Annotated in this window: 53 protein-coding genes and 1 tRNA gene (1 of these 54 running past the window's edge); 30 read left to right on the top strand and 24 right to left on the bottom strand. The window is 59.0% G+C overall.

The annotated features are described in order from the left end of the window. The first annotated feature begins 26 nt into the window (after window positions 1–26). The 4 genes from rpsF (at window position 27) to I6L49_RS12635 (ending at window position 2,015) form a co-directional block, all read left to right on the top strand. Entirely contained in the window at window positions 27–413 is a 387-nt protein-coding gene (gene rpsF / locus I6L49_RS12650; protein ID WP_005308887.1) for a 30S ribosomal protein S6, read from the top strand. A gap of 30 nt (window positions 414–443) precedes the next feature. Next, window positions 444–674, top strand: a complete 231-nt coding sequence (gene rpsR, locus I6L49_RS12645) for a 30S ribosomal protein S18 (protein WP_005308890.1) — start codon at window positions 444–446, stop codon at window positions 672–674. A gap of 52 nt (window positions 675–726) precedes the next feature. Continuing rightward, window positions 727–1,173 carry a 50S ribosomal protein L9 gene (gene rplI / locus I6L49_RS12640; RefSeq protein ID WP_005340490.1) on the top strand — a complete coding sequence of 149 codons (447 nt, stop codon included), beginning with the start codon at window positions 727–729 and terminating at the stop codon, window positions 1,171–1,173. Between the two features lie 101 nt (window positions 1,174–1,274). After that, window positions 1,275–2,015, top strand: coding sequence for a ferredoxin--NADP reductase (locus I6L49_RS12635; RefSeq protein ID WP_216949669.1), 741 nt, complete (start codon window positions 1,275–1,277; stop codon window positions 2,013–2,015). Between the two features lie 48 nt (window positions 2,016–2,063). Here the strand turns inward: I6L49_RS12635 and I6L49_RS12630 are convergent, their stop codons facing one another. Then, window positions 2,064–2,414: a hypothetical protein gene (locus I6L49_RS12630; protein ID WP_042053367.1), complete on the bottom strand. Its 351-nt coding sequence runs from the start codon at window positions 2,412–2,414 to the stop codon at window positions 2,064–2,066. Window positions 2,415–2,433: 19 nt separating this feature from the next. Further along, complete coding sequence (locus tag I6L49_RS12625; RefSeq protein ID WP_216949668.1) at window positions 2,434–2,730, bottom strand: hypothetical protein; 297 nt, start codon at window positions 2,728–2,730, stop codon at window positions 2,434–2,436. Between the two features lie 255 nt (window positions 2,731–2,985). Between I6L49_RS12625 and I6L49_RS12620 the strand changes: the two genes are divergently transcribed. After that, the gene (locus tag I6L49_RS12620; RefSeq protein WP_159158184.1) at window positions 2,986–3,996 is read left to right on the top strand and encodes a Preprotein translocase subunit SecY; all 1,011 of its coding nucleotides are present in this window, start codon (window positions 2,986–2,988) and stop codon (window positions 3,994–3,996) included. Between the two features lie 54 nt (window positions 3,997–4,050). On the opposite strand, the gene I6L49_RS12615 is transcribed toward I6L49_RS12620, so the two are convergent. Next, window positions 4,051–4,218, bottom strand: coding sequence for a hypothetical protein (locus I6L49_RS12615; RefSeq protein ID WP_005308905.1), 168 nt, complete (start codon window positions 4,216–4,218; stop codon window positions 4,051–4,053). Between the two features lie 56 nt (window positions 4,219–4,274). Between I6L49_RS12615 and I6L49_RS12610 the strand changes: the two genes are divergently transcribed. From I6L49_RS12610 to I6L49_RS12590, 5 genes are all read left to right on the top strand, one after another. Beyond that, window positions 4,275–5,252 carry an NADP-dependent oxidoreductase gene (locus I6L49_RS12610; RefSeq protein ID WP_216949667.1) on the top strand — a complete coding sequence of 326 codons (978 nt, stop codon included), beginning with the start codon at window positions 4,275–4,277 and terminating at the stop codon, window positions 5,250–5,252. Further along, window positions 5,249–5,686 (top strand): YqaA family protein, encoded by a 438-nt coding sequence (locus I6L49_RS12605; protein WP_005348990.1) that lies wholly within the window; start codon window positions 5,249–5,251, stop codon window positions 5,684–5,686. The genes I6L49_RS12610 and I6L49_RS12605 overlap by 4 nt, the downstream gene beginning before the upstream one ends. A gap of 27 nt (window positions 5,687–5,713) precedes the next feature. After that, window positions 5,714–8,527 carry a pitrilysin family protein gene (locus tag I6L49_RS12600; protein ID WP_216949666.1) on the top strand — a complete coding sequence of 938 codons (2,814 nt, stop codon included), beginning with the start codon at window positions 5,714–5,716 and terminating at the stop codon, window positions 8,525–8,527. Between the two features lie 61 nt (window positions 8,528–8,588). Continuing rightward, the gene (gene gshA, locus I6L49_RS12595; RefSeq protein WP_216949665.1) at window positions 8,589–10,187 is read left to right on the top strand and encodes a glutamate--cysteine ligase; all 1,599 of its coding nucleotides are present in this window, start codon (window positions 8,589–8,591) and stop codon (window positions 10,185–10,187) included. Window positions 10,188–10,253: 66 nt separating this feature from the next. After that, the gene (locus I6L49_RS12590; RefSeq protein WP_216949664.1) at window positions 10,254–10,763 is read left to right on the top strand and encodes a hypothetical protein; all 510 of its coding nucleotides are present in this window, start codon (window positions 10,254–10,256) and stop codon (window positions 10,761–10,763) included. Window positions 10,764–10,804: 41 nt separating this feature from the next. Here the strand turns inward: I6L49_RS12590 and I6L49_RS12585 are convergent, their stop codons facing one another. Continuing rightward, window positions 10,805–12,595: a long-chain fatty acid--CoA ligase gene (locus I6L49_RS12585; protein ID WP_216949663.1), complete on the bottom strand. Its 1,791-nt coding sequence runs from the start codon at window positions 12,593–12,595 to the stop codon at window positions 10,805–10,807. A gap of 185 nt (window positions 12,596–12,780) precedes the next feature. Between I6L49_RS12585 and I6L49_RS12580 the strand changes: the two genes are divergently transcribed. Continuing rightward, on the top strand, window positions 12,781–13,326 hold the full coding sequence (locus tag I6L49_RS12580) for a hypothetical protein (protein ID WP_005340504.1): 546 nt from the start codon (window positions 12,781–12,783) through the stop codon (window positions 13,324–13,326). 38 nt (window positions 13,327–13,364) lie between these two features. Here the strand turns inward: I6L49_RS12580 and rimI are convergent, their stop codons facing one another. Both rimI and I6L49_RS12570 read right to left on the bottom strand, forming a co-directional pair. Next, window positions 13,365–13,814, bottom strand: a complete 450-nt coding sequence (gene rimI, locus I6L49_RS12575) for a ribosomal protein S18-alanine N-acetyltransferase (protein WP_005340505.1) — start codon at window positions 13,812–13,814, stop codon at window positions 13,365–13,367. A 109-nt stretch (window positions 13,815–13,923) separates the two neighbouring features. After that, window positions 13,924–14,358, bottom strand: a complete 435-nt coding sequence (locus I6L49_RS12570; protein WP_216949662.1) for a DNA polymerase III subunit psi — start codon at window positions 14,356–14,358, stop codon at window positions 13,924–13,926. A 313-nt stretch (window positions 14,359–14,671) separates the two neighbouring features. On the opposite strand from I6L49_RS12570, the gene I6L49_RS12565 reads away from it, so the two are divergent. From I6L49_RS12565 to I6L49_RS12555, 3 genes are all read left to right on the top strand, one after another. Beyond that, window positions 14,672–16,285, top strand: a complete 1,614-nt coding sequence (locus tag I6L49_RS12565) for an ATPase RavA domain-containing protein (protein WP_216949661.1) — start codon at window positions 14,672–14,674, stop codon at window positions 16,283–16,285. Window positions 16,286–16,294: 9 nt separating this feature from the next. Further along, entirely contained in the window at window positions 16,295–17,749 is a 1,455-nt protein-coding gene (gene viaA, locus I6L49_RS12560) for an ATPase RavA stimulator ViaA (protein ID WP_216949660.1), read from the top strand. 225 nt (window positions 17,750–17,974) lie between these two features. Beyond that, window positions 17,975–19,822, top strand: coding sequence for a diguanylate cyclase (locus tag I6L49_RS12555; RefSeq protein WP_216949659.1), 1,848 nt, complete (start codon window positions 17,975–17,977; stop codon window positions 19,820–19,822). Window positions 19,823–19,963: 141 nt separating this feature from the next. Here I6L49_RS12555 and I6L49_RS12550 read toward each other — a convergent pair whose 3' ends face one another. After that, complete coding sequence (locus I6L49_RS12550) at window positions 19,964–20,686, bottom strand: SDR family oxidoreductase (protein ID WP_216949658.1); 723 nt, start codon at window positions 20,684–20,686, stop codon at window positions 19,964–19,966. Window positions 20,687–21,115: 429 nt separating this feature from the next. Here I6L49_RS12550 and prfC point away from each other — a divergent pair, with 429 nt between their 5' ends. After that, the gene (gene prfC, locus I6L49_RS12545; RefSeq protein ID WP_085942998.1) at window positions 21,116–22,705 is read left to right on the top strand and encodes a peptide chain release factor 3; all 1,590 of its coding nucleotides are present in this window, start codon (window positions 21,116–21,118) and stop codon (window positions 22,703–22,705) included. 95 nt (window positions 22,706–22,800) lie between these two features. On the opposite strand, the gene I6L49_RS12540 is transcribed toward prfC, so the two are convergent. The 3 genes from I6L49_RS12540 to mdtH all read right to left on the bottom strand — a co-directional run bounded on the left by I6L49_RS12540 (window position 22,801) and on the right by mdtH (window position 25,519). Continuing rightward, window positions 22,801–23,262 carry an acyltransferase gene (locus I6L49_RS12540; RefSeq protein ID WP_216949657.1) on the bottom strand — a complete coding sequence of 154 codons (462 nt, stop codon included), beginning with the start codon at window positions 23,260–23,262 and terminating at the stop codon, window positions 22,801–22,803. Beyond that, the gene (locus I6L49_RS12535) at window positions 23,259–24,185 is read right to left on the bottom strand and encodes a bifunctional helix-turn-helix transcriptional regulator/GNAT family N-acetyltransferase (RefSeq protein ID WP_216949656.1); all 927 of its coding nucleotides are present in this window, start codon (window positions 24,183–24,185) and stop codon (window positions 23,259–23,261) included. The genes I6L49_RS12540 and I6L49_RS12535 overlap by 4 nt, the downstream gene beginning before the upstream one ends. A 140-nt stretch (window positions 24,186–24,325) precedes the next feature. Then, on the bottom strand, window positions 24,326–25,519 hold the full coding sequence (gene mdtH / locus I6L49_RS12530) for a multidrug efflux MFS transporter MdtH (RefSeq protein WP_127006888.1): 1,194 nt from the start codon (window positions 25,517–25,519) through the stop codon (window positions 24,326–24,328). Window positions 25,520–25,611: 92 nt separating this feature from the next. On the opposite strand from mdtH, the gene I6L49_RS12525 reads away from it, so the two are divergent. Beyond that, window positions 25,612–26,505: a LysR family transcriptional regulator gene (locus I6L49_RS12525; RefSeq protein ID WP_127006886.1), complete on the top strand. Its 894-nt coding sequence runs from the start codon at window positions 25,612–25,614 to the stop codon at window positions 26,503–26,505. 32 nt (window positions 26,506–26,537) lie between these two features. Here I6L49_RS12525 and I6L49_RS12520 read toward each other — a convergent pair whose 3' ends face one another. Beyond that, complete coding sequence (locus I6L49_RS12520) at window positions 26,538–28,313, bottom strand: M4 family metallopeptidase (RefSeq protein ID WP_216949655.1); 1,776 nt, start codon at window positions 28,311–28,313, stop codon at window positions 26,538–26,540. Window positions 28,314–28,659: 346 nt separating this feature from the next. Between I6L49_RS12520 and I6L49_RS12515 the strand changes: the two genes are divergently transcribed. Together I6L49_RS12515 and rimJ are read left to right on the top strand one after the other, a co-directional pair. Beyond that, a complete protein-coding gene (locus tag I6L49_RS12515) occupies window positions 28,660–29,214 on the top strand; it encodes a GNAT family N-acetyltransferase (protein ID WP_216949654.1) in 555 nt (184 codons plus the stop codon). After that, entirely contained in the window at window positions 29,214–29,765 is a 552-nt protein-coding gene (rimJ, locus tag I6L49_RS12510) for a ribosomal protein S5-alanine N-acetyltransferase (RefSeq protein ID WP_158109187.1), read from the top strand. The genes I6L49_RS12515 and rimJ overlap by 1 nt, the downstream gene beginning before the upstream one ends. 62 nt (window positions 29,766–29,827) lie before the next feature. On the opposite strand, the gene I6L49_RS12505 is transcribed toward rimJ, so the two are convergent. The 3 genes from I6L49_RS12505 to I6L49_RS12495 form a co-directional block, all read right to left on the bottom strand. Further along, window positions 29,828–30,076 (bottom strand): hypothetical protein, encoded by a 249-nt coding sequence (locus tag I6L49_RS12505; RefSeq protein WP_005340533.1) that lies wholly within the window; start codon window positions 30,074–30,076, stop codon window positions 29,828–29,830. A 309-nt stretch (window positions 30,077–30,385) separates the two neighbouring features. Continuing rightward, the gene (locus I6L49_RS12500) at window positions 30,386–31,435 is read right to left on the bottom strand and encodes an oxidoreductase (protein ID WP_216949653.1); all 1,050 of its coding nucleotides are present in this window, start codon (window positions 31,433–31,435) and stop codon (window positions 30,386–30,388) included. Between the two features lie 135 nt (window positions 31,436–31,570). Continuing rightward, on the bottom strand, window positions 31,571–32,734 hold the full coding sequence (locus tag I6L49_RS12495) for a multidrug effflux MFS transporter (protein WP_216949652.1): 1,164 nt from the start codon (window positions 32,732–32,734) through the stop codon (window positions 31,571–31,573). Between the two features lie 238 nt (window positions 32,735–32,972). Between I6L49_RS12495 and rdgB the strand changes: the two genes are divergently transcribed. Both rdgB and hemW read left to right on the top strand, forming a co-directional pair. Further along, window positions 32,973–33,569, top strand: a complete 597-nt coding sequence (gene rdgB, locus I6L49_RS12490) for an RdgB/HAM1 family non-canonical purine NTP pyrophosphatase (RefSeq protein ID WP_139461316.1) — start codon at window positions 32,973–32,975, stop codon at window positions 33,567–33,569. 90 nt (window positions 33,570–33,659) lie between these two features. Continuing rightward, the gene (hemW, locus tag I6L49_RS12485; protein WP_216949651.1) at window positions 33,660–34,805 is read left to right on the top strand and encodes a radical SAM family heme chaperone HemW; all 1,146 of its coding nucleotides are present in this window, start codon (window positions 33,660–33,662) and stop codon (window positions 34,803–34,805) included. Between the two features lie 215 nt (window positions 34,806–35,020). On the opposite strand, the gene I6L49_RS12480 is transcribed toward hemW, so the two are convergent. Then, the gene (locus I6L49_RS12480) at window positions 35,021–35,260 is read right to left on the bottom strand and encodes an alternative ribosome-rescue factor A (protein WP_254127472.1); all 240 of its coding nucleotides are present in this window, start codon (window positions 35,258–35,260) and stop codon (window positions 35,021–35,023) included. A 214-nt stretch (window positions 35,261–35,474) separates the two neighbouring features. Then, entirely contained in the window at window positions 35,475–35,930 is a 456-nt protein-coding gene (gene zntR / locus I6L49_RS12475; RefSeq protein WP_005341244.1) for a Zn(2+)-responsive transcriptional regulator, read from the bottom strand. Window positions 35,931–36,346: 416 nt separating this feature from the next. Between zntR and purH the strand changes: the two genes are divergently transcribed. From purH to I6L49_RS12455, 4 genes are all read left to right on the top strand, one after another. Then, complete coding sequence (gene purH, locus I6L49_RS12470) at window positions 36,347–37,939, top strand: bifunctional phosphoribosylaminoimidazolecarboxamide formyltransferase/IMP cyclohydrolase (protein WP_216949650.1); 1,593 nt, start codon at window positions 36,347–36,349, stop codon at window positions 37,937–37,939. 114 nt (window positions 37,940–38,053) lie between these two features. Then, a complete protein-coding gene (gene purD / locus I6L49_RS12465) occupies window positions 38,054–39,340 on the top strand; it encodes a phosphoribosylamine--glycine ligase (protein WP_005341242.1) in 1,287 nt (428 codons plus the stop codon). Between the two features lie 277 nt (window positions 39,341–39,617). Beyond that, complete coding sequence (locus tag I6L49_RS12460; RefSeq protein ID WP_139430050.1) at window positions 39,618–39,992, top strand: cytochrome b562; 375 nt, start codon at window positions 39,618–39,620, stop codon at window positions 39,990–39,992. Continuing rightward, entirely contained in the window at window positions 39,973–40,527 is a 555-nt protein-coding gene (locus I6L49_RS12455) for a cytochrome b/b6 domain-containing protein (protein WP_005358118.1), read from the top strand. The genes I6L49_RS12460 and I6L49_RS12455 overlap by 20 nt, the downstream gene beginning before the upstream one ends. Window positions 40,528–40,691: 164 nt before the next feature. On the opposite strand, the gene I6L49_RS12450 is transcribed toward I6L49_RS12455, so the two are convergent. The 5 genes from I6L49_RS12450 to rpsU form a co-directional block, all read right to left on the bottom strand. Then, window positions 40,692–40,768: transfer RNA gene (locus I6L49_RS12450), tRNA-Ile, on the bottom strand. Between the two features lie 187 nt (window positions 40,769–40,955). After that, window positions 40,956–42,812 carry an RNA polymerase sigma factor RpoD gene (gene rpoD, locus I6L49_RS12445; RefSeq protein WP_005340563.1) on the bottom strand — a complete coding sequence of 619 codons (1,857 nt, stop codon included), beginning with the start codon at window positions 42,810–42,812 and terminating at the stop codon, window positions 40,956–40,958. Window positions 42,813–43,034: 222 nt separating this feature from the next. Then, a complete protein-coding gene (gene dnaG, locus I6L49_RS12440) occupies window positions 43,035–44,822 on the bottom strand; it encodes a DNA primase (RefSeq protein WP_216949649.1) in 1,788 nt (595 codons plus the stop codon). An 88-nt stretch (window positions 44,823–44,910) separates the two neighbouring features. Then, complete coding sequence (locus I6L49_RS12435) at window positions 44,911–45,354, bottom strand: GatB/YqeY domain-containing protein (RefSeq protein ID WP_005349081.1); 444 nt, start codon at window positions 45,352–45,354, stop codon at window positions 44,911–44,913. A 15-nt stretch (window positions 45,355–45,369) separates the two neighbouring features. Further along, the gene (rpsU, locus tag I6L49_RS12430) at window positions 45,370–45,585 is read right to left on the bottom strand and encodes a 30S ribosomal protein S21 (protein ID WP_005309452.1); all 216 of its coding nucleotides are present in this window, start codon (window positions 45,583–45,585) and stop codon (window positions 45,370–45,372) included. Between the two features lie 179 nt (window positions 45,586–45,764). On the opposite strand from rpsU, the gene tsaD reads away from it, so the two are divergent. Further along, window positions 45,765–46,778, top strand: a complete 1,014-nt coding sequence (tsaD, locus tag I6L49_RS12425; RefSeq protein ID WP_216949648.1) for a tRNA (adenosine(37)-N6)-threonylcarbamoyltransferase complex transferase subunit TsaD — start codon at window positions 45,765–45,767, stop codon at window positions 46,776–46,778. A gap of 242 nt (window positions 46,779–47,020) precedes the next feature. Here tsaD and I6L49_RS12420 read toward each other — a convergent pair whose 3' ends face one another. Together I6L49_RS12420 and aspA are read right to left on the bottom strand one after the other, a co-directional pair. Next, window positions 47,021–48,340, bottom strand: a complete 1,320-nt coding sequence (locus I6L49_RS12420) for an anaerobic C4-dicarboxylate transporter (protein WP_021229055.1) — start codon at window positions 48,338–48,340, stop codon at window positions 47,021–47,023. Between the two features lie 125 nt (window positions 48,341–48,465). Continuing rightward, the gene (gene aspA, locus I6L49_RS12415) at window positions 48,466–49,908 is read right to left on the bottom strand and encodes an aspartate ammonia-lyase (RefSeq protein WP_005340569.1); all 1,443 of its coding nucleotides are present in this window, start codon (window positions 49,906–49,908) and stop codon (window positions 48,466–48,468) included. A 442-nt stretch (window positions 49,909–50,350) separates the two neighbouring features. Here aspA and I6L49_RS12410 point away from each other — a divergent pair, with 442 nt between their 5' ends. Next, complete coding sequence (locus I6L49_RS12410; protein ID WP_216949647.1) at window positions 50,351–50,827, top strand: FxsA family protein; 477 nt, start codon at window positions 50,351–50,353, stop codon at window positions 50,825–50,827. 34 nt (window positions 50,828–50,861) lie between these two features. On the opposite strand, the gene I6L49_RS12405 is transcribed toward I6L49_RS12410, so the two are convergent. Further along, complete coding sequence (locus tag I6L49_RS12405; protein WP_254127611.1) at window positions 50,862–52,196, bottom strand: MATE family efflux transporter; 1,335 nt, start codon at window positions 52,194–52,196, stop codon at window positions 50,862–50,864. A 260-nt stretch (window positions 52,197–52,456) separates the two neighbouring features. Here I6L49_RS12405 and I6L49_RS12400 point away from each other — a divergent pair, with 260 nt between their 5' ends. The 4 genes from I6L49_RS12400 to I6L49_RS12385 form a co-directional block, all read left to right on the top strand. Then, window positions 52,457–52,750, top strand: coding sequence for a co-chaperone GroES (locus tag I6L49_RS12400; RefSeq protein ID WP_005340573.1), 294 nt, complete (start codon window positions 52,457–52,459; stop codon window positions 52,748–52,750). A gap of 43 nt (window positions 52,751–52,793) precedes the next feature. Beyond that, complete coding sequence (gene groL / locus I6L49_RS12395; RefSeq protein WP_005340575.1) at window positions 52,794–54,428, top strand: chaperonin GroEL; 1,635 nt, start codon at window positions 52,794–52,796, stop codon at window positions 54,426–54,428. Window positions 54,429–54,530: 102 nt separating this feature from the next. Then, window positions 54,531–55,031, top strand: a complete 501-nt coding sequence (locus I6L49_RS12390) for a molybdopterin-binding oxidoreductase (protein WP_019444953.1) — start codon at window positions 54,531–54,533, stop codon at window positions 55,029–55,031. A 23-nt stretch (window positions 55,032–55,054) separates the two neighbouring features. Then, on the top strand, window positions 55,055–56,041 hold the 5' portion of the coding sequence (locus tag I6L49_RS12385; RefSeq protein WP_005358159.1) for a bifunctional diguanylate cyclase/phosphodiesterase. It continues 945 nt past the right edge of the window; the window shows 987 of its 1,932 coding nt (coding positions 1–987); its start codon is at window positions 55,055–55,057; its stop codon lies beyond the right edge, outside the window.

Here is a 56,041-nt window from a genome sequence, read left to right as displayed (position 1 = left end):
GCTGAATTAATCCGTAAGGAGCTAAAATGCGTCATTACGAAATCGTCTTCATGGTTCATCCGGACCAGAGCGAGCAAGTTCCCGGCATGATCGAGCGTTACACCGGCGCCATCACCACCTCCGGTGGTACCATTCATCGCCTGGAAGATTGGGGCCGTCGTCAGCTGGCTTACCCGATCGACAAACTGCACAAAGCCCACTACGTTCTGATGAACGTAGAAGCAGAGCAAGCCGTTATCGATGAGCTGGAAACCAACTTCCGCTTCAACGATGCCGTTATCCGCAACATGATCATGCGCACCAAGCACGCCGTGACTGAAGTTTCTCCGATGGCCAAGGCCAAAGAAGAGCGCTTCACCCGTCGTGACGACGAGCGCCGCGAAGAAGCTACTGAAGCTGCTTCCGAAGAGTAATTCTGGATCACTGACTAGAGGATAAAGGCCATGGCACGTTATTTCCGTCGTCGTAAGTTCTGCCGCTTCACCGCCGAGAACGTTACCGAGATCGACTACAAAGATATCGTTACTCTGAAAAACTACATCACTGAATCTGGCAAGATCGTACCGAGCCGTATCACCGGTACCCGCGCCAAGTATCAGCGTCAGCTGGCACGCGCCATCAAGCGTGCTCGTTACCTGGCTCTGCTGCCGTACACCGATCTGCACAACAAGTAAGAATCGGCCCGGCACTTAAGCCTAACTCAACGAAATTTATAGAGGAAAGGTAATGCAAGTTATCCTGCTCGACAAAATCGCCAAACTGGGCGGTCTGGGTGACCAAGTTTCTGTGAAATCTGGTTATGCCCGTAACTACCTGATCCCGCAAGGCAAAGCTGTTATGGCCACCAAGGCCAACATCGAAGCTTTCGGTGCTCGTCGCGCTGAGCTGGAAGCCAAACTGGCTGCCAACAAAGCTGCTGCTGAAGAGCGTGCTGCCAAGCTGGCCGAACTGGCTACCGTGGTTATCGCTTCCAAGTCTGGCGACGAAGGCAAGCTGTTCGGTTCCATCGGTACCCGTGACGTGGCTGAAGCCATCACTGCTGCCGGCGTAGCCGTTGCCAAGAGCGAAGTCCGCATGGGCAACGTTCTGCGTAACACCGGTGACTACGAAGTTGCTGTTCAGCTGCACGCAGACGTTAAAGCAACCGTACAGATCCAGGTTGTTGCCCTGTAATAGCGATTCGCTTTTGCAGAAAAAACCCGCGCTCTTGCGCGGGTTTTTTATTTTCCGGCCCGGGGGTAGAGTGAAGGTCTGTTCCACTGGAGGAGATCCTTATGGCTTGGGTAGAAGGTCGCGTCATCGAACGCATCGAATGGACACCCACCCTGTTCTCCCTGCGGGTAGCGGCCGAGCTGGCTCCCTACAAGGCAGGCCAATTCACCAAGCTGGCCCTCGAGCAGGGCGATCGCCGCATTCAGCGCGCCTACTCCTTCGTCAATCCCCCCTCTGCGCCATATCACGAGTTCTATCTGGTCGAGATCCCGAGCGGTGAGCTGACTCCGTCCCTCGGCTCGTTGCAAGCGGGTGATACCCTGCTGGTGCAATCCCAGGCCACCGGCTTTCTGACGCTGGATGAGGTGCCTGCCGGGCGCGATCTCTGGCTGCTCTCGACCGGCACGGCCATCGGCCCCTTCCTCTCCATGCTGGCCGAGGGCGAGGCCTTCAACCGTTTCGAGAATCTGGTGCTGGTACACGGAGTGCGCAAAGGCGAAGAGCTGAGCTATCAGGGTTTGATTGCCAGCTTTGCCGAGCAATATGGCGAGCGTTTTTGCTATGTCCCCTTTGTCAGCCGCGAGCCTTGGCCCGATGCAATGGCAGGGCGGATCCCGGCGGCGATTGCCAATGGTCAGCTGCAGGCTAGAGTGGGGTTGGAGTTTTCACCCGAGCTGAGTCAGGTGCTGATCTGCGGCAATCCGGAGATGGTGAAAGAGACCCAGCAGACCTTGCTGGCGCTGGGGTTGGCCAAGAATCTGAGGCGTGCGCCGGGCAATATCAGTGCGGAGAATTATTGGTAAACAATCAGCACAGGGGCGCCAAGCCCCTGTTGCATCAGGAGAGGGAGTTCAGTTCTTCTTGCCGTTACCCTTGTTTTTATCCTTCTGTTTGTCGTGACCTTGCCCGGGGTTATTGCCGCTGTGGATGCTGCGGTTGTAGTGATCCCGGTACTTGCCATCCATCTTGTCGCAGTTGAGTTTGATCCGGCTGTCGCCAATGCCAAGATCCAGACAGTTGTCCTGCCACCAGTCGTACTCTTTGTCATCCCAGTCGAGATTGATCTTGATGTCATCACCGGAGATCTTGATGCCATCGCTATTTTTGCTTGGCGGTGCCGCAACCGCGATGCCGTGCGCCATGAGCAGGGAAAGCAGCAGGGCGCCGCGCCGGATAACGGGGTTGTGTTTAGCTTGGGTCATCGCAAGGGTACTCCTGTTGTTACTGGTCGCTCTGCGAGTTGGCAGGGACCTGGTTGGTTTTCGGTGGCTGGTTGCGATTCTCTTCATCTTCCAGATTGAATTTGACCGCCTTGCAGTCGACGGAGGAGGTCTCCCCGATATCCAGAGTGAGGCAGTCGTTCTGGGTCCAGCCGAACTGCTTGTCATCCCAGTCCAGATTGAATTTAAGCTCATCGACGGAGAATTCGGAGCCACTGCTCTCTTGATATTGCTGGGTCGCTGCGGCGCTGCCGGTAACCAGGAGAAGGGAGAGTAGCAAAGTGGTCTTACTGTTCATGATGGCCTCGGATAATTGCAACGGTGGATGAGTGTACAGACCGGAGCTGAACCCGGGCGGAACTGTTCCCCATCTCACTACATGATCAAGTCAGGGAGGGATTGTATCGCTTTTCTGCTGCCGATTTGTCCGTTTTGGTCGCACTCTGGGCAGCTGGTTGCCAATCTGAAGGAATTCAGTCATTTGTCCTTCTCTGGGCGAGTCTGGCGACTATAATCGGCAGCCAACTTTTCCTGCACAGCACACCCCTTCATTATGACCACACAGGACTCCTCTACATTGCGCTACCCCAAGGGGTGGTTTGCTCTGACGACGGTATACAGTTTCACCGGGTTGGCCATTCTGGCTTCCATTATCTTCTCACTGCTGCTGTTCCTTTCCATCGATGACAACCCGCTGATGAAGTGGCTGTTCGGCGGCTTGGCCATCATCTTCGAGCTGGGCAAGTTTTATGTCTGGTACGAGTACGGCGAGCGCAAGGCGCGGCGGGATTTGAGTGGTGCTTTCTGGTCGCTGCTGTTCTACAGCGTGCTGGCTGCCATCTCCATCGGCGGCAGTATTGGTGGCATCAACAGCGCCACCAACACGGTACTGAGCCAGCAGGCGCGCCACGAACGGGAACTGGCCCGTTTCGACGAGCAGATCGCCAGCATCGAGCGGCAGATCCAGCTCAACGAAGAGGCGGCCCGCAAATACATCGAGCTGGAGCGCATCTCCAGTGGCGTCTCCTCGTTGCAGCATGCCAACACCAAGCTGCGCTTGCAGCAGGATGAGCTGCGTCAGCAGCGCGATGCCAAGCCGGTCAACGAACAATCCTCCATGCTGGGGCTGATGAGCAGTCTGGCAGACGGGGTGGGGATGAGCATCAGTCAGGTGCAGTTCCTGCTGGTCTGCTTCCTCTCGGTGTTGCTCGATGTGTTCGGTGCCTTTTTCGTCAGCCTGATCGGCGAGGAGAACCGCTTTCGCCGGATGTGGCGCTGGCAGCAGGATCAAGCTCGCAGAGAGGCGCAGGAGGCGTTAGCGATGGCGGCCCAGCCCGAGCCCATGCTGCCGCCCGAGCCCGCCCCCGAGGTGCTGGCGCAGGTGCGCGGTGCGCTGGTGAGCGGTGAGCTCAAGTGCAGCAAGCGTTCGGTGGCACAGGCGCTGTCACTCTCGCTGGAGGAGGTGGATCGGGTGTTCCACCATCTGCTGTCGCAAGGGGTGCTGGGGCAGGGAAGCAATCGACACTACTACCTCAATCCGGCGCTGGAGCAGCAACCCGGATAGTGAGAAGGCCACCGGAACGCGGTGGCTTTTTTCGTTATCGAGTGGCTGTGGCACTCAGTGAGTCAGCACCATCATCAGGCTGAGGAAGGCGGCCAGTCCGCCACCGATGCCGATGATCCAGTAAAACCCCTTGGCCCCCTGTTTGAGCGGGATGCGGAAGTAGAGCAGAAACGCCCACCACCCCAGTGCCAGCAACAGAGGAATAAGAAACATTCGAGCCATGGTGTCCTCGCTGTTATTCTGTTGACCCTTGATCAATCAACAGGATGGATTGTGCAATGACGCAACTACAGATTACCGCATTCGGTGACCCCTCGGTACTCAAGCTCAACCCTTCCCTCGATAAGGTGCCAGCCGATGGCGAAGTGCGGGTGCGCATCTGCTTTGCGGGGGTCAATCCCATCGATGCCAAAACCCGCGCAGGTCTTGGTTGGGCGGCGGCCCAAAACAAGGACAAGCTGCCCTGGACGCCGGGTTATGACGTCTCCGGCGTGGTGGAGAAGGTAGGCCCCAGCGTGACCTCGCTGGTCGAGGGGGATCGGGTGTGCGGCATGGTCGGTTTTCCCCTTACCGCCGGTGGCTACGGGGAGTCTGTGGTGGCAAGCGAGAGCGAGCTGGTCAAGCTCGACGGGGTGAGCCTGCAGCAGGGGGCGGCGCTGCCGCTGGCCGGTCTCACCGCCTGGCAGGGGCTGCTTGAGCACGGCGGCCTCCAGAGCGGTCAGCGGGTCTTGATCCTCGCCGGTGCCGGTGGGGTCGGCCATCTTGCGGTGCAGTTTGCCAGCGCCTATGGCGCCGAGGTGGTGGCTACCGCCAGCCCCGACAACCATGGCTTCCTGCACGAACTGGGGGCGCGCTGGATGGTGGATTACCATGATGCGAACTGGCCAGCACAGGTGGTGGCAGAGGCCGGTCAGGTCGATCTGGTGCTGGATCTGGTGGGCGGCGAGAGCGGCAAGGCGGCGCTGGCCTGCGTCAAGTCGGGTGGCCGCCTGGTGACGGTGCCCACCATCACCGCCCAGTTGATCAAGGATGCTGGTGCCGCGGCGGGTATCGAGGTGGTCGGTATGCTGGTTCACCCCGACCAGAAGCAGCTGGGTCAGATGTTGATGCTGCTGCGTCAGGGGGAGGTGAAGGTCACCCTAGCCGGTGAATTCCCCTTGGCCGAGGGGGCGCTGGCCCATCAGGCCATCGAAGGGGGCCATGTGCGTGGCAAGCTGCTGCTGCGGATGCCTGCGGCCGATGGCTATCCCGGATGAGCGAGATGATGGAGATGGGGCTGGGGTGGCTCTTTTTAAGCGCATTCACCTCAGCCACTCTGCTGCCCGGTAGCTCCGAAGTGCTGCTGGGGGCCATGGCGGCCAAGGGGGAGTGGAGCATGGCGAGCCTGCTGCTGTGGGCGACGCTGGGCAATACCCTCGGTTCCATGACTACCTGGTGGCTCGGCTGGCTCGCCACCTTCAAGAAAAAACCGGAAGATTTTCAAGGCCGTGGGGAACAAAAAGCCTTAGGCTGGCTCAAACAACATGGTCACTGGTGTCTGCTGCTTGCCTGGACGCCGGTGGTCGGTGATGGTCTCTGTCTGTTGGCCGGTTGGCTGCGCCTCTCCTTCTGGCGCTCTCTCATTCTGATCGGGCTCGGCAAATTGTTCCGTTATGCCCTGGTTTTTCTGCTGGCCAGTCACATTTTCTAGCCTGTTTTTGTCACTCACGAGGTTACCGTGAACAAAGTCATACCTTTAACGATTCTGCTGGGCTTCACCCTGCCGGTGCTGGCGGCACCGACCCTGATCGCCGAACAGGGCAAGGAGGAGGGCAAGCTCGCCATCCCCTACCAGATGTACAAGCTGGACAACGGCCTGACCGTGATCCTGGCCCCTGACCGCTCCGATCCGCTGGTGCACCTCGATGTGACCTATCACGTCGGCTCATCCCGCGAGACGGTCGGCAAGTCCGGTTTCGCCCACTTCTTCGAGCACATGATGTTCCAGGGCTCGAAACACGTCGGTGATCAGGAGCATATGCGGATCATCAACGAGGCCGGTGGCGACATGAACGGCACCACCAACAAGGACCGCACCAACTACTACGAGACTGTGCCAGCCAACCAGCTGGAAAAAGTGCTCTGGCTGGAGGCGGATCGGATGGGCTTCCTGCTCGATGCGGTGAGCCAGAAGAAGTTCGAGATCCAGCGCGCCACCGTCAAGAACGAGCGGGCCCAGCGGGTCGACAACCAGCCGTACGGGCTGGTGAGCGAGAAGGTGGGGGAGGCGCTCTATCCGCGTACTCACCCTTACTCCTGGCAGCCTATCGGTTACGTGGAAGATCTCGACCGGGTCGATGTGAACGACCTCAAGCAGTTCTTCCTGCGCTGGTATGGCCCCAACAACGCCACCCTGACTCTGGGCGGCGACTTTGACAGCAAACAGGCCCTCGAGTGGATCGAGAAGTACTTTGGCTCCATCCCGCGCGGCCCGGACGTGGCCGAGCCGACGCCAAAGCCGGTGACCCTGCCCGAGACCCGCTACGTGACGCTGCAGGACAAGGTGCACCTGCCGCTGCTCTATATCAGCTACCCCACCGTCTCTCTTGGCGATCCGCAGGAGCCGGCACTCGACATGTTTGCCGACGTACTCGGCGGTTCCGCCAGCTCCATGCTCTACCAGTCGCTGGTGAAAACCGGCAAGGCGATCGATGTGGGGGCGTCCCACTATTGCGAAGAGCTGGCCTGTACCCTGACCGTCTACGCCTATCCCAATCCGTCGCAGGATGGCAGCCTCAAGACCCTCAAGGGGGAGGTGGACAAGGTGATCGGCGAGTTCGCCCAGCGCGGCCTCAAACCGGAAGATCTGGAGAAGGCGATCGCCAAGTACCGCGCCTCCGCCATCTGGGGTCTGGACAGCGTCTCCGGCAAGGTGAGCCAGCTCGCCATGGGTCAGGTGTTTGCCCAGGATCCCAACTATGTGTTCAAGACGCTGGATGCCATCGGCAAGGTGACACCGGAGCAGGTGAAGGCCGCCTACGACAAGTTCATCGCCGGCAAGCCAGCGGTGGTGCTAAGCGTGGTACCCAAGGGCAAGACAGAGTGGCAGGTCGCCACCCCGAACTTTACCCCCGCCAAGCGCGAGCTGCCGGATTACAGCAAGCATGACGAGGCGCTGGCCGAACGACCGGTAAAAGACAATTTCGATCGCAGCGTGCAGCCCAAGGCGAGCGAGGCGGTGAGCGTCAAGGTGCCCGCCATCTGGCACGGCAAGCTCGACAAGAACATCGAGATTATTGGCACCAAAAGTGACGAGATCCCCGCCGTCTCCATCATGATTGCCCTGCCGGGCGGCATTCGTGCCGAAGATAAAGGGCAACTTGGGCTGGCCAATCTGACCGCCGCCATGATGGGGCAGGGCACGGTGCGCCTGACCGAGGCTCAGCTGAGCGACGAGCTGCAAAAGCTGGGATCTTCCATCGATGTCTCCAGCGCCCAGTACAACAACCTCATCACCGTCAGCTCGCTGGCGGACAAGTTGCCCCAGACCCTGGCGCTGGTGCGCGAGGTGCTGGAGCGCCCGGGCATGCGGGAGGCGGACTTCGAGCGGGTCAAGGCGCAGCTGCTGCAAGGGATGCAACAGGCCCAGCAGCAGCCCGAGTGGCTGGCCGGGCAGGCGTTCCGCGAGCTGGTCTACGGCAAGCAGAACCGCCTCGGTCAACCTACCGACGGGGTTGCGGCCGATGTGGCCAAGCTGACCCTGGCGGACGTGAAGCACTTCTATCAGGCCTACTACAACCCCACCAACGCCAAAGTGGTGGTGGTCGGTGATGTGGATCAGAAGCAGCTCGAGGAGCAACTTGGCTTCCTGACCGAGTGGAAGGGGGCCACGCCGACTCTGGGGGATCTCAAGCTCAAGGGTGAGCAGGCCAAGCCGGGCATCTATCTGGTCGACAAACCGGGGGCGCCCCAGTCGGTGATCCGCATCGGTCGTCGCGCCATGCCGTTCGATACCACGGGGGATTACTTCACCGCCGGGCTGATGAACTTCAACCTGGGTGGCAACTTCAACAGTCGCATCAACCTCAACCTGCGCGAAGACAAGGGCTACACCTACGGCGCCAGCTCCGGTTTCTCCGCCAACCGCGAGGTGGGCACCTTCGCCACCGGCGCCAATGTGCGGGCCGATGCGACTGTGGATGCCATTCGCCAGTTCCTCAAGGAGATGGACAACTACCGCAAGAGCGGCCCGACCCCGGTCGAGCTGGCCTATATGCGCAGCGCTGTCTCCCAGCAGGATGCCCTCTCTTACGAGACCTTGGGCCAGAAGGCGGGCTTCCTGCTGCAGATGGTGATGTATGACCTGAAACCGGACTATGTGCAGGCCCAGAACAACCTGATCAAAACGGTGTCGCCCGAGGCGCTGAAAGCCAGTGCGGCCCGTTGGCTCAATCCGGCCGACATGGTGATCGTGGTGGTGGGAGACAAGCAAAAGCTTGAAAAACCCCTGAAGGAGCTTCATCTTCCCATCTATCCGCTGCAGTTGCCGTAACTGACGCTTTATAAAAATCAAGAGCCGCCCCGGATGGGGCGGCCTCACATGAGCCGTGAATATGACTACAACAAGCTTGTCGCTCACCGAGTTGCTGAATGCGTTGGGATCACCGGAGCGCCTCACCGCGCTCAAGGGGATCCGGCGCGGGATCGAACGTGAATGCCTGCGCATCACGCCGGATGGCCGACTCGCCCAGAGTGACCATCCACGGGCGCTGGGCTCGGCCCTGACCCATCCCAATATCACCACCGACTACTCGGAGAGCCTGCTGGAGTTCATTACCCCGGCTACCGACTCCATCGACAGCCTGATGGAGCAGCTCGGCGACATCCATCACCATGTGATTCAGCATCTGGGTGACGAGCGGATTTGGCCGCTCTCCATGCCCTGCTTCGTCGGCGGGGAAGAGAGCATCCGGCTGGCCCAGTACGGCAGCTCCAATATCGGCAAAATGAAGACCCTCTACCGTCAGGGCTTGAAGAACCGCTACGGCAGCCTGATGCAGGTGATCGCCGGGGTGCACTTCAACTTCTCCATGCCCGACAGCTTCTGGAGCGAGTGGCAGGATCTGGTGTGCGAAGGGTGCTGCAGCCAGCGCTTTATCTCCGACAAGTACATGGGGCTTATTCGCAACGTCTACCGCTTCGGCTGGCTGGTGCCCTATCTGTTCGGCGCCTCCCCGGCCATCTGCGAATCCTTCCTCAAAGGGCGCAAGAGCAACCTGCCGTTCGAGAAGACCGGCAAGGGCACCCTCTATCTGCCTTACGCCACCGCGCTGCGTCTCTCCGATCTCGGCTATACCAACAGCGCCCAGGCTGGGCTCAAGATCAGCCACGACAATCTGCCAGCCTATGTCAGCAGCCTGCGCCGCGCCATCAACACCCACAATCCCGACTTTGCCAAGATCGGGGTCAAGGTGGATGGGGAGTATCGCCAGCTCAACGACAACGTGTTGCAGCTGGAGAACGAGCTATACGCCCCAATCCGCCCCAAGCGCACCCCGCGCAGCGGCGAGAAGCCCTCGGATGCGCTGGATCAGCGCGGCATCGAATACATCGAGCTGCGCACCGTAGACGTCAACCCCTTCACCCCGCTCGGCATCGACGCAGACCAGATCCGCTTCTTCGACCTGTTCCTGGTCTGGTGCCTGCTGCGCCCCTCTCCGGTGCTGAGTGACGAAGAGATTGCCCGCAACCGCCGCAACCAGAACAAGGTGGTGCTGGAAGGGCGTCGTCCCGGCCTGACGCTGGAAGATGAGCAGGGCAATGCCATTGGCCTCAAAGAGTACGGCCTCAAACTGTTCGACGAGCTGGCTCAGGTGGCCGACCTGCTGGATCGCTGCTGCGGCCGCAACCGCTACCGCGAGACGCTGGCGATGCATCGCGAGAAGCTGCTCGACCCCGAGCTCACCTACTCCGCCCGCATGCTTAAGGAGCTGCTGGAGAGCGGCAAGGACAACGGCTGCTACGGCGACAAGCTGGCGACCCGCTATCGCGAGGAGCTGCTGGCAGGGGAGCTGCAGTACTGGGATGAGGCCTACTTTGCCGGTGAGGCGAAGGATTCCTTGGCCAAGCAGCGCGAACGCGAGCGCAGCGACAGCCTGTCGTTCGATGACTTCCTGGCCGACTACTTCGGGACCAGCAAGGCAACTGTCTGATCACCGGTTTATAAAAGTAAAAAGCCGCTCGAATGAGTGGCTTTTATTATATATGGATAATTTAACATGAGAAAATATAGAGCAGCTTTAGTTAATACAATGTGTCTTGCATTGGTCTATTGCGCTGGTTTCTTTACACCACATACGTATGCTCAGTTTAGTGAGTTAAAAGTTGGTGATTTATTTTCTATCATGTCTAACGTCGCTACTGTTATAGCTGCAGTAGTGGCCATTTTTGCTTTAAAGTCATGGGGATATCAGCTAAAGCACTCTAAAATATATGAGATAGCGATAAGTGTTGAGGCGGAAGTTGATGAGGTATTAATTCATACTGCTAATGAAAGCAATATGAACGGTAATAGGTATATATATGAGTTGAGTAAGAACATTACATTAAATCGCTTTCGGTTAATGCGTAGAAATACATTCATTGAAGAAGTTAAAGAGTTGGAGCTTACATATAGGGCAGCTATATCAGATCTGGGGGAGTTTGGCTTTATAAGGACAGCAAATCATACCTCATTGAGCGAGGCTCTAAATAAGTTTAGTGCAAGGGTCAATAGTGAATTTACGTAGATAACTGCCTCATAATATCAATGAGGCAGTTATCGAAATTATTAAATGTGGTTATACATCGCCTCGATTTCGCTCTGGTACTTGGCTTCGATGATCTTGCGGCGCAGCTTCATGGTGGGGGTGAGTTCACCCAGCTCCATGGAGAAGGCGCTCGGCAGCAGGGTGAACTTCTTCACCTGCTCGAACTTGGCCAGCTCTTTTTGCAAGTCGGCGATGCGGGCTTCGAAGAACTCCATCACCCGGGAGTGGCGCAGCAGCTCGGTCTTGCACTGGTACTGCAGGTTGATGGATCGGGCGTACTCCTCAAGCGACTCGAAGCAGGGGACGATCAGCGCAGAGACGAAGTGGCGGGCATCGGCGACGATGGCGATCTGCTCGATAAAGCGATCCTTGCCGATGGTCCCTTCCACCAGTTGCGGGGCCACGTACTTGCCGTTGGAGGTCTTCATCAGCTCCTTGAGGCGCTCGGTGAAGTAGATATTACCCTGGCTGTCGAGCTCACCGGCATCGCCGGTACGCAGGAAGCCATCCTCGGTCATCACCTCGGCGGTCGCCTCCGGCTTGTTGTAGTAGCCGCGCATCACGGTCGGGGAGCGCACCAGCAGTTCGTTGTTCTCACCCAGCTTCACCTCGATGCCGTTCAGTGCCGTGCCGATGGAGCCGAGCTTGAATTGGCTGTCTTCGTAGCAGCAGACTGTGGCGGTGGTTTCGGTCATGCCGTAGCCGTACTTGAGGTTGAGTCCCATCGCCTGGAAGAAGAGGTTCACATCGTCGGCCAGACGGGCGCCCGCCACCGGCAGGAAGCGGGTGCGGCCGCCGAAGCGGGCGCGCAGCTTGCGAAACACCAGTCGCTCGGCGAGCCAGAGCTGGCCGTAGAGCAGCGGGGAAGCGGACTTGCCCGCCTGACGGGTGGCAACCATCTGTTTTCCGACCTTGGTCGCCCAGCCAAACAGGGCGCGACGCAGAGCCGGAGCCTGAGCAACTTTGGCCTGGATCATGGCATAGGCCTTCTCGTATAGGCGCGGCACGGCGCACATCACGGTCGGCTGCACCTCGCCAATCACATCCATCACCTTCTGCGGATCGCGGATATAGACGTTCTCGGCACCGCAGTAGAGCACGTAGTAGCTCCAGGCCCGCTCAAACACGTGGCTGAGCGGCAGCATGCAGAGCGACACATCCTGCTGATTGAGGTCGAGGCGGCTGTTGTGCATCTCGAAACAGGCGGCGATGTTGCTGAAGTCGAGCATGACCCCCTTGGGTTCACCCGTGGTGCCGGAGGTGTAGATCAGGGTCAGCAGATCATCCATCCGGTACTGGGTTTCCCGTACTCGCAGCTCCTGCTCGCTGGGCTGATGGTTGCCGGAGACCAGAAATGTCTGGAAGTGGCTCGCCTGCGCGCAGCCGCGCAGGTTGACGTTGCCGTCGAGGGCGATGAGCTGGCGGATCTCGCCGCTTTCAATCAGTTGCAGCGCCTGATCGAACTGAGGTTGTTCGCCAACGAACAGTACCTTGATGCCGGCATCTTTGACGATGTAGCGCAGCTGATCGAGGGTGCTGGTGGGATAGATAGGGACGCTGACACCGCGGGCGGCAAGGATGCCGAGATCGGCCTGGGTCCACTCCGGCATGTTGCGGGCATAGATGCCGACCATTTCGGTTGGCTGGTGGCCGGCACGGATCAGCGCCTGTGCGCAGTAGTCCATGGCCTGGCCCAGAGTACGCCAGCCGATGGCGCGCCACTGGCCATCTTGCTGAACCCGCAGGGCAGCCTTGTTGCCAAGCTGGGCAATACGTTCACGCATCAGTCGAACCAGATGAAGCTTCGGCATCAGTTAAACATCCTTTAATTACAGTTGTACGCCCGCGAGGGCACTAAAAATCGGGCTAGAGTTTAAACTCCAACATTACGGCTTACAAGTGTTCGCTGTTTGTCTTGGATCACAAAGAGCGCAAATAGCTCTCCCTTTGCGCAGACTGGCCGATACTGCTAGGAGGCAGAGAGAGGGTTAACGATATGAATCTGTGGGTGAAAGGGGCGTTGGCCGCGGTCGGGCTGATGGTGGTGGGGGGCGCTGCGTTTTGGTTCTTTGCCGGAACGTCATCACAGGGGCCCGCCAATCCCTGGTATCAGGGGGCCGAGGGGTATCAGCAGGCGCAGCAACAGGCGCTGGCGTTGGGCTATCCGCTGCTCTATGTGCTGGAGACCCCCAAGTGCCGCCGCTGCGGCGATCTGGAGAAGAAATTCTGGCAGAGCAAGGAGATGGCTGGCCCGCTTGCCCGGCTGGTGAAGGTGCGGCTCAACCCGGGCAAGGGGGATGGCAGCGAGCAGATCCTGCGCCGCTTTCCCAAAGTCGCCACACCGCCCGGCATCTATATCCAGCAGCCGGGGCAGCCCCTCAGGCCCATCAAGATAGTGGTGGATATCGACCAGATCTGGATGCCGGGAAAAACCTGGCAGCGTGGCTTCTATATGCCGCTCTCCGGGGCCGGATTCGAGGCGGTGGTACATACCACCCTGGCCTTGCAGGATCCCGCGCTGGACAATGCCCCCCTCGATTGAGGGGGGACAAAAGGCTTGGGAGCGACGAACAGGCTGGATCAGCCGAAATCGAACAGTCGCGACATCAGCACCGCATCTTCCCTGTCGTTGCCGGTGCCGTAGTAGTCGGCGCGGCGGCAATACTCGGCAAAACCGGCGCTCTCGTAGAGGTTGATGGCGGTCTGGTTACCGGCCCGTACCTCGAGAAACCAGGCCTCTGCCCCGGCTTGCTTGCTGCGCGCCAGATAGGCCTGCAACAGCGCCCGTCCCAACCCCTTGCCCTGAAACGCCGGATGCACACAGATATTCATCAGCGAGCTGTCACCGGCCACCAGATCCGAGATATAGAAGCCCGCCGGGCGACCATCGACCAGCATCAAGCCGTTGAGATAGCGAGGGCCGAAGCAGGAGAGCAGGTTGGCCTCACTCCACGGCTCCTTGTGAGCGGCTTGCTCGATGGGGTAGACAAGGTCGAAATCGCTCTCGAGCAGGGGACGAAACTCAGGCATGGGGGCTCCGGATGGCAATATGTTGGGCACTGGGGTTGGCAGAGGCGGCATTTGTAAAATCAGGTAAAAAGAGCGGCATCACAGTGGGTCTTGGCGGCATGATGCAGGGTCACGCCGCGTTGGCCGCAAGGTGTTGGCGCAGCTGTTGCCACAGGGCGCGCTTTTGCGCGGCGCTGGGGGCGAGCGGGCAGATCAGCGCATCAGGCCGCGCGGGGTTGGCCTCCGTCAGCCAGAGCAGGGGGGAGGTATCCGCCGTTTGCAGATCGGCAGGCGGCAGCTCGCTGAGCAGTGAGACCTCGTCGGGGGTCATGCCGAGCAACTGGCAGATATCCGCCAGCAGCGTGGTGGCAGGCAGCTGAGGCGCCAGCAGCCAGAGTTTGCCGCTGGGCAGCGGAGCGCGGGTGGCCGGTGCCGTCTGGCCCGGCTGTGTGGCGTTTTGCTCAAGCTCGGGAGCGGGTGCTGCGCCCAGCAATGCCGGACGACGCAGTTGCCAGCTTTGAATGCCCATGCGGGCCAACATGCTCTGACGAACGGGATCTTGCATTTGAGGCGACTCACTCTTGATCTGCATTGGGGAAAATTGTGTTGCGCAGGGTACACTCGAACCGCTTTTGCTGCACCCTTTGCAACGCATCATCTGGCGCATGCGGGCATGGTGCCATCACGACACTGGCTATGCATGGGCGCAGCACGCTGCCGATATGGTATCGCACTGCCTTTGCGTTTTTTCCTGCCAGAGGCGGGTATTGTGCGGCAAGCGATACCAGAATAAACATCATAACAAGACAAAACCCAAGGTCGAGCAAATGGATATCGCGCCTTGGGGCTAACATCATCCCAGCTTCGGAACACTCTCTATGTCGTCTTTAGCTCAAGCCCAGAACCCTGCGCGTCTTATTCCCATCCAGGAGCGGTTGCCCCGGCTGCTGGCCGCCCTCGGTGAGGGACTTTACGAACGGCAGGATGCCCTGCGCCTCGGTCTGCTGGCTGCCCTCAGTGGCGAGAGTGTCTTCTTGCTGGGGCCACCCGGTATTGCCAAGAGCCTGATTGCCCGCCGCCTCAAGCTGGCCTTTCACGACGCCCGCCACTTTGAATACCTGATGACCCGTTTCAGTACGCCGGAGGAGGTGTTTGGCCCCCTCTCCATTCAGGCACTGAAAGAGGATGGCAAATACCTGCGCCTCACCACAGGTTATCTGCCAGAGGCCGAAGTGGTGTTCCTCGACGAGATCTGGAAGGCGGGCCCTGCCATCCTCAACACCCTGCTCACCGCCATCAACGAGCGGCAGTTTCGCAACGGTGACAGCCAGCACCCCATCCCGATGCGCTTGCTGGTGACTGCCTCCAACGAGCTGCCGGCGCCAGACAGCGGGCTGGAAGCGCTCTACGACCGGATGCTGGTGCGGATCTGGATGGACCGGGTGCAGGAGAAAGCCAACTTTCAATCCATGCTGGCCAGCGATGGCCACGCCCACCAGAACTTGCCTGAATCCCTGCAGATCCGGGGGGATGAGTACGAGCAGTGGCAGAGCCAGATTGAACAGGTGCGCCTGCCAGATGCCTGTTTCGAGCTCATCTATCAGCTGCGCCAGCAGCTCGACAGTCAGTTGGCCCATCGCTGCTATGTGTCGGATCGCCGCTGGAAGAAGGCGGTACGGCTCATCAAGGCGAGTGCCTTCTTCAATGGCCGCGACGAGGTCGCACCGGTAGATCTGCTGCTGTTCAAGGATTGTCTCTGGCATGACGAGGAGTCCCGCACCGCCCTGCTGGAGATGATGACCGAATTCTCCCGTCTCTACGGCTATCAGCAACTGGCGATGACCCGTCAGCTTCTGGCGCTGCGGGATCAGTTCAAACAGCTCAAACAGAGCGTGGCCCATCGCCTGTGCACAAAGGCCCGGCAACGCAAGCAGTGGTTTGGCCGGCGGGCCCGGGGTATCGAGATCCCGCTTGCCAATGCCAGACCCTTTGGCAAGCAGGTGCACTTCCATCTGCTCACCCCGGCGCCGCTGGATGGCGGCGATCCTGAACGGCTCACCCGCACCCTGGTGTTCGATCGCACCTTGCTCTCCCACTGGCGCCCCACCGGTGAGGCGCTGGTGGGTTACGAGTTTGGCAACCCGAAAGAGGGCCATTACGAGCTGGTGCTGGACGATGAGCTACGGCTGCAGGTGCTCGATATCCAGCGCCAGCAGATCCCGTTGGTGCTGATGGAGCGCAACGCCATCCCCGAGGTGGTGCTGGCGCCCTGGTTGCAGTCGCTCGACGAGCAGCTAGTTCAGGTCGGCAAGGTGATGCAGGAGCTCAAACAGCAGCGCAGCCTGTTCGAACGTCACCAGCAACACCTCTTTATCGCCCAGCGCTGGCTGCAGCAGGTGGAAGACAGCTTCTTTGTGCTGAACCGGGATCTCGAACTGCTGCGCAGCGAGCTGACCCAGTGGCGCGAGCGGTTGCCAAGGCTGGACGAGTAAGGAGCACCCATGCTTGAGATCGGCATGCTGGATCTGGGCCTTCTCATGGGAGAGGGTGAGCTGGCGGGAGAGGTGGTGGCGTTGCTGGCGGCCTCGCCCAAGATTTCCGAATTTATCAAACGCTCCCCGCTACAGGGCAAGCTGCTGAAAAAGCGCCTGCAGAGCTGGGGCGAGCAGCTTGGCGAGGAGATCCGTCACAAGCCGGTGCCGGTGGCGCTGGAGCAGGAGTACCTGCTCTATCAGGCACACCGGCAACTGCCGATGACCGAGCTGATTGGTCGCCTGCCCGGCCTACTGGAGTCGCTGGAGCAGTACAGCCCCTTCGCTGGGGAGGCCAGATCTTTGGTGCGTCAGCTGACGGCCCACCCCACCGAGGGGCTGCGCCAGCTCTTTATCGACAAGTGGCGCGCCAGTCTGGTGGGGAGCCTGTTGCAGTTGCAGCAGCAGATCGCCGAAGCGGAGCGGGAGAAGCAGCGTCAGGAGATTGAAGATCAGCTGCTGGCGAGCCGCACCCTGGCCGATGCCCTCGACCCCAACCAGATCTCAGCCGGTGGTCTTTGGGATCTTGCGCAGGGGCACTGGCACAAGCGCAGTCTGGTGCTGGTCAAGCAATACGCCCGCATGTTGCAGCGCGAGCCCTTGCTGGCGGAGATTGCCGGCCTGCTCGGGCGCAGCGAGCGGGATCGGCGGGTGCAGGATCAACCTGTGCCGCCGGTTCAGGTGCTGGAGCTGGAGCCCGCTCCCAGCGATGATGTGCCGGACGACTTGGTAGGCATTCATCAGGCCAGCGATCTGATGCGGCTACTGCCAAGCGAGGCGGTGATGCTGGGGCTGCCGGAGCTGGAGCTGGAGTTCTATCGCCGCTATCTGGAGCGGCGTCTGCTCAGCTACCAGTCGCGAGGCACTTTGCCGCGTCAGCGCATCATGCTGCGCACCCCGGAGCAGGGTGGCCAGCAGTTGCAGCAGCGGGGCCCCTTTATCGTCTGCGTCGATACATCGGGCTCCATGGGCGGCTATCCCGAGGAGTGTGCCAAGGCGCTGTTTCTGGCGTTGCTCAAGGTGGCGATGGATGAGAAGCGCGGCTGCTACCTGATGCTCTTCTCCACCGAGGTGGCGACCCTCGAGATCACTGCAGATACCGGGCTGGACAAGGCGGAGCGCTTCCTCTCAATGAGTTTTCACGGCGGTACCGATCTGGTGCCCTGCCTGGAAAAAGCGCTGGCCAAGCTCGATGATCCCGCCTTTGCCAAGGCGGATGTGCTGGTCATCTCCGATTTTATCGCCCAGAGCCTGCCCCATCCCCTGCTCGATCAGATGAACCGCTATCGTCAGCGCCAGACCCGTTTTCACGCCGTCGCCATGTCCCGCCACGCCAAGCAGGCGCTGTTGCGGGTCTTTGACAACAGCTGGCTGCTCGATTGTGGCCTGCGTGGCCGGCTGCTGCGGCGCTGGCAGCATCACTAGTGACCGGGAGGGGGCAACCCCTCTTGAGCTGTTATCCCGCCCCTCTTTTTCGCTGTGCGTCCCCACTTTCATTCCAACTCGATGATATCGCAGTAAAATGTGACTAGCCTGCTATTCGGGCTCTCTGTCCGGGTGATAGCCTTTACAACCATTGTTACAGGGGAAAGATGGTGATTTTCCGGCATCGGCTTGCCCGATGATCTTTCCCATTGATCCGGAGTATGTATGAGCCGACTTGCCTTGCTGCTGTTGCTGGCGGCGTTCGGGCTGGCAGCCAACCCCTTGTCCCCCGAGCAGTTGGAAAATGAACTGAGAGGGATGGAGCGGGTCTACCAGCCGATCGAGTTGCTGCGGGAGCGCGTTGCCCGTTTGCAGCGGGACGGCAACGCCTATCCGCCGTCGCAGCAGATGCGGATCAGTCGTCTGGCTTGCTGGGCCCAATCGGCCGATGACATGCAGGAGTCCCGAACCGCCATCGCCAATGCGGAGCGGATGCTGATCGTTGCGCGCGAGCAGAGGAATGACGCCGCCGTGGCGGAGCTGACGATTTGCCGCGGCTGGTTCAATCAGCTGCTCGGCGAGGTAGCGAAGGCTCGTCACGATTACGATGAGGGGCTGCGGCTGGCAAGGGAGGCCGCCGTGCCGAAGCTGGAGGCGCTGGCGCTGGCCCGCCGGGGGGCCATGCTGTCGTTTCAGGGGGTCTCAGGCCAGGGACTGATGGATCTCACCAAGGCGCACAATATCTATGAGCAGCTGGGGTTGCCCACCTGGTATCACCAGGCACAGCTCGAGATTGCAGCCACATTTCGTCGTATGGGCCTCTACGCCGAAGCACTCGCCACCCTCAATCGGTTGAGCGAGCATTTTGTCAGAAGTCACGATGGATTTGGCTCGGCAAGGCTAAGTGATCAACTGGCGATGGTCTATCTGCAGACCGGGCGTTATCAGGATGCGCTGGGCGAGCTTGAACGCAGTGCGGCCTTTTATAATCAGCCTCAATATCTGATTGAGCATGCCGAACGCATGGTGATGCAGGCCGAGGCTCTGCTCGGGCTGGATCGCCCCGCTGATGCCGGACGCTTGCTGGCACAAGCGGCGGAGGTGCTCTCTCCCGATGTTGACCCCATCCTCCATGCGCATCTCGAGCTGGTGCGGGCGAGGTTGAGAGTCGAAGAGCAGGAACCAGTGCCAGCCTTGCGTGCGCTTGAGAAGATTGAGCCGATCTTGAAGGTGGAAGGGCACGTACGCTTTTTGCTCGAGCTCTACTGGGTGCGCAGCCGGGCGCTCGAGTTGCAAGGTGACTATCCGGCGGCGCTCGCCGCATTGCGGGAGCATCTGGTGCAGGAGCAGCGGCTCGATCAGCTGTTACGGGAACAGAGCACGGCCTGGGTTCGCGGCGAGTTTGAACTGGCCCGTCAGGAGGGGGAGAACGAGCGACTGCGAGTCGAGCAGCGACTGCAGCAGCAGGAGCTGGAGCAGGTCAAGGAGCGTCGTTTCTGGCTGCTGGTGGTGATGGTGCTCTGCGGGGGACTGGCGCTGCTGACAATGGGGTGGCTGCTTGATCGCAACCGTCGGATGCGTCGTCTGGCCTTTACCGATGAGCTGACCGGCATCAACAACCGCCGTCGGGTGCTGCGGCAGGGCAGTGATATGTTGGCGCAGGCTCGCAGGCAGGGCACGCCATTTTGTCTGCTGGTGTTCGATATCGATCACTTCAAGCGGATCAACGATACCCTGGGACATCATCAAGGAGACAGGGTGCTGCAATGGGTCTCTCGGGCGGCAGATCGTCAGCTGCGGCACCAGGAGCAGTTGGGGCGTACCGGCGGAGAGGAGTTCTTGATCCTGCTGCCGGATACCAGCCTTGAAGAGGCGTGCCGGGTGGCTGAGCGAATCCGTCACACGGTCGCCAACCGGGCGCTGCCCGGCATGTCGTACCCGGTAACCATCAGTATCGGGTGTGCCTCTCTGCGAGACGATGATCAGGATCTGGCGGCCTTGATCCAGCGTGCCGACAATGCGCTGTATCGTGCGAAAGAGGCGGGGCGCAACCGGGTGGAAACAGACGAGTGACGGGCTGGACATTGTCACTCACCAGGGTGTCATCGCTATTGGGGAGCACGCTGATACGGCGATGATGCTCGTCCCCTGCGCTCGTTCTTGCCTGCGATGACAGATTGGCAAGCGCGAGCGCAGAAGACCGTCAGAAGGGCGTTATGCCCAGGCGCTCCCACCATTGAGGTGAAGCACTTCACCATTCATGTTGTTGTTGCTCATCAGGAACAGCGCGGCCTGCGCATAATCCTCTCCCTCTCCCAAGCGCTTCAACGGCAGGCTTTGCGCCACGGCTGCCACTTTTTGTGGGTCATTGCCTAGTGCTTTAAGCAGCATTGGAGTGCGCATGGGGCCCGGGTTGATGACGTTGATCCGACGGGGGGTCAGCTCGGTAACCAGACTGTGAGCCAGCGTTTCAACCGCGCCAGCTGCAACGGCAGGGAGTGCTTTACCCAGTTGTGGGCGGCGCGTCACCATCCCGGACGTGAGCACGATGGAGCCGCGTTCGGACAGTTTGGGTGCTGCGGCGCGGATCGCATGAACACTTCCCCAGAAGCGGCTGTCCATGTTGATTTTCAAATCCTCGATGGCAGCGGTGAGAAAGCTGCCTGGTCGCATGACGGCGGCGGTGATGACGAGATGATCCAGCGAATCCAGCTGGTTGAAAAAGTGATTGACGGAGTCGACGTCGAGAATATCCAGTTGATGGCCACTGGCACTTGGGCCCAGTTCAGCCAGTGCAGTGGCAAGCTGCTCACGGCTGGAACCGCCGATAATGACCTTGGCACCTTGCTCGATCGCTTGTTTGGCGGTGGCTAGGCCAAGACCCGAGGTACCACCGATAATGACGATCTGTTGATGGTGCAGGGTGGAATGTTTCATGTAATGACCTCTCCATTATGTAGATACGATTTACATATTTGTAGCTGGATAGGGAAAGTCCAAGTATGAAAATTTATCAAGAGTGGTTGTTGCTGGCATGGGGAGGGGGCCAAGTCCACGTGGTCCGGATGCTGCCATCCGATTCGGAGCGTTTGATTTTCTGTTCAGTTGGAACCTGTGTAACGGCTGGGCGGCCAAATTATCATCTCTTGTCAGGCTGGGTATTTTTCACTCGCGCGGGTATAATGTCGCGCAATTTTGCTTTGACTCAGGCGAGAAGACCCATGTAACGCAACCCTCCTCCCTCTCTCCACCAGGTTGGCAAAACGCCAGCTGGCGTGGCTTTCGTTGCGTATACATGTGCCGTGAGCGGCATTCCGGATTTATTCCCACGGTGGCTGATGCCACCGCTCAATAGAAGAACGTTGAATTATGTCAGCTGAATTTCTGAGTGAAGTCTCCAAGAGACGCACTTTTGCGATCATTTCGCACCCGGATGCGGGTAAAACCACCATCACCGAGAAAGTCCTGCTGTTCGGACAGGCCATTCAGCGCGCCGGTACCGTCAAGGGTCGTGGCTCGGGCCAGCACGCCAAATCCGACTGGATGGAGATGGAGAAGCAGCGTGGTATCTCCATCACCACCTCGGTGATGCAGTTCCCCTATGCCGACTGTCTGGTCAACCTGCTCGATACCCCGGGTCACGAGGACTTCTCCGAAGATACCTACCGTACCCTGACTGCGGTCGACTGCTGCCTGATGGTTATCGATGCCGCCAAGGGTGTTGAAGACCGGACCCGCAAGCTGATGGAAGTCACCCGTCTGCGTGATACCCCCATCCTCACCTTCATGAACAAGCTGGACCGCGAAGTGCGCGATCCGATGGAAGTGATGGACGAGGTGGAGCGCGAGCTGAAGATCATGTGTGCCCCCATCACCTGGCCTATCGGCTGTGGCAAATCCTTCAAGGGTGTCTACCACCTCTACAAGGATGAGACCTATCTCTATCAGAGCGGTCAGGGCCACACCATCCAGGAGAAGCGGGTGGTCAAGGGGCTGAACAACCCGGATCTGGATGCCGCCGTCGGCGAAGATCTGGCCCAGCAACTGCGCGACGAGCTGGAGCTGGTGCAGGGCGCCTCCCCCGAGTTCGATCACGATGCCTTCATCGCTGGCGAGATGACCCCGGTCTTCTTCGGTACCGCGCTCGGTAACTTCGGTGTCGACCACATGCTGGATGGCCTGACTGACTGGGCGCCGTCTCCCATGCCACGCAAGGCCGAGAGCCGCGAAGTGGTGGCGACCGAGGAGAAGTTCTCCGGTTTCGTATTCAAGATCCAGGCAAACATGGATCCGAAACACCGTGACCGTATCGCTTTTATGCGTATCGTGTCAGGTACTTACAGCAAGGGCATGAAGATGCGCCACGTGCGTATCGGCAAGGATGTGAACATCTCCGACGCCGTGACCTTTATGGCCGGTGACCGTGAGCAGGCGGAAGACGCCTTCGCCGGTGACATCATCGGTCTGCACAACCACGGCACCATCCAGATCGGTGACACCTTCACCCAGGGTGAAGATCTCAAGTTCACCGGTATCCCAAACTTTGCGCCGGAACTGTTCCGCCGCATCCGCCTGCGCGATCCGCTCAAGCAGAAGCAGCTGCTCAAGGGGCTGGTGCAGCTCTCCGAAGAGGGGGCGGTGCAGGTGTTCCGTCCGCTGATCAGCAACGATCTCATCGTCGGTGCGGTCGGTGTGCTGCAGTTTGACGTGGTGGTTTCGCGCCTCAAGAGCGAGTACAACGTCGAGGCCATCTACGAGGCGGTCAACGTCTCCACCGCCCGCTGGGTGGAAGGGACCGATGTCAAGAAGTTCGAAGAGTTCAAGCGCAAGAACGAGGTCAACCTGGCCCTCGATGGTGGTGACAACCTCACCTATATAGCACCGACCATGGTCAACCTGCGCCTGGCCCAGGAGCGTCACCCGGACGTCGAGTTCCGCCAGACTCGCGAGCACTGATAACGGTTTGTTTGCCTGTTGGCAGATAATCAAAGAGACCCCGCTTCGGCGGGGTCTTTTTATTGATGTACCAAGGTATCGTCTGGCGTGGGTTCTCAAAAGGTGCGCAGCAAACAGGCCGGATTGCCGGCATAAGTGCCGGGTATCTCGATATCCCGGGTGACCACGGCCCCGGCACCAATGACTGTGCCCCGGCAGATGCGGACCGGCAAAATGGTGGCATTGGAACCTATGCAGACTTCATCCTCAATGACCGTTCGGCCCCAGTGGGCCGAGTCCGGATCGGGAGAGCCCTGCTTGAAGAGATCGTTGGCAAACATCACCCCGTGACCGATAAAGCACCATTCACCTATGGTGACGTGCTCGCAGATGAAGGTGTGCGACTGGACTCTGGTTGAGCGGCCGATGGTGACGTTGGCCTGCACTTCCACGAAGGGGCCGATAAAGACATCGTCCGCCAGAGTGCAGCCGTAGAGATTGACGGGTTCAACCAGTTTTACCCGCTCGCCGAAGCAGACATCACGAATGCCAACGGTGTGTCGTGTCGGCTCGTTCATGATGCGCCTCTCTGTTCTAGGTCGAGCAGCATGCAGATTTCGCAATCCCCGTGGCCGGTGCAGCCAAGGGGGCTGGGCAGGTGTTCAAAGCCCAGTGATTCATAGAGGCTGGTGGCTTCGCGCAAGACCTCGGTCGTTTCCAGATAGCAGCGCTGATAACCAAGCGCGCGCGCCTCGTCCAGTGCCTGCAACACCAGCCGCTTGCCAAGGCCCAGTCCGCGCAGGGCAGGCATAAAGTACATCTTCTGCAGCTCGCAGACTTCCTCTTCTCCCGCCAATGGCGCGATACCACCACCGCCGAGGATGGAGCCGTCCGGCCCTTCGATGACCCAATAGCGGCTCTTTTCCGCCTGATAGCTCTGGGAGAGGGTATCGAGATTGGGATCGGATACCCCATACCCCTTGTCGGCGGTGAGACCATATTCGGCCGAGACGGCGCGGATCACCAAGGCGATCTGGGCATTGTCCGCTGCCGTGATGGGGCGGATCTGGTAACCCCGCTGGCGACGGGCGCGGGAGAGGGCGCTGCGATAGAGCCGCAGCCCTTGCCATAACTGCTCCCGCTCGGGCAGGCTCAGCTGCGCCAGCATCTCTTCCATCGCCCCGTCCATCTCCCGGTGCAACTCCAGCAGCATCCCCTGACCGTTGACGGTGAGGCGGGCCTCCTTGCTGCGCCCATCGGAGGGGTGCGGGTGCCAACTGATGAGCTCCCGCTCGGCGAGGCGGGCCAGCGGACGGCTGGCGTTGGATTTGTCGATGTGCAGCTTTTCTGCCAGCTGCTGATTGGTGGCCGGGGCGTTTTCCAGCTCGATCAGCAGGTGAGCCTCGATGGGGGTGAGGGCCAGATTGCCGCACTGCTGGGAGAGCATGCCGAGTTCGCGAACCAGATCGCGCGACAGGGCGCGAAGGGGACGGGGATCCATGTCGTGGTTTCCTTTTTAGTTGTGCATGACAACTAAAATAGCGTAAAAGTTGTAATTCGCAACCTTTTGCTGTGATGACTTGCAGAATATGAGGTGAGCGGCAGCCCCGTTGATTGGGCCGCCGCAGGTTGGGGCGGTCGTCAGGCGGCTCTGATAGCCAGCTCCGGGCGGCGGGAGAAGCAGCGGGCGAGCAGCAACATGGTGGCGACGCCTATGGTGCCCAGCACCAGCCAGGGGAGGGCCGGTTGTCCCTGTTGCAGCGAGAAGTCATAGAGGGAGCCGCCGCCCACATAGCCGGTCATGCCTCCCAGCGCCAGTCCGAGGCGGCTGAAGCCCATGTAGCTGCCGCGGGCTGTGGGGTTGGCCAGCCGGGTCATCAGGGTCTCCCGGGCCGGTTCACAGATGATGATCCCCAGATAGAAGCAGGCCAGCAGTACGAAGATGCCGGAGAGGGTGCTGACAAAGGCGACCAGCCCGATCCCCACGGTCATCAGCAGGATACCTGCCATCAGCCGGCTCTCCAGCCGATAGCGCCGCTCGCTGAAACGGGCGATAGGATAGAGCAGCGCCAGTGACAGCGCCGTTTCCAGGCTGTACATCCAGCCCACTGCCGTGGTGGTGCCGGAGAGCTGCTTGACCAGAATGGGGAAAATCAGCATCACCTGTACCCACAGCATGTAGTAGCCGCTCAGGATCAGTACCAGTCGGCAGAAGGCGCGATCTGCCAGCACCTGTCCCAACCCTTCCCGCATCGGAGTCGGTTTGACCGAGAGGCGGTAGGCGGGCAGCAGGGTCCAGTTGCAGAGTGCTGCCAGGGTGAAGAGCCCGGCGCCCAGCAGGCAGACGTAGGTGAAGTCAAAGCGCAGCAGCCAGCTGCCGAGCAGGGCACCGGTGACGGCGCCTGCGCTCTCCAGCATCATCAGCAGGGAGATAAAACGGCCCCGCTCATGGGGACGGGTAAATTTGATCACCAGTGCGGCCCGTGGCGGGTCGAACAGGCAACCGCCCAGTCCGGAGAGGAAGCAGGAGAAGATCAGCATGGCGCCGCTGTCGGCCCAGGCCAGGGTGGCGAAGCCGACGGCGCGCAACAACATGCCGGTGACGATGAGCGGGCGGGCGCCGAAACGGTCGGCCAGCGAGCCGCCAAAGATCCCCAGCCCCTGCTGGGTCAGCTGGCGCAGGCCGAGGGCCAGCCCCACCAGACCGGCCGCCCAGCCGAGTTGATCGACGAAGCGCAGGCTGATCATCGGCATCACCACAAAGAAACCCAGGATCACCAGTGTGGTATCCAGCGCCAGAAACCAGCGTCCCCAAAACCTCGCCCTATCGACCATAACGCCCTCTCATTCACAGATACCTTCATTCTGGAGAGGGTTTAGATATAGTGGTAGACGACAACTACCTATATTTCATATCAGGATTATTTATGTCTATGGATCTGGACGATCTGCAACTGCTGCTGGATGTGGCCGAGCTGGGCAGCTTCAGTCAGGCGGCGGCCATTCGTGGCTGGTCACAGCCGCTGGTGAGCCAGCGGATTGCCCAGCTGGAGGAGAGCCTCGGGGCGCCGCTGTTTCAGCGTCATCGGCGCGGGGTGACGCCGACTCGTGCCTGCGAGGAGTTTCTCCCTGCCGCCCGCTCTGCGCTGGCGATCCTGAGCGAAGGGCGGCTGGCACTGCAGGGGGCGCCTGCGCTGCCTTGTATCCGTCTCTCCAGCCTGCCATCCCTCACTTCGGTGGTGTTTGGCTCGCTATTGATGGAGCTGGTGGACGAGCCGTTCGAGATCCGCTGCACCACGGATCACTCCGGCGAGATCATGCAGTCGCTGCTGACCGGGGAGGCCGATATCGGCTTTGTGCTCAAGCGTCCGCCGGTTGCGGGCCTGCAGATGGAGCTGCTCTGCTGCTCCCCCATCATCGCCATCGCCTCGCCATTGCATCCGCTGGCCGGTTGTCACGGCCTCACCCTGGAGGATATTGCCGACCAGCGGCTGGCGCCTCAGGTATGGGGGCCGGGGTGTGACGTCTTTATCCAGCAGTTGCGGCGGCTGCGACGGGCGGCCAGCCCCCTGCATGCGGTGCAGCCCGCCAGTGCGGCGCGTGATCTGGCGCTGGAACACGGGTTTATCACCCTGATGCCGGAGCTGGCCATCAAGCGGGATCTGGAGGTGGGGCGGCTGGTCAGGCTCGATGTGCGCAATCTGCCGCAGGAGCATTGGGATGTGATGATGGCGTGGCGCGGTGGCAAGCGGCCCAATCCGGCCCGGGAAACCGTGTTGGCCACCGCCCGCACGCTGGCGAAACGGTGGCGCAATGAGTAGAGCGATGCGGGACAAGGCCCGCATCGGGTGGGTCAGTAGCTGGCCTTGAGGGTTACGCCACTGAACGCGGAAAACCCTGACAGCTGCACATGCCAGGTGCCCGCCTTGGGATTGGTGAACGAGCAGCTTTCGTTATTGCCCCCCTTGTAGGGACGGCAGTCGTAACTGCTGCTGTTAGGGGCGCTGCCAAAGCGGACGTAGAGGTCGGCATCACCGGTGCCGCCGCTGCTGCTGATCTGCAGCGACCTGGTGCCCGCCGGTACGTTCAGGGTGTAGTTGAGCTTGCCACCCTTGCTGGCGGCAAGGTTGCTTACCGGCACGCCGTTTTGCAGTACGTTGTCGCTCGGTGGCGGCGTGCTGCCGCAGCTGGCATCGACTCCGACGGTCTGGAAGGCACGTGCCACATCCGCCTGACTGTAACCCAGGTCGGCGGTCGCCCGGCTGACGCCGCAGGCCCCTTGCTGGTAGTTGGTGTTGGCGCCCCAGTAGAGGCGGTTGGCCAACAAGAACACTTCAAATGCCTTGCGGGTGTTCCAGCCACTGCTGGTGGCGAGCAGGTAGAAGGCGCGGTTGTAGACCCCGGAGCTGTGGTGTACATCCATCCCCTCCTGATAATCCGCCGCATGGCCGATGGATCTGCCATCCCGGGTCGGATCCTCGAAGTAGCGCAGGGAGCCGTTTCCCTTGAATATCTGCGCCCCGACCAGCCAGTCGTTGCTCCCCTTCATGTAGAACTCGGCCGCTTCCCCCGCCATATCGGAGAAGGCCTCGTTGATGCCGCCGGATTGTCCTGAATAGACCAGCCCGGAGTTCTGTTCGGTAAAGCCGTGGCTCACCTCGTGGGCCGCCACATCGAGGCTCACCAGCGGGTGGAAGGTGGTAGCGCCGTCACCGAAGGTCATCTGGCTGCCATCCCAGAAGGCGTTCTCGTAATTCTTGCTGTAGTGAACCCGCATCTTCAGTTTGAAGGTGAGGGGCGCCGTGTTGTACCAGTTGCGGTACATGTCGAACACCACGTTGCCGAAGTAGTGGGCGTCGTTGAGGGGCGAGTAGGCGCCGTTGATCTCCTTGACCCGGTTCTCCGGACAGGTGAACTGGTGGATGGCCCCGCCTGAGGTGGCGTGGTTGAGGTTGATGGTATCGACGTTGGGGCTGGTCATCCGGCAGTTGTCATCCACGATGAGTGGGCCAAAGTCGGTGCCATAGACGTATTTGCCGGTCTTGATGTTGCCCCCGGGGCCGGTGGCATCCTTGTGGTTGATCCCCTCCCAGCGTTTGAGCTCCTCACCGCTCTGGGCATCAAGTATGACGAAGGGGCGGCTTGGCTTGGCACCTTCGGCGATGAAGGAGACCTGATAAACCAGCCGGGCCAGCCCGTTCTCATCCTGCATCACGTAGAGTTTGACCTGCTCGTTGCTCCCCTTGCTGCCCGCCTTGGCCTTGCTGGCGGCATCCTGTGGCGAGAGGGTGGCGACCGGGCTTGCCACATCCTGATCGATCTGGCGCAGCATGCGCCCGCTGGCCTGTTGCAGCTTGCCGTTCAGGCTCTTGTTAGCTACCACCACCTGACCCATTACCGGGATGCCGTTCCAGACCTGCTCGTAGCGGATCCGCTGCTGGCCGTTGGGCAGCTTGACCACCCGCACCTGACGAAACTCGCCATCTTCCAGCTGCAAGGTACCACTCGCGGCACTGAGGCCTGTCATGGCCCGGATGCCGTTTGCCGTTACGTTGATCTCTACCTCTTGCGCCGCCAGTGCGGCGCTTCCCCAGCAGGCCAGCGCAACGGCCAGATAAATTTTATTCATCTCTTCTTTCCTTAAATCGATGAGGTTGATAAACCGACCGAAGGTCGGGCGTTTTGAAGCTAGTGCCGGTGGGGGAAAGTGCACCCTGTCAAAAGTGACAGCGCAGCACAAAGGGGTAGCAGGATCTGCCAAAGTGCCGTTTGTGGGCATTAGTCGGCGCCATGTGGAGAGCATTATCCGGTTTCAGACACCCACCCTCCTCTTTTGAGGGAGGAGAGTTCGTGCGCAGTCACCCTCTGCGAAGCCTGCCGGAGGAGGGCCGTAAAAGTGGCTGGCGCGGCCAGTGGCGATTGGCTACATTGGGTGCTGGTTCGCGATTTGATCACTGATTTGAAAGGAGAATCCCATGTTTTCATGGCAGTTGGACGACGAGCTTGCGCTGCTCTTCTTGCAGCCCGATATGGCGAGCGAACTGTTTGCCCTCTGCAATGACAACCGGGAGTACCTCTCCCAGTGGCTACCCTGGCCGCCACTGATCCAGCGCCCTGTCGACAGCGCCCTCTTCATTCGCAGTGCCATCGAGAAGTTCGCCCGCGGCGAGGGGCTCACCACCGCCATCGAGTATCAGGGGGAGGTGGTGGGGGTCATAGGTTACAACAGCATCGATCATGACCTTGGCAAGGTGGTCATCGGTTACTGGCTGGCGGAGCGCTGGCAGGGTAACGGTATCATCACCCGTGCCTGTCAGGCCCTGATCCACCACGCCTTCGAGGAGATGGGGATGGAGAAGGTGGAGATCAGCGCCGCCACCGATAACGAGCCCAGCAGGGCTGTTTGTGAACGGCTCGGGATGCCGCTTGAGGGGGTGACCCGGCGCGCAGAGCGGCTGGGCAACCGGATTGTGGATCACGCCCACTACAGCTTGCTGCGCGATGAGTGGTTAAGGCAGAGGGAGTCCTGATGGCGCTGCCACATATCAAGACGGCCCGCACCCACCTGACCATACTGTCGCCGGATCAGGCCCCCATGATGCTCGACTTCTACCGGCGCAACCGTGCCCATCTCACCCCCTGGGAGCCGCTTCGGGACGAGCACTTTTACACCCTCTCTTACTGGCATGCCCGGCTGCAGGACAGCTACAGCCAGTTCTTCAACGGCACCGGCGTCAATCTGGTGGCCCTCGATCCGGCTGGCGAGCGGGTGATCGCCACCTGCAACTTCAGCAATATCCTGATGGGGGTCTTCAAGGCGTGTCATCTGGGCTATGCCATCGACCAGCAGCATCAGGGGCAGGGGGTGATGGGAGAGGTGCTGTCAGCCGCCATCGACTACCTGTTTCGGGAGCACGATCTGCATCGCATCATGGCTTGCTATATGCCAGCCAATCAGCGCAGTGGCGCCTTGCTGGAGCGGCTCGGCTTCGAGCGGGAGGGGTTTGCACGGGCGTATCTGATGATCAATGGCCGCTGGGAGGATCACATCCTCACCTCGCTGATTAATCCGGCGCCCTGAACGACAGATAAAAAAACGGGCCCGAAGTTGCCTTCGGACCCGTCTTCGAATGAGGTGCAGGCTTAGTTGGCCTTGGCATCGCTCACTGCAGCTTCAACCTTGGTAGCGGCTTCGGTAGCAGCTTTTTCTACGGTTGCAGTCGCTTCGGAGGTGGCCTTCTCTACGGTAGAGGTGGCTTCGCTAGCGGCTTTTTCTACAGTGGCAGCAACTTCGGCGGCCGGAGCAGCAGCAGGAGCGGCAGCTTTTTCTTCTTTCTGACCGCAAGCAGTCAACATCAGACCCAGGATACCGGCTACCAGTACTTTGTTCATGTGCATTCCCTCAAATAAATATGGAGAGATGGTCTGTGCAACCATCACAGCGCCCACCGTTGCCCGGTATTGAAACAAGAAGCCGGGAGGCAGCAGGCGGGCGCAATATAGCCCCATTAGTTACCGATGAAAACGGATATCACAATGACATTTTTTCGTGCCGTGGATAAAAAGCTCCACTGCAACGACTGATATCAATACAAGATGCCGTTAAATAGTGATAACTGCACAATAAAACACCGCTTTGCTGCCATCTTGTGGCGGTTTAACAAGGTCAAGGTTGATCAATAGCGGCTGATGACCCGCACCTTAGTCAGACAGCTTCTGACAGGGCAGCCGTTTTCCCTCAAGGTGGCTCTGACGGGCCAGATCCAGCAGCGCCATCACCGCCAGCGCTTCACTTGCTGGCACCGGGTTGCTCCCTTTCCCCTTGATGGCGGCGCAGACACCGCGATAGTAGGCGCCATAATCCCCCGCCTCACCCACCACGCTCTGCTGCTGCAACTGACCATCGACAATGCGGCTGAGCTGACCGGATTCGCTATCCATGCCCCAATCCGCCGCTGGCGGCCGCAAGCCCTGCTTGAGCTGATCTTCCTGCACATCCATACCGAATTTCACGAACGATCCCTGGCTGCCGTGAATGACAAAGCGCGGCATGGTGGCCGAGACCAGACAGCTGCCATGCAGAATAACCCGCAGAGCACCGTAACCCAGCACCACATGGAAGTAGTCGTCCGCCAGTGCGCCGGGGCGCTGCTCGGCCAGATCGGCCTGCAACCAGTCCGGTTGGCCGAACAGCTGTAGCGCCTGATCCAGTACATGGGGGCCGAGATCGAACCAGAGGCCGGAACCCGGGCCACCCGCTTCGCGCCAGCGCTGGCGCACTTCGGGGCGATAGCGATCGAAGTGGGATTCGAACTGGGCGATCTGCCCCAGCGTCCCCTCGCCAATCAAACGGCGCACGGTAAGAAAATCTCCATCCCAGCGCCGGTTGTGGAAGATACTGAGCAGCCGCTGCTGCTTTTCGGCCAGCTCGACCAGCGCTTGCGCCTCGGCCAGATCCAGTGCAAAGGGCTTGTCGATCACCACATGTTTGCCTGCCAGCAGCGCCTGGCGGGCCAGAGGAGCGTGGGTGTCGTTGGGGGTGGCGATCACCACCAGATCGACGGTCTCATCGCTCAGTACCTCCTCCAGTGAACCGACCCGGCAGCCGGGCAGATCGGCCTGCACCTTGGCGGCATCGCGGCTCACCACCCAACTCAGGGACAAGCCCGGTGTGGTGGAGAGGAAGGGGGCGTGGAAGGTCTTGCCTGCAAAGCCATAGCCCACCAGGGCTGCGTTGAGAGTGTGGCTCATCGGGAGTTCTCCGCTGACATCGAGTGAGTGGGGTTGCCATCGCCGGCTCTCTGCCGGATGGCCATATGCTGTAAAGGCGATACAAACGAGAAGGGGGCCGATGGCCCCCTGAGTGTGCCCATCAGAGCACAGGATTTATTGCAAACACAAGCGGCGGCCGCGCCGGGTCATCAGCATCACCAGAGGCGGCAGCAGCAGCCACATATGCAGTGCCAGCTGGCTGAGCGGGTCGTGCATCAGGGTGCCGGTCAGACCAACCAGGGCGCCGGAGCCGCTCATCTGGAACAGGCCGAGCAGGGCGGCGGCGGTGCCGGCGCAGTGGCCGAACGGTGCCAGCGCCATCCCGGCGGCAGAGCCCAGAATCATGGCAAAGCCGATGCTGGAGAGGAATACCGGCCCCATCATCGCCAGCGGATGTTCGATGTGCATGGCCAAAGTCAGGGTGATGGCCGAGAGCATCAACACCAGCAGGCCGATGCGCAGGGTGCGTCTTGGCCCCACCTTGGCGATAAAGCGCGGCGCCATGAAGCAGGCCAGAATGTTGAGCGCGGCGTTGGCGGTAAACCAGTAGCTAAAGCCGCTCATATCGAGCCCCAGTTTCACCATCAGCTGCACCGGTGCAGCGGTGACATAAGCGAGGATCACCGCCATCGCCAGCATGCACAGCGCCGCGTTGAACAGGAAGCTGGGGGAGCGCAGCACCGGGCTGTAGCGAGACCAGCTGATGAGGGCCCCTTCGCTGCGGGTCTCCTCCGGGCGGGTCTCCGGCATCCGCCACATCAGCCAGCTGCCGACGATGAGCGCATAACCGGCCATAAACCAGAAGTTTGCAGACCAGCCCGCCTTGGCGGTGAGCCAGCCACCGAGCAGGGGGGCCAGCGCAGGAATAAAGCAGATGGCGCCATTGAGATAGGAGATCATCTGGCCGCTCTTTTTCGGGCCGTAGCTGTCACGCACCACCGAGAAGGCGGCGACCGAGGTAGCGCAGGCGCCGAAGCCCTGCAGCACTCGCGCCAGCATCAATTCGCCGAGGCTGGCGGCAAAACCGGCCCCCAGCGCGCTCAGGCCATAGAGCAGCACGCCACCCAGGGCGATGGGCTTGCGGCCGTAGCGATCGGCCAGCGGGCCAACAAGCAGTTGCCCCAGCCCCATGCTGAACAGGAACCAGGTGATGGTGCCCTGCATCAGTGTCACTTCGGCGCCCAGCTGCTCGGCCATCTGCGGAATGGCGGGCAGGTAGATGTCGATAGCCAGCGGACTGAACAGCACCAGTAGTACGAGTAAAAGTATCAATGGCATCTGTCACCTCTTTAGTCAGCCAGGTTAATGAATTGGGGCGCGAGTCTACTGACTCACAGTAATGAATAGAAATGGTATTTAATCACTTTGGTTATTCCATTATGGAAACATGTATTAAAAAGCTGGTTATTCGATGGCGGCAAATCCCCCGCAACCCCATCACAGCGGGTGTAATTGACGCTTTTACTAAACGCTTGCGCCGCATAGAATGCGCAGATTATTTTTGCGGAGGTGCTCGATGAACAAGCTTGTCCTGGCAACAGGTAACCAGAAAAAGGTGAAGGAATTGGCCGCCATGCTGGCCGATATGAAGATCCAGGTGATCCCACAGAGCGAGTTTGCGGTCTCCGATGCCGATGAGACCGGCACCACCTTCGTCGAGAATGCCATCATCAAGGCCCGCCACGCCTCCCGTATTACCGGTCTGCCCGCCGTGGCCGATGACTCCGGTCTGGAAGTCGATCTGCTGCAAGGGCGCCCCGGCGTCTACTCCGCCCGCTTTGCCGGTGTGGGTGCCGGCGACAAGGCCAACATCGAGAAGCTGCTCGGCGAGCTGCAAGGTGCCCCCGAGTACCTGAAGAGCGCACGCTTCTGGTGTGTGCTGGTCTATATGCGCCACGCTGACGATCCCACTCCCATCATCTGTCAGGCGAGCTGGGAAGGGATGATCATCGATGAGCCGCGCGGTCAGCACGGTTTCGGCTATGACCCCGTCTTCTTCGTGCCGGATCACGACTGCACCGCCGCCCAGATGCCTGCCGAGCTGAAAAACCAGCTGAGCCATCGCGGTCAGGCGCTGGCCAAGCTCAAAGCGGCGCTGGCTGCGGCGCATTGAGTCACTTCGCCACCTTGTCGGTTACACACGGTCAATCACACATAGTCATCTACAATGGGGGCCTTGAGCCCCCGTTTTATTGGAAGCCCCATGCTGCAACTGCCGCCGCTCTCTCTCTATATTCATGTGCCCTGGTGCGTCCAGAAGTGCCCTTACTGTGACTTCAACTCCCATGCCCAGAAGGGGGAGTTGCCTCACCTCGAATATGTCGCCGCTCTGCTGGAGGATCTGGATCAGGATCTGAAGTGGGCGCAGGGACGGCCGCTCTCCTCGATCTTTATCGGCGGCGGCACCCCCAGTCTGTTGACGGTGGAGGCGATGCAAGCTTTGCTGGACGGGGTACGGGCCCGCATTCCGCTCACCACAGATTGCGAGATCACCATGGAGGCGAACCCGGGCACGGTGGAGGCGGACAAGTTCGCCGGTTTCCAGCGCGCCGGCATCAACCGTATCTCCATCGGGGTGCAGAGCTTCCAGCAGGAGAAGCTCACCCGCCTTGGCCGCATTCACGGCCCGGAAGAGGCGCGCAAGGCCGCGGCACTGGCCCATGCCATCAAGTTGCCCACCTTCAATCTGGATCTGATGCACGGTCTGCCGGATCAGAGTCTGGATGATGCCCTTTATGACCTGCAGCAGGCTATCGACTGCGCCCCGCCGCACCTCTCCTGGTATCAGCTCACCATAGAGCCGAACACGGCATTTGCCTCCAAACCGCCCAAACTGCCGGAAGATGACACCCTGTGGGATATCTATGAGCAGGGCCACACCATGCTCACCGCCAGCGGTTATCGCCAGTACGAGATCTCGGCTTACGCCAAAGAGGGCTATCAGTGCCATCACAACCTCAACTACTGGCGCTTTGGTGACTATCTGGGGATCGGCTGTGGTGCTCACGGCAAGGTGACCGATCTCGTGAATCAGCAGATCCTGCGCACCGCCAAGGTGAAGCATCCGAAAGGGTATCTGGACAAGAGTCGCCCCTATCTGGACGAGCAGTGGCAGGTGACGGCAGACGATCTGCCGCTCGAATACTTTATGAACCGCTTCCGCCTGTTTGAACCGGCCCCCAAGGCGGAGTTCGAGGCCTATACCGGCCTGCCGCTGGAGCGGGTGGAGACAGTGCTCGCCATCGCACGGAGCAAGGAACTTATCGAGGATCTGGGGGATAGCTGGCAGCTCACTTCTCTCGGCCATCGCTATCTCAACGTATTGCTCGAACTCTTTATGGATGAGTGAAAACTGGCTCACGATCTGGCTGCGAAGCCGTGATCAAGGTTCATGCGCTGCTCGGAAGCCTCACGTATATCTATACGTTCCGGTTCCTGCGCTGCTCTTCACCTCGCTGACAGCTTCTCGCGACAGGTCGTGAGCCAGTTTTGGCGAACCGTGTTTCGAGATAACAATCAGGGCGCCCATGGCGCCCTGATTGTTTATGGTCGGTAGAAACCCGCTCAGCAGCAGACGCGGATCATCTGCTGTTGGCCGGGCTCCCACCGCTTGCCAAATTTGGCCTTGCGCTGGTAACTCCCCTTGCCCTTCTTGTTGCGCTCGACCCGGCTGCGAAACAGGGGATCACAGAGCAGGGCATGCAGATAGTTATCCTTTATCTCGCCGCGCTGATGGGCATAGTTGCCCCCTTGCGCATTTTCCTCACGGGGGAGGACGGGTTGGTCGACCCGAATTTTGGCCATGATGGCTCCTCTTCTTTTCTCTTGGTGTGTTGATTCTTGTGTCTGGATGGTGGTTTTCGCTGCGAGCGCCTGTTCAGCTGAGCACCCGGCAACCGGATGCACTGGCACCGGTTAAAAACGCGGCGATTTTGTCACCAAATCGCCGCCAGAGCAATGCGTCGGCGGCGCCGAGTCAGTCACACTGAGCTAGGCACGCTCAGTCAGGCATACCATGTCAGCCATGAACCGGGTCATGCTGGTCGTGGCTGTGATGCTCGTGATGGGCCGGGGCGCCAGATTCCAGCGTCTCGAGGATGGCGCAGTGCTCCGCCGAGCGGGGGCCGCCGCAGCAGATATTGGAGAGCTCGCGCAGATTGTCGCGAAAGCGGGTCAGTTCGATGATCTTCTGCTCCACCTGGGCCAGCTTGGTGTCGGCTACCGCTTTCACCTCCTGACAGGTGACTTTGGCCTTGTTGGTATCGAGGTCGAGCAGCTCGCCGATATCGGCCAGCGAGAATCCCACCGACTTGGCGCGAATGATGAACTCCAGCCGCCGCTTGTCCTGCTCGCTGTAGAGGCGGTAGCCGGATTCGTTGCGGATCCCCGGTGAGATAAGCCCGTTCTTCTCGTAAAAACGCAGGGTATCTGCCTTGACCCCGCACGCCTTGGCCAGTTCACCGATCCGATACATGCCCTTTTCTCCCCTTGAATGTATGCCGCCACAAAAACCGGAATCCACTATCACCCCTTTGCCCATGGATTGCCAGCCAATGGCATAAAAGGGGCAGATAAACATCTCCTGGCGACCCTTTTTCCCATAAAACACTGAAAGTGCAAACGTTTCGAGAAAATCAAGTGGAAAACGTTTAACGCCGCGCCAAATAAGGCTTTGCTGTTTCAAAAAATCCACCACAGGTCACATTTTTTGTGTAGAATACGCGCCCATAACAGAGCGCCGCACCAAGCGGGCATTTCTTAAAACGCTTTTGCCGGATGTTGGGGCGAGAGTGGTTTGCGAAATCCCCCACTTCCATTTATTTGGGGACTCTCTGTGTTGAGCCTCGCCTCCCATGGAACGGTCCCCGTTATGTTGAGGACGATAGTGTGATGGAACAAGCTCGACCCATTCGCCGTGCACTGCTGAGTGTGTCTGACAAAACTGGCATTCTGGAATTTGCCAAGGCACTCAACGAGCGTGGTGTTGCCCTGCTCTCCACGGGCGGTACCGCCAAGCTGCTTGGCGAGGCGGGTCTGCCGGTGACCGAGGTCTCCGACTACACGGGTTTCCCTGAAATGATGGATGGCCGGGTCAAGACCCTGCATCCCAAGGTTCATGGCGGCATCCTCGGCCGTCGGGATCAGGATGACGCCATCATGGCCCAGCACGCTATCTCCCCCATCGACATGGTTGTCGTCAACCTCTACCCCTTTGCTGCTACCGTGGCCAAAGCGGGCTGCACCCTGGCGGATGCGGTCGAGAACATCGACATCGGCGGCCCGACCATGGTGCGTTCTGCCGCCAAAAACCATAAAGATGTCGCTATCGTCGTCAAAGCTGCCGACTATGATCGGGTTATTCGCGAAATGGATGCCAACGGCAACAGCCTGAAACTGGCGACCCGTTTCGATCTGGCCATCGCCGCATTCGAGCACACAGCCGCCTACGACTGCATGATCGCCAACTACTTCGGCACCATGGTTCCTTCCTACGGTGACAACAAGGAGGGTGACGAGGAGTCCCGCTTCCCGCGCACCTTCAACAGCCAGTTCATCAAGAAGCAGGACATGCGTTACGGCGAGAACAGCCATCAGGCAGCCGCCTTCTACGCCGAAGAGCATGCCGCTCCGGGTTCCGTCTCCAGTGCTGTCCAGCTGCAGGGCAAGGCGCTCTCCTACAACAACATCGCTGATACCGATGCGGCACTGGAGTGTGTGAAGGAGTTCGACGAGCCAGCCTGCGTCATCGTCAAGCATGCCAACCCCTGCGGCGTGGCCATCGGTAACGACCTGCTGAGTGCCTACGATCGCGCTTACCAGACCGACCCCACCTCTGCCTTCGGCGGCATCATCGCCTTTAACCGTGAGCTGGATGGCGCCACTGCCGCTGCCATCGTTGCCCGCCAGTTTGTCGAAGTGATCATCGCCCCGAGCGTCAGCCAGGAGGCCCGCGATGCGGTCGCCGCCAAGCAAAACGTGCGTCTGCTCGAATGCGGTCAGTGGACGGCTCCGGCGCAAGGGTTTGACCTCAAGCGCGTCAACGGCGGCCTGCTGGTACAGGAACGGGATCTCGGCATGGTGACTTTGGGCGACCTGACAGTGGTCAGCAAGCGTCAGCCGACCGAGGCCGAGCTGCAGGATCTGCTGTTCTGCTGGAAAGTGGCCAAGTTCGTCAAATCCAACGCCATCGTCTACGCCAAAGATGGCCAGACCATCGGCGTCGGCGCAGGCCAGATGAGCCGTGTTTATTCGGCCAAAATCGCCGGTATCAAGGCTGCGGACGAAGGGCTGACCGTGGCGGGCTCCGTGATGGCCTCCGATGCCTTCTTCCCGTTCCGCGACGGTATCGATGCTGCCGCGCAGGCCGGTATCTCCTGCGTGATCCAGCCGGGTGGCTCGATGCGCGATCAGGAGGTGATCGATGCCGCCGACGAGCACGGCATGTGCATGGTGTTCACCAACATGCGCCATTTCCGTCATTGATGGGTCAGGGGCTGCCGATGGCGGCCCTTTTGTTGTCTCTTTTCAACTGACTATTTCCACTGACTGACGGCCAGAGAGGCCGCCTGGTGACCACAAATAGAAGCGAGCGATACGATGAAAGTACTGATCATTGGCAACGGTGGCCGCGAACACGCTCTGGCTTGGAAGGCCAAACACTCCCCACTGGTACGTCACGTTTTTGTGGCGCCGGGCAACGCAGGCACCCAGCTTGAGCCGGGTGTCGAGAACGTCGCCATCGAGGCGACCGATATCGAAGGGCTGCTGGCCTTTGCCAAAGAGAAGCAGGTCGGCCTCACCATCGTCGGGCCGGAAGCGCCGCTGGTGAAAGGGGTGGTGGATGCCTTCCGCGCCGCCGGTCAGCCGATCTTTGGCCCGACCGCTGCCGCTGCCCAGCTGGAAGGCTCCAAGGCTTTCACCAAGGATTTCCTGGCCCGTCACGCCATTCCGACCGCCGAGTACCAGAACTTCACCGAAGTGGAGCCTGCGCTCGCCTACTTGCGCGAGAAGGGTGCCCCCATCGTCATCAAGGCCGATGGTCTGGCGGCGGGCAAGGGGGTGATTGTCGCCATGACCTTGCAGGAGGCGGAAGACGCGGTGCGCGACATGCTCTCCGGCAATGCCTTTGGCGAAGCGGGCTCCCGGGTGGTGATTGAGGAGTTTCTGGAGGGTGAAGAGGCAAGCTTCATCGTCATGGTCGATGGCGAGCACGTGCTGCCGATGGCCACCAGTCAGGATCACAAGCGGGTTGGCGACGGTGATACCGGCCTCAACACCGGCGGTATGGGGGCTTACTCCCCGGCGCCTGTAGTGACCGCCGAGGTACATCGACGCGTGATGGAGCAGGTGATCATGCCGACTGTGCGCGGCATGGCGGCCGAGGGCAACGTCTACACCGGTTTTCTTTACGCCGGTTTGATGATCGACGGCGCAGGCAATCCCAAGGTTATCGAGTTCAACTGCCGCTTTGGCGATCCCGAGACCCAGCCCATCATGCTGCGGATGCAATCCGATCTGGTGGAGCTCTGCCTGGCCGCTTGCGCAGGCAAGCTGGATCAGAAAGAGGCCATCTATGATCCCCGCGCCGCTATCGGCGTGGTGTTGGCGGCGGGTGGCTATCCCGGCGATTACAGCACCAACCACCCCATCAGCGGCTTGCCGGTGGATGAAGTGGCGGGCGAGAAGGTGTTCCATGCCGGTACCCGCCTGGAGGGCGATACCAGCCTGACTGCTGGCGGCCGCGTGTTGTGCGCCACCGCCCTCGGCCACACTGTGGCAGAAGCCCAGCAGCGTGCCTATCAGCTCGCTGGCCGCATCAAGTGGGATGGTGTCTTCTACCGCAAGGATATCGGCTGGCGCGCCATTGCTCGCGAACAGGAGTAACTGGCACCAGCAAATGGTCAGCTGATTCAGACCCCGCTACGGCGGGGTTTTTTGTCGTTGTTTACCGCTTTCAACCATCCTCATGCTGCGCGTCACCAGCGTTCAATCAGTTACCAAGCGCAAACAAGCGCGGCATATCTGTCACTATTTGCCACAAAAAACAGCATTTTTCACAAACGTTTCACCATGAGTCATGGCATCATGCTGGTGATGAATTCTTGTTTGGATTCATAAGTACCCCTAACAATTCGAGCATGTCGTTATATAAGGAAATCCCATGTTGAAAACCGTCCGCCCCCTGCTGCTGCCCCTGATGTTTGGCCTGATGACCCTGCCTGTCGTGGCGGGTGATCTGGAACAGCCGATGAAGAAGATTGGCTTCAACTACAAGCAGGCCGTCAAGGCTGATGATGCAGCCACCATGGAGAAGCACATCAACGAGATGAAGGCCCAGCTGGATGTGGCCAAGCAGAAGAACATGCCGGCTGCCAAGAAAGAGAAATTCCTTGAAGGGATGAACGAGGTACAGACCGAGCTGGACGCCAGCCTGGCCGCACTCAAGGCGGGTGATGAGGCAAAGGCGCGCGAACATCTGGCCAAGGTCAACGACCTGAAGAAGGAGTACCACAAATATGCCAAGCAAAAAGGGTGAGCCCTTTCGCTGGGATCCGCTGGTTCGCCTGACCCACTGGGGCTTGGCGGCGGTCTGCATCGGCAACCTCTGGGTTAACGAAGCGGGGGAGGAGTGGCACGAGTGGCTGGGTTACGGCGCCATTGGGCTGGTCTCCTTGCGTCTGCTCTGGGGGCTTACTTTTGCCCGTGGCTACGCTCGCCTTGGTGCCCTCATTCCCAGTGGTGAGGATTTTCGCCAGCAAGCACGCGAGATGCGTGAGCGACAGCCTCCGGCACCGGGTCATCACGGTAGCGGCAAGCTGGCCGTGTGGGCGCTCTGGCTGGTTGTGCTGGCCACAGCTGGCAGCGGCTGGTTTCAAAATACCGAGACGGGATTTGAACTGGGGGCTGACGAGTGGCATGAGTGGTGCGTGGTGGCGCTACAGGGGCTGATAGGTCTGCACCTGCTGGCCATCGTCTTCACCTCCTGGCGTCAGCGCAGCAATCTGGTTACTCGGATGCTACCCGCCGGGCGTCGCTCATCCATCCAGAGCGGCAGCAACGAGCAAACCTGAGGCTCAGCATTAGGCTCCTTGTCTCTGAGTGAGGCGCCTGATCCGGACCCTGCCCAGACCCGCCCATGGCGGGTCTTTTCTATGACCTCATCGAGCTTATCACGGGACATTGCCCGATCAGCAGATGCAAAAAGGCCGCTCATGATGAGCGGCCTTTTCTAATTTGGTGGCCCCTGGGGGACTTGAACCCACGACCAATCGATTATGAGTCGACTGCTCTGACCAACTGAGCTAAGGGGCCAAATTGTGCGTTTAGCGGCGTGGATTATAGGGGAAGAGGAAAGGGCAGTCTATAGGCATATCAACCACTTGGCGACTAATTGTCCAGGTCGATAGAGGGTGTAAAGCGGGTCGCAAGTGTAAATGTCAGACAAAACAAAGCCCCGCATGGCGGGGCTTTGGCAGAGCAGTTTGACACAGGGTCAGGACTATTCGTCCAGGAAGCTGCGCAGCACTTCCGAGCGGCTCGGGTGGCGCAGTTTGCGCAGTGCCTTGGCTTCGATCTGACGAATACGCTCACGGGTAACGTCGAACTGTTTGCCCACTTCCTCTAGGGTGTGGTCAGTGTTCATGTCGATACCGAAACGCATCCGCAGTACCTTGGCTTCGCGGGCGGTCAGGCCAGCCAGCACTTCGCGGGTGGCGTTGCGCAGGCTTTCGCTGGTCGCCGCATCCGCTGGCAGAGCCAGGGTGGTATCTTCGATAAAGTCGCCCAAGTGGGAATCTTCATCATCACCGATGGGCGTCTCCATAGAGATAGGCTCTTTGGCGATCTTCAGTACCTTGCGGATCTTGTCTTCCGGCATGCCCATGCGCATCGCCAGCTCTTCCGGGTTCGGTTCGCGACCCATCTCCTGCAGCATCTGACGGGAGATACGGTTGAGCTTGTTGATGGTCTCGATCATATGTACCGGGATACGGATGGTACGGGCCTGATCCGCGATGGAGCGGGTAATGGCCTGACGGATCCACCAGGTAGCATAGGTCGAGAACTTGTAGCCACGACGGTATTCAAACTTGTCTACCGCCTTCATCAGACCGATGTTGCCTTCCTGGATCAGATCCAGGAACTGCAGACCACGGTTGGTGTACTTCTTGGCGATAGAGATAACCAGACGCAAGTTGGCCTCAACCATCTCTTTCTTCGCACGGCGGGCCTTGGCCTCACCGATGCTCATGCGGCGGTTGATATCCTTGATCTGGGCAATCGACAGACCGGTCTCTTCTTCAATCTGCTGCAGCTTGCCGATGGCGCGCTGAATATCCTCGTCCATTTCAACCAGACGGGGAGACCAGGCTTTGCCTGCCTGCTTCTGGTATTCGAACCAGGCAGTTTCACACTCGTTGTTGGTGAAGGCCGCGACGAAGGTTTTCTTCGGCATCTTGGCCTGCTCAACGCAGAGCTTCATGATGATGCGTTCCTGCACGCGGACGCGCTCCATCATTTCACGCATGTTGTTGACCAGGCGATCGAACTGCTTGGGCATCAGGCGGAATTGACGGAATACATCTGCCAGCTGGGCGATGGCGGCCTGGGTATCTTCGTGCGCGCGACCATTCTTCTGAATGGAGAGGCGGGTCACTTCATACTGGGCACGCAGTTCACCAAACTTCTCGCGAGCGACTTCCGGATCCGGACCACCGTCACCGTCGTCGTCAGAGCTGTCGCCATCTTCGTCTTCGTCTTCTTCGTCCTCTTCATCTTCGTCGGCCAGATCGTCTTCGCCGAGCTCGGAACCGATATGCGTGGCGGTAGGCGCCATATCTTCAGTTTCGTTCGGGTCAATAAAGCCAGAGATGATGTCAGAGAGACGCAGCTGCTCGGCTTCGTACTTGTCGTACTGTTCGAGCAGGTAAGTAATTGCTTCAGGGTACTCGGCTACGGAGCTTTGTACCTGGTTGATACCGTCTTCGATCCGCTTGGCGATGTCGATTTCGCCTTCACGGGTCAGCAGTTCGACGGTACCCATTTCCCGCATGTACATGCGGACGGGATCGGTCGTGCGACCAATCTCAGATTCAACAGATGCCAGAGCCTGGGCCGCTGCTTCGGCAGCGTCCTCATCGGCGGTACCACCTTCAGCCATGATAAGGTCATCGGCATCCGGAGCGTTTTCAACCACTTGAATGCCCATATCGTTGATCATCTGAATGATGTCTTCGATCTGGTCTGAATCGACAATGTCTTGCGGGAGGTGATCGTTCACCTCGGCATAGGTCAGGTAGCCCTGTTCTTTACCTTTGGCAACGAGGAGTTTAAGCTGAGACTGCGGGGTTTGCTCCATAGAACTCATCCGGTTGGTGTTGCTAGGTTGCGCGTACAGTGCGCTGCTGCGCAAATAGCCAATTCTAATAGAAAACCGCCAGACATGCTATGTCTGGTTGCGGCGTCGGTCATGAGAAACCCCTGCCCGCAGTATTGTCGGGGCCAGGCGGTTATAAAATTTTTGCTTTTCATCCCGTCGATTCGGGCGACGTTATCCATATTGGGACTAATCACTCAAATATCAAGCCCCACTCTCATTTCTTTTCTCAATTTGCACCTCTCTTATCAGCATCATCAGCTCTTGGGTTTCTTCGGAGCTTAGTCCTTCCTGAGCCACTTTGGCCTGCAATTCTTCGATCCGCTGTTTCAGAAACTGGTTGATGAAGCCGACGAAGGTGTCCTGCAATTCTCCCAGAATATCCGGCTCCTGATCGAGTTTGATCTCCTCGAACAGGTCGTGCATGGCCAGCTGAGCAAGGATCTCTCCCTCCTTGGTACCACGCCAGTGTTCCAGCAGGATACCGGTTGTGATACCGGGCTGTGCCAGGATTTGCTGGTGCAGTTGCAGCAGGAACTTGATGCCCTGTACGCGTAGTCCGGCCAATTCCGGCATGGGGGGGAGCTCAGCCGTTACTGCCGGATATTGCACCATCAGTGCCAGCGCACGCCGCAGTGGCGTCAGCTTGGCTGCCTTGGGTTTGTTGACTTCGGTCTTGGGCTGACTGTTACGGGCAAAGAGCTCGGCGATGCGCTGCTTGTTCTCACCCCAACGCATCATGCTGGAGAGACGAGTGATCAGCCCTTCGCGGGTAAACCCTTCCGGTACGCGGCGAATAAGTTCGGCGGCCTTGTTGGCCACTTCAAACTTGCCTGCTTCACCGGAGAGGGCGGCATCCCGCCCGAGACGATCGAACATGAAGTCGGCGAACGGTTGGGCTTTATCGAGCAGGGCTTCAAAGCCCTCCTTGCCGATCTGGCGTACCAGCGAGTCGGGATCCTCGCCATCGGGCAGAAACACGAACTTCAGCTCGCGGCCATCCTGCAGATGAGGGAGGGCATTATCCAGCGCGCGCCAGGCGGCTTCACGACCGGCGTTGTCACCGTCGTAGCAGCAGACTACCTCGGCAGTGGTGCGAAACAGGGTGTGGATATGGTCGCTGGTCGTTGCAGTACCCAGCGCCGCCACCGCATAGTCGATGTCGTACTGACCGAGTGCCACCACATCCATGTAGCCTTCCACCACCAGGATCCGGCGTGGATCCTTGTGTGCCTGCTTCACCTCGTAGAGACCGAACAGCTCCCTCCCTTTATGGAAGATGGGGGTCTCCGGCGAGTTCAGGTACTTGGGGGTGCCATCACCCAGTACCCGGCCACCGAAACCGATGACCCGGCCACGCTTGTCGCGGATCGGGAACATGATGCGATCGCGGAAACGGTCATAGCTGCCCGGGCCATTGTCACGGGTGATCAGCATGCCGCCCGAGATAAGCAGCTGTTCGTGATCCCGGCTGGCGCCGAAGCGTCGGCGCACCTGATCCCAATCGCTCGGTGCATAGCCAATGTTGAATCGTTTGACCACTTCACCGGTCAGACCGCGGCCTTTGAGATACTCCACCGCATGGGGAGCACTCTTGAGGTTGCTCTCGTAGAAGCGGGCGATCTGGTTCATCAGCTCGAACAGATCCTTGCTAACGGCGGGCTGACTATTGGCCGAGCCGCCGATACTCTGCTCGCGAGGCACCTGCATGCCCTGCATGCTGGCGAGCTCTTCGATAGCATCGGGAAATTCGAGACCGTCGTACTCCATGACAAAGCCGATGGCGTTGCCGTGGGCGCCACAACCGAAACAGTGGTAGAACTGCTTCTCCTGGCTGACGGTAAAAGAGGGGCTTTTTTCGTTATGAAAAGGGCAGCAAGCCTGGTAGTTCTTACCGGCTTTTTTCAGCCGCACTCGCGAGTCGATCAGCTCGACTATGTCTGTGCGTACGAGCAGATCGTCGATAAAGGATTGGGGGATCCTGCCTGCCATAACCGTCCTGTTTCATTGCGGAGAAAATAAAAAAGCCGCGCATTCCAAGGGAAGCACGGCTTCTTAGACCAAACAAGAGAGTTGCCTGTTACGCCAAGCGGGTTTTCACCTGAGCACTGACGGCGCCGACATCGGCACGCCCCTGAATTTTCGGCTTCAAGACAGCCATGACCTTGCCCATATCAGCCATGACGGCAGCACCACTTTCAGTGATGGCTTGCTCGATCAGGGCGGCAATTTCATCTGCGGTCAGCTGTTGCGGCAGGAATTCCTGCAACACAACGATCTCGGCGGACTCTTTGTCGGCGAGATCCTGGCGACCTGCAGCTTCAAATTGGCTGATGGAATCGCGGCGCTGTTTGACCATTTTGGTCACGACAGCGAGGATATCCTCATCATTCAGCTCGATACGGGTATCGACTTCACGTTGCTTGATTTCTGCCATCAACAAGCGGATCGCTCCCAGACGTGCCTTATCTTTGGCAAGCATGGCGAGTTTTTGCTGATCCTTGAGTTGATCCTTCAGAGACACGGCAATATCTCCCGATTAGTACAGGCGGATACGACGTGCGTTTTCGCGAGACAGCTTCTTGGCGTGACGCTTGACAGCAGACGCTTTGGCGCGCTTACGAATGGTAGTCGGCTTCTCGTAGAACTCACGGCTACGAACTTCGGACAGGATACCGGCTTTTTCGCAAGAACGCTTGAAACGACGCAGAGCAACGTCAAACGGCTCATTTTCACGGACTTTGATTACTGGCATGTGCCTTTCACCTCAGTGATAAATTGTTAGCTGACCTTCAATCGATCAGCATGTCTTAAAATGGTGCGAAATTATACTCTGGACAGGGAATGAAAGTAAACCCGCAGAGATCGCTCTGGTTTAAAAAACCCGCGAAGGTTACCATAGCCGTCTCATTTTAGCAGTGAAATTTTTTAGCAATGCGTGTATTGGGCATAGAGACATCCTGTGACGAAACCGGGATCGCGATCTTCGACGATCAAAAAGGGATCCTTTCCCATCAGTTATACAGCCAGGTCAAGCTGCATGCGGACTACGGTGGCGTCGTCCCCGAACTCGCCAGCCGGGATCATGTTCGCAAGACGATCCCGTTGATCCAGGCCGCATTGCAAGAGGCGGGACTGGGCAAAGATGACATCGACGGCATCGCGTATACCGCGGGTCCGGGTCTGGTTGGCGCCATTCTGGTGGGCGCCACTATTGGTCGTTCGCTGGCGATGGCATGGAACAAGCCTGCTATCGCCGTCCACCATATGGAAGGGCACCTGCTGGCCCCCATGCTGGAAGAAAAGGCCCCCGAGTTCCCCTTCGTGGCGCTGCTGGTCTCCGGTGGTCACTCCATGCTGGTGCGGGTCGACGGCATCGGCAGCTATCAGCTGCTGGGGGAATCCATCGATGATGCCGCAGGCGAAGCGTTCGACAAGACCGCCAAGCTGATGGGGCTGGACTATCCGGGTGGTCCGCTACTCTCCCGTCTGGCCGAGAAGGGCACTACCGGGCGCTTCCACTTCCCCCGTCCCATGACTGACCGTCCCGGGCTCGACATGAGCTTCTCCGGCCTCAAGACCTTCACAGCCAACACCATCGCCGCCAATGGTGATGATGAACAGACCCGTGCCGATATCGCTCGGGCGTTTGAAGATGCGGTGGTTGATACCCTGGCCATCAAGTGCCGTCGTGCCTTGAAAGAGACCGGTCTCACGCGTCTGGTGGTCGCCGGTGGCGTCAGTGCCAACCGTCATCTGCGTGCCCAGCTGGCCGAGCTGATGGAGACCCTCAAGGGCGAGGTGTTCTATCCGCGCACTGAATATTGCACCGATAACGGCGCCATGATTGCCTATGCCGGTATGCAGCGCCTGAAAGCGGGCGTGTTCGAACCGCTGGCGGTCAAAGCCGTGCCGCGCTGGCCGCTGGATACCCTGGATCCGGTCTGATCCGACGGATCCCGCCTTCTGGCGTGGTGGTGAGTACCATGGTGGCCTACTGCTCCTGCAATCCGGCTGCGGCGGTTATAGCGCTGTTGGCTCGCTGTTGCTTTGGCTGCTGTCGCCGTGGTTGAGCCACCCGTATAAGAGGTCAGCTCTCGTGCTGGCAGACTGCAAAGCACAGAGTAAAGAGATAAAAAAATCCCCGCCAACTGGCGGGGATTTTTGTTTGGTAATTGGCAGGCAATAGATTACAGCAGGATGCCGCCGAAGAAGAAGCCCAGCGCCACGGCGATGGCGATGGTGGCGGTGCCCGGTACGAAGAAGGGGTGGTTGAAGACCGCCTTACCGATACGGGTGGAGCCGGTGTCGTCCATCTCTACCGCGGCCAGCAGGGTCGGGTAGGTCGGCAGTACAAACAGGGCGCTCACAGCTGCGAAAGAGGCAATCGCAGTCAGCGGACTGACACCCAGTGCCAGTGCGGCAGGCATCAGTGCTTTGGTGGTCGCACCTTGTGAATAGAGCAGCATGGCGGCGAAGAACAGCACCACGGCCAGCAGCCAGGAGTACTGGTTCAGCAGGTCGCCGGCGATCAGCTGGATGGTGTCCATGTTGCCTTTCACGAAGACGTTACCCAGCCAGGCCACACCCAGTACGCAGATACAGGCGGACATACCGGACTTGAAGGTCGGCATGTTGGTCACTTGAGTTGCGTCCAGTTTGCACACCAGAGTCATGATGGTGGCCGCGGCCAGCATGATGCCCATGATGGCGCCATCGCGGGGGATCGGCGGGTTGGTGATCAGGCCTACTTTACCGGAGATGGCAGTGGCATAAGCCATGACAGCAACGATGGCAGCGATGAAGATCCAGACAGACAGTTTGGCGTACGGTTTGATCTCGAGCTTGGTAGTACCACGCAGTTTGATCAGGCCCTTGGCTTTACGCTCCAGATAGACTTCGTCCTGCTCCAGCGGCTTGCCCATCATGTTGGCAATGAAGGCGCCCAGGATACAGGCCAGGAAGGTAGAGGGGATGCAGATGGCCAGCAGGGTAAGGTAGTCAACACCGAACGGCTCGAGCATACCGGAGAAGGCAACCACAGCGGCAGAGATCGGGGAAGCTGTGATGGCGATCTGGGAGGCGACAACCGCGATGGAGAGCGGACGGGATGGGCGGATCCCTTGCTCTTTGGCCACTTCAGCGATCACCGGCAGGGTAGAGAAGGCGGTATGACCGGTACCGGCCAGCATGGTCATCAGGTAGGTGACCACCGGGGCGGCGAAGGTGATGTATTTGGGGTTCTTACGCAGCGCTTTTTCTGCCAGGAAGACCAGGTAGTCCATCCCGCCAGCCAGTTGCATACAGGCGATGGCACAGATGACGGATGCGATGATCATGATCACATCCCAAGGGATGTAGCTGACCAGTTGATCGCTCGGGATGGGCATGCCCAGACCCCACGTCAAGACCAGTACCCCCAGACCACCGGCAAAGCCGATGCCGATGCTGCCTATCCGGGCCCCCAGATAGATAGCGGCGAGCACGACAAGTAACTCGATTCCAATCATAGCGATAACTCCATTTTTTAGTTTTTGGTTTTTATTTGGCAAAAAGCCAATTCCCGATCGGGCTGGGGATAAAGACCAATCGGGAACTGACTTTATGGGCCGAGAAGATCCCGGCCCATACTCGCTTATACGGCAGCTTCGCGGGTGAAACGCTTGGCTTTGTATTGCGGGTTCATCAGGTTCTCGATGGAGAGAATTTCGTCCAGCTGCTCGGCGCTCAGCAGACCGCGCTCAAGAACGACTTCACGGACGTTCTTGCCAGTCTGGGCACAGATCTTGCCGACGATATCCCCTTCGTGGTGGCCGATGAAGGGGTTCAGGTAGGTCACGATACCGATGGAGTTCAGCACGTGATTCATGCAGATTTCCGGGTTGGCGGTGATACCTTCCACGCACTTCTCGCGCAGGGAAATACAGGCTTTTTCCATCAGGCTCAGGGATTCGAACATCGCCTGACCAATCACCGGCTCCATGACGTTCAGCTGCAGCTGACCGGCTTCGGCGGCGAAGGTGATGGTGATGTCGTTACCGAATACCTTGAAGCAGGATTGGTTGACCACTTCCGGGATAACCGGGTTGACCTTGGCCGGCATGATGGAGGAACCCGCCTGCATTTCCGGCAGGTTGATCTCTTTCAGTGCAGTGCGCGGGCCGGAGGAGAGCAGACGCAGGTCGTTACAGATCTTGGACAGCTTCATGGCCAGACGCTTGATGGCGCCGTGCAGCATGACGTAGGCGCCACAGTCGGAGGTCGCTTCGATCAGATCTTCTGCCGGCACATAGGCACGACCGGTGATCTCGGCCAGACGCTTGATGGCCAGTGCAGAGTACTCGGGCGGAGTGTTCAGACCGGTACCGATGGCGGTCGCGCCCAGGTTCACTTCCAGCAGCAGCTCCTGGCAACGCTTGATGGACTTGATCTCTTCACGCAGGGTCACGGCGAATGCGTGGAACTCCTGACCCAGGGTCATCGGAACCGCATCTTGCAGCTGGGTACGGCCCATCTTCAGGATGTTTTTGAACTCTTTCGCTTTGGCATCGAATGCCGCGATCAGGTGCTCCAGCGCGTGCAGAGTCACGTCAGTGCTGTTGACCACAGCAACGCGGAAGCCGGTCGGGTAGGCATCGTTGGTGGACTGGCACTTGTTGACGTGATCGTTCGGGTTGATGACGTCGTAACGACCTTTCTCCAGACCCATGATTTCCAAGGCGATGTTGGCCAGTACTTCGTTGGTGTTCATGTTGACGGAGGTGCCGGCACCACCCTGGTAAACGTCGACCGGGAACTGGTCGAAGCATTTGCCAGTGTTCAGCATCAGGTCGCAGGCTTCTACGATCTTGTCAGCAATTTCAGGACGGATGGTACCCAGTTCACCGTTTGCCAGCGCAGCGGCCTTCTTGGTCAGCACCATACCGCGGACGAATTCCGGAACGTCAGAAATCTTCTGAGAGCTGATCTTGAAGTTCTCGACAGCGCGCAGGGTGTGCACACCGTAGTAGAGATCATTGGAAACTTCTTTGGTGCCCAGCAGGTCTTCTTCAATGCGGACGTTCTTGATGTCGCTCATTGTAATGCCTCAGAAATCAGATAAATGGAAAAATCCTCACCGAGTGGTCGCGAGTTCCTTGCGCACAGCTCATCCTGAAGCACCACACATCGAGTGGGGCGGTTGGGAGAATGACCTCCCGAAAAACTAATCAATATACTACTCCAATTGAGGTATCGGTTATTAGAGGTGGATCACTAAATTTGCGACATTTTCAAATTACTTTGAGAAAAGTACACATATGTTATGAAGTTTTTATCGTGATGATTTTTATAAGTTTTTGTGACTTTTTGCTGGTTTTTTAGATTGCTGATGACGTAGGAGTCAGTTGACCAACTTGAAAAGAGGGGGGCTGCCCCCATTTATTCAGGGCAGAAAGTGGTGATGACGGGGCGGCAAAATCGCCTCTGACCATCGTTGGATGGGCGCCACTTTTTCTCAATTTACCGGTGCTGGAGTGGATATGGGCAAGTTGTTTTTGTTGTTGGTGGGTCTGGTTGTGCTGGAGCTCACCGTGATGATCGAGGTCGGCTCGGTAATCGGGGCGCTGCCGACTGTCGGCTTGCTCATCCTGACTGCGGTATTGGGCTCCTCGCTGGTGCGCAGTGAAGGGATCAAGACCCTGTTCAGCGCCCAGCAAAAGATGCAGATGGGCGAGATGCCAGGCCGCGAGGTGATGGGGGGCATGATGCTGGCATTGGCTGGCTTGCTGCTGATTATCCCGGGTTTCGTGACCGACATTTTCGGTGTGCTGTTGCTGCAACCTTGGCTGCGCAACAAACTGGCTGACAAGCTGATCGGCAGCAGCCAGTTCCGGATGCAGATGGGCGGTTTCCAGCGTACTCAATCGCCGTTTGGCAACGCACCGTCCGATGATCATCTGGAGAACGCCAAGCAGGGCGGCACCACTATCGAAGGCGAATTTGAGCGTAAAGAGTAATCGACGAGACGAAAACCCGAGGCGAGTGACTGAATCAGGGTTTGCCCTGATGGCACAAGGCCTCGAAGCGGTGTCGGGCATACCACCATGCGAGGGTGCCCGCCGCCAGATTGGCCAGCAGTATTCCCAGATATATCCCCTGTTCTCCTCCCAGCTTTGCCCCCAGCCAGGCTCCTGGCAACAGAAAACCAAACAGTCGCAATCCGTTGAACAAGAACGAAATACTGGATGCTCGCACGCCATTTAGCGCCGAGGCCAGCAGCATCACCATGCCCTGAAAGCCGTAACCGATCGGCACCAGATGCAGATAGAGAATGATGAGGCGAATAACCTGCGGATGATCGCTGAACAGGTTGGCGATGAGTGGCGCCAGTAGCCAGGTCAGGCCATAGATGGCGAGCTGGAACAGCAACGCAAACCTCATGCAGCTTTGCAGCGCAGCCTTGGCGCGGGCCGGATTGCCAGCGCCGCAGTTTTGCGAGATGAAAGGGGCCAGTACGGAGGCGAGGGCCATCATCACAATCAGCAACAGCGCCTCGACCCGCGACGCGGCGCCGTAAGCGGCCACCACCTCGGTACCCAGTCCTGCAAAGATCGTCATCAGCACCGCATTGGCCAGGGGGTTGAGCATATTGGTAAAAGAGGCGGGGACGGCGACATGGAGTAACGCCCGCCAGTGGCATAGCAACCGAGTCCGCGGCGAGAGGTGCCACAGCAGCAAGCCCTCCCGATGACGCAGGATATAGAGGCTGACCAGCATCGCCATCAACCAGGAGATAGAGGTGGCGATGGCTGCCCCGCGGATCCCCCATTCTGGAAAGGGGCCGATACCGAAGATCAACAGAGGATCCAGTACCCCGTTGACCAGCCCGGCTACTGCCATCACTAGGCTGGGGGTTTTGGTATCGCCGGTCGCCCGGATGGCGGCATTGCCCACCATGGGCAGCACCAGCATGGGGACGGTGAGATACCAGATCAGCATGTAGTCATGGATGAGGGAGATAAGCTCGGCACTGGCCCCCAGCAGAGTAAACAGAGGCTTGATGGTGAGAGCCCCCCCAGCGGAGAGCAGGGCCACCATGATCACCGCCAGAAACAGGCTGTCGGTGGCGAGATGGGCCGCCTCATCGTGTTTGCCCTGCCCCAGAGTATGACCGATCACCGCTGACAATCCGGCGCCCAATCCCATCGCCAGCGAGGTAACCACAAAAGTGACAGGAAAGGTAAAACTGATGGCAGCCAGAGCTTCGGTTCCCAGCATACCGATAAAAAAGGTATCGACCAGATTGAAGGCCAGAATGGCGATGATGCCGAAGATCATGGGGCCCGTCATCTGGCGCAGTACGACCGGAATAGGGGCTGTCAGCATGGGGTTGGTGCGGGTCAAGGGCTCGTCTCTACAGCTGGCTTTGAAGGTTCTGGCATGGAAACCGGGCGGCTTGAACCGACCTTGCTCCAGAGTGCGGACATGGCTGAACCATCGAAGATGTTTATAGTACGTGAAAAAATTTTTTTTGTATTTGCCCTTGAAGGGTTAGCAACTCTGCCCCACATCAGGGACATATCTAATTTGGCCTGGAACGGCCATTCCTCAAAGCAACAATGAGACTCATTTTGGGAGAGTTATCGATGAAAATTCGTCCACTGCACGACCGCGTCATCATCAAGCGCATCGAAGCTGAAGCCAAATCTGCCGGCGGTATCGTCTTGACTGGTACTGCGGCCCAGAAGTCCACCCGTGGTGAAGTGCTTGCCGTGGGGACTGGTCGCATCCTGGATAATGGCGAAGTCAAAGCGCTGGCCGTGAAGGTTGGTGACAAGGTTATCTTCAACGAAGGCTACGGTGTGAAGACCGAGAAGCTGGATGGTCAGGACGTCCTGATCCTCTCCGAAACCGACATCCTGGCGATTGTCGAAGAGTAATCCATCCTCCTTTTCCCCGAATTGATTTAAGGATTGAAGAAAAATGGCAGCTAAAGACGTTAAGTTTGGTAACGAAGCCCGCATCAAGATGCTGGAAGGCGTAAACATCCTGGCTGATGCCGTCAAGGTGACTCTGGGCCCGAAAGGCCGCAACGTGGTGCTGGACAAGTCCTTCGGCGCCCCGACCATAACTAAAGATGGTGTTTCTGTTGCGCGCGAAATCGAGCTGGAAGACAAGTTCCAGAACATGGGCGCCCAGATGGTCAAGGAAGTGGCTTCCAAGGCGAACGATGCCGCCGGTGACGGTACCACTACTGCAACCGTTCTGGCTCAGGCTATCGTCAACGAAGGTCTGAAAGCCGTTGCCGCCGGTATGAACCCGATGGATCTGAAGCGCGGTATCGACAAGGCCGTTGTGGCTGCTGTTGCCGAGCTGCAAGCGCTGTCTCAGCCGTGTGCCGACAGCAATGCCATCGCTCAGGTGGGCACCATCTCCGCCAACTCCGACGAGAAAGTGGGCAAGCTGATTGCCGAAGCCATGGACAAAGTGGGTCGCGATGGCGTCATCACCGTTGAAGATGGTCAGGGTCTGGAAGATGAGCTGGCAGTTGTTGAAGGTATGCAGTTCGACCGCGGCTACCTGTCCCCCTACTTCATCAACAAGCAAGAGACAGGTTCTGTTGAACTGGACGACCCGTTCATCCTGCTGGTTGACAAGAAAGTCTCCAACATCCGCGAAATGCTGCCGGTGCTGGAAGGCGTTGCCAAAGCTGGCAAGCCGCTGCTGATTGTTGCTGAAGACGTAGAAGGCGAAGCCCTGGCGACTCTGGTGGTCAACACCATGCGCGGTATCGTGAAAGTGGCTGCCGTCAAGGCGCCTGGCTTCGGTGACCGTCGCAAAGCCATGCTGCAGGATATCGCCGTACTGACTGGCGGCACCGTCATCTCTGAAGAAGTTGGCATGGAGCTGGAAAAAGCGACTCTGGAAGATCTGGGTCGTGCCAAGCGCATCGTCATCACCAAAGAGAACACCACCATCATCGATGGCGTGGGTGATGCCGGTGTGATCGAAGGCCGTGTTGCCCAGATCCGTCAGCAGATCGAAGAGACCTCTTCCGACTACGATCGTGAGAAGCTGCAAGAGCGCGTAGCCAAGCTGGCTGGCGGTGTTGCCGTGATCAAGGTTGGCGCAGCCACCGAAGTCGAGATGAAAGAGAAGAAAGCACGCGTTGAAGATGCCCTGCACGCTACCCGCGCCGCGGTTGAAGAAGGTGTGGTTGCCGGTGGTGGTGTTGCGCTGGTTCGCGTTGCTGCCAAACTGGCGGGTCTGCGCGGTGACAACGAAGACCAGAACGTCGGTATCAAGGTTGCCCTGCGCGCCATGGAAGCCCCGCTGCGTCAAATCGTTATCAACGCCGGTGAAGAAGCCTCCGTCATTGCCAACGCAGTGAAGAACGGCGAAGGCAACTTCGGTTACAACGCTTATAGCGAACAGTATGGCGACATGCTGGCCATGGGCATCCTGGATCCGACCAAGGTAACCCGTTCCGCCCTGCAGTTTGCCTCTTCCATCGCCGGTCTGATGATCACCACCGAGTGCATGGTCACCGAACTGCCGAAGAAAGATACCCCTGCCATGCCTGACATGGGCGGCATGGGTGGCATGGGCATGATGTAATCATCCCCCCTTGCTCTGTTTGACAAACGGCTCGCTCAAGGCGAGCCGTTTTTTTATATCTGGCTAAACTGAGTCTGTTGAGACAGCAAATCTGGGGGCGATATGAAAATGTTTGGTTGGCTGACACTACTGTGTTCATTGGTCATCATGCCGGTGATGGCTGCTGAGGCGCTGACTGGGCCGGTGATCCTGAAAGTCGGTGGCAACATCAGGTCGGCAGACGAAGTTGATGGCAAGGTGTTGTTTGATCTGGCCAAACTGCAGGCTCTGCCGCAACATGAGATAGTGACCGGCAACCCGTGGGTGGATAAACCACACACCTACAGAGGCCCAAAACTGGCAGATGTGTTGGCTGCAGTCGGTGCGGATGGCAAGACCATTACGTTGACGGCGCTGAACAGTTTCCAGGTCCGCATTGAATGGGACAAGGTTGCCAAATACGAGCCCATTCTCGCATGGGAAGACAACGGCGCTGTCATGCGGGTGCGTGACAAGGGGCCGGTCTGGTTTATGCTGCCTCTTGATCAATATCCGGAATTGAAGCGATCCGAATATACCGACATGATGATCTGGCAGCTGGATTTGATAGACATTCAGCACTGATAAAAACAGCACGGGAGCATGGGGTGAAAGGAAAGACCAGGGCGTGGCCACTGCTCGTCATTCTGTATGTATCCATCCTGTTGTTTACCGGGAGCACCCTCTATTGCCTGATGCAAATCCAGAATGCGACCAGAGCTATGGAGAAATACACCTATGATGTCTCTTGGGCGCTGATGCAGTTGCAGCTGGAGCTCGGGCGTTTCCTCAATGCGGTAGAGGTCTATCACTATGGCGGGATTGATCATGACACTTTGATGTTGCGTTATGACATTCTCTGGAGCAGAACGCCCATCCTGTTGAGCGGCCAGCTGCGCAAGAGCATGCAGGACAAGCAGAAAACCTTGCGTCTGGTGCAGCTGATTGAAACCAATATTCGCCAAATAGAGCCCGACATCACCAAGTTGCAGAGCGGAGCATCTGACTATCAACAGATCATGATGCGCCTTGCCCCGCTGCAAGAGCCGCTCTCTTACTCCCTCGCTTCTGTGATGCAGAAGAACATTAACGTCTATTCCGAGAACGATCGCCATTTTGGCCAATTGCGCAATGCCTTGTTGCTGATGGTCTCCGGTCTGGTCATGTCGGTGCTGCTGCTCAGCATGCTGCTTATATATGAAGGGCGACGCCATTTCAGAGCGGCCAGACGGGATCCGCTGACCGGGTTGTCCAATCGGGTTGCTTTGCTGGAGCGGATGGAGTTGTACGCCACACAGGAGGTGCCGTTTGGGCTGGTGCTGGTCGATATCAACGACTTCAGGGATATCAACAGCAAGTTTGGCTATGACACTGGTGATTATCTGCTTTGTGAGTTTGCCACCCGGATCCGAGTGCTCTGCGAAGAGGGAGAGTGGAGCGGACGTCTTGGGGGGGATCAATTTGCCATTATCCAGCGTGGCAGCAGCGATCTGCGTCAGGTCAGGGAGCTGGTAGCACGACTGCTGCATGCGCTGAAGCAAGATATCGTCTATGACAACTATCCCTTCCGGCTTGAAGTCGGGATCGGGATTGCC

Origin of the sequence: Aeromonas sp. FDAARGOS 1419, assembly GCF_019047045.1 — a bacterium.
In the GTDB taxonomy this organism is placed as follows: Bacteria; Pseudomonadota; Gammaproteobacteria; order Enterobacterales; family Aeromonadaceae; genus Aeromonas; species Aeromonas veronii.
Note: the sequence above shows the minus strand (reverse complement) of the source record. Positions and strands in the feature narration are given on the sequence as shown.

Coding starts and splice junctions, on each gene's coding strand:
- rpsF (WP_005308887.1), top strand. CDS start 27: ATGCGTCATTACGAAATCGTCTTCATGGTTCATCCGGACCAGAGCGAG.
- rpsR (WP_005308890.1), top strand. CDS start 444: ATGGCACGTTATTTCCGTCGTCGTAAGTTCTGCCGCTTCACCGCCGAG.
- rplI (WP_005340490.1), top strand. CDS start 727: ATGCAAGTTATCCTGCTCGACAAAATCGCCAAACTGGGCGGTCTGGGT.
- I6L49_RS12635 (WP_216949669.1), top strand. CDS start 1,275: ATGGCTTGGGTAGAAGGTCGCGTCATCGAACGCATCGAATGGACACCC.
- I6L49_RS12630 (WP_042053367.1), bottom strand. CDS start 2,414: ATGACCCAAGCTAAACACAACCCCGTTATCCGGCGCGGCGCCCTGCTG.
- I6L49_RS12625 (WP_216949668.1), bottom strand. CDS start 2,730: ATGAACAGTAAGACCACTTTGCTACTCTCCCTTCTCCTGGTTACCGGC.
- I6L49_RS12620 (WP_159158184.1), top strand. CDS start 2,986: ATGACCACACAGGACTCCTCTACATTGCGCTACCCCAAGGGGTGGTTT.
- I6L49_RS12615 (WP_005308905.1), bottom strand. CDS start 4,218: ATGGCTCGAATGTTTCTTATTCCTCTGTTGCTGGCACTGGGGTGGTGG.
- I6L49_RS12610 (WP_216949667.1), top strand. CDS start 4,275: ATGACGCAACTACAGATTACCGCATTCGGTGACCCCTCGGTACTCAAG.
- I6L49_RS12605 (WP_005348990.1), top strand. CDS start 5,249: ATGAGCGAGATGATGGAGATGGGGCTGGGGTGGCTCTTTTTAAGCGCA.
- gshA (WP_216949665.1), top strand. CDS start 8,589: ATGACTACAACAAGCTTGTCGCTCACCGAGTTGCTGAATGCGTTGGGA.
- I6L49_RS12590 (WP_216949664.1), top strand. CDS start 10,254: ATGAGAAAATATAGAGCAGCTTTAGTTAATACAATGTGTCTTGCATTG.
- I6L49_RS12585 (WP_216949663.1), bottom strand. CDS start 12,595: ATGCCGAAGCTTCATCTGGTTCGACTGATGCGTGAACGTATTGCCCAG.
- I6L49_RS12580 (WP_005340504.1), top strand. CDS start 12,781: ATGAATCTGTGGGTGAAAGGGGCGTTGGCCGCGGTCGGGCTGATGGTG.
- rimI (WP_005340505.1), bottom strand. CDS start 13,814: ATGCCTGAGTTTCGTCCCCTGCTCGAGAGCGATTTCGACCTTGTCTAC.
- I6L49_RS12570 (WP_216949662.1), bottom strand. CDS start 14,358: ATGCAAGATCCCGTTCGTCAGAGCATGTTGGCCCGCATGGGCATTCAA.
- I6L49_RS12565 (WP_216949661.1), top strand. CDS start 14,672: ATGTCGTCTTTAGCTCAAGCCCAGAACCCTGCGCGTCTTATTCCCATC.
- viaA (WP_216949660.1), top strand. CDS start 16,295: ATGCTTGAGATCGGCATGCTGGATCTGGGCCTTCTCATGGGAGAGGGT.
- I6L49_RS12555 (WP_216949659.1), top strand. CDS start 17,975: ATGAGCCGACTTGCCTTGCTGCTGTTGCTGGCGGCGTTCGGGCTGGCA.
- I6L49_RS12550 (WP_216949658.1), bottom strand. CDS start 20,686: ATGAAACATTCCACCCTGCACCATCAACAGATCGTCATTATCGGTGGT.
- I6L49_RS12540 (WP_216949657.1), bottom strand. CDS start 23,262: ATGAACGAGCCGACACGACACACCGTTGGCATTCGTGATGTCTGCTTC.
- I6L49_RS12535 (WP_216949656.1), bottom strand. CDS start 24,185: ATGGATCCCCGTCCCCTTCGCGCCCTGTCGCGCGATCTGGTTCGCGAA.
- mdtH (WP_127006888.1), bottom strand. CDS start 25,519: ATGGTCGATAGGGCGAGGTTTTGGGGACGCTGGTTTCTGGCGCTGGAT.
- I6L49_RS12525 (WP_127006886.1), top strand. CDS start 25,612: ATGTCTATGGATCTGGACGATCTGCAACTGCTGCTGGATGTGGCCGAG.
- I6L49_RS12520 (WP_216949655.1), bottom strand. CDS start 28,313: ATGAATAAAATTTATCTGGCCGTTGCGCTGGCCTGCTGGGGAAGCGCC.
- I6L49_RS12515 (WP_216949654.1), top strand. CDS start 28,660: ATGTTTTCATGGCAGTTGGACGACGAGCTTGCGCTGCTCTTCTTGCAG.
- rimJ (WP_158109187.1), top strand. CDS start 29,214: ATGGCGCTGCCACATATCAAGACGGCCCGCACCCACCTGACCATACTG.
- I6L49_RS12505 (WP_005340533.1), bottom strand. CDS start 30,076: ATGAACAAAGTACTGGTAGCCGGTATCCTGGGTCTGATGTTGACTGCT.
- I6L49_RS12500 (WP_216949653.1), bottom strand. CDS start 31,435: ATGAGCCACACTCTCAACGCAGCCCTGGTGGGCTATGGCTTTGCAGGC.
- I6L49_RS12495 (WP_216949652.1), bottom strand. CDS start 32,734: ATGCCATTGATACTTTTACTCGTACTACTGGTGCTGTTCAGTCCGCTG.
- rdgB (WP_139461316.1), top strand. CDS start 32,973: ATGAACAAGCTTGTCCTGGCAACAGGTAACCAGAAAAAGGTGAAGGAA.
- hemW (WP_216949651.1), top strand. CDS start 33,660: ATGCTGCAACTGCCGCCGCTCTCTCTCTATATTCATGTGCCCTGGTGC.
- I6L49_RS12480 (WP_254127472.1), bottom strand. CDS start 35,260: ATGGCCAAAATTCGGGTCGACCAACCCGTCCTCCCCCGTGAGGAAAAT.
- zntR (WP_005341244.1), bottom strand. CDS start 35,930: ATGTATCGGATCGGTGAACTGGCCAAGGCGTGCGGGGTCAAGGCAGAT.
- purH (WP_216949650.1), top strand. CDS start 36,347: ATGGAACAAGCTCGACCCATTCGCCGTGCACTGCTGAGTGTGTCTGAC.
- purD (WP_005341242.1), top strand. CDS start 38,054: ATGAAAGTACTGATCATTGGCAACGGTGGCCGCGAACACGCTCTGGCT.
- I6L49_RS12460 (WP_139430050.1), top strand. CDS start 39,618: ATGTTGAAAACCGTCCGCCCCCTGCTGCTGCCCCTGATGTTTGGCCTG.
- I6L49_RS12455 (WP_005358118.1), top strand. CDS start 39,973: ATGCCAAGCAAAAAGGGTGAGCCCTTTCGCTGGGATCCGCTGGTTCGC.
- rpoD (WP_005340563.1), bottom strand. CDS start 42,812: ATGGAGCAAACCCCGCAGTCTCAGCTTAAACTCCTCGTTGCCAAAGGT.
- dnaG (WP_216949649.1), bottom strand. CDS start 44,822: ATGGCAGGCAGGATCCCCCAATCCTTTATCGACGATCTGCTCGTACGC.
- rpsU (WP_005309452.1), bottom strand. CDS start 45,585: ATGCCAGTAATCAAAGTCCGTGAAAATGAGCCGTTTGACGTTGCTCTG.
- tsaD (WP_216949648.1), top strand. CDS start 45,765: ATGCGTGTATTGGGCATAGAGACATCCTGTGACGAAACCGGGATCGCG.
- I6L49_RS12420 (WP_021229055.1), bottom strand. CDS start 48,340: ATGATTGGAATCGAGTTACTTGTCGTGCTCGCCGCTATCTATCTGGGG.
- aspA (WP_005340569.1), bottom strand. CDS start 49,908: ATGAGCGACATCAAGAACGTCCGCATTGAAGAAGACCTGCTGGGCACC.
- I6L49_RS12410 (WP_216949647.1), top strand. CDS start 50,351: ATGGGCAAGTTGTTTTTGTTGTTGGTGGGTCTGGTTGTGCTGGAGCTC.
- I6L49_RS12405 (WP_254127611.1), bottom strand. CDS start 52,196: ATGCTGACAGCCCCTATTCCGGTCGTACTGCGCCAGATGACGGGCCCC.
- I6L49_RS12400 (WP_005340573.1), top strand. CDS start 52,457: ATGAAAATTCGTCCACTGCACGACCGCGTCATCATCAAGCGCATCGAA.
- groL (WP_005340575.1), top strand. CDS start 52,794: ATGGCAGCTAAAGACGTTAAGTTTGGTAACGAAGCCCGCATCAAGATG.
- I6L49_RS12390 (WP_019444953.1), top strand. CDS start 54,531: ATGAAAATGTTTGGTTGGCTGACACTACTGTGTTCATTGGTCATCATG.